Genomic DNA, 57,671 nt, shown 5'->3' with positions numbered 1-57,671 from the left:
CGGGGTCACGTGGATGGCCGCCAGCACCTTGCCGGACGCGCCGGACATGCGGCCGTCGGTGAGCAGGGCCACGCGCTGGCCGCGGTCCTGCAGCGCCGCCAGCGTGGGGGTGAGCTTGTGCAGCTCCGGCATGCCGTTGGCGCGCGGGCCCTGGCCGCGCACCACCGCGATGAAGTCGCCCTCCAGCCCGCCGGCCTTGAATGCCGCCAGCAGTGCGTCCTGCGATTCGAAGATCCGCGCCGGTGCCTCGTGGCGGCGGTACTGCGGGGCGACAGCGGAGATCTTGACCACCGCGCGCCCCAGGTTGCCCTGCAGCCGGCGCAGGCCGCCCTCGCTGTCGAACGGTGCGGAGACCGGGCGCACGATGTCGGTATCGCGCGAGGCGGCCGGCGGGTCGCGCCAGCGCAGCGCGAGATCGTCCAGGTACGGCTGCCGGGCCTGCTGGCGCAGGCCGCCGCCGTGCACGCACAGGATGTCCTCGTGCAGCAGGCCGGCATCCAGCAGCTGCGAGATCACGAAGCCCATGCCGCCGGCGGCTTCGAAATGGTTCACGTCGGCGGAACCGTTCGGATACACCCGCGCCAGCAGCGGGGTGGCCTTCGACAGTTCGTCCAGATCGTCCCAGTCGATCAGCAGGCCGGCGGCGCGCGCGATCGCCACCAGGTGCAGGGCGTGGTTGGTGGAGCCGCCGGTGGCCGCCAGCCCCACCATCGCGTTGACGATGGCCTTCTCATTGATGGTGTGGGCCAGCGGGCGATAGTCCCCGCCCAGCGCGGTGATGCGCAGCGCCTGTTCGGCGGCGGCGACGGTCAGCGCGCTGCGCAGCGGCCCGTTCGGCGGCACGAAGGCGGTGCCCGGCAGGTGCAGGCCCATCACTTCCATCAGCATCTGGTTGGAATTGGCGGTGCCGTAGAACGTGCAGGTGCCCGGCGCGTGGTAGGACGCCGCCTCGGCATCCATCAGTTCGTCCTGGCCGGCCTGGCCCAGCGCGTAGCGCTGGCGCACCTCGGCCTTCTGCTTGTTGGGGATGCCGGACGGCATCGGCCCTGCCGGCACGAAGATCACCGGCAGGTGGCCGAAGCTGAGCGCGCCGATCAGCAGGCCCGGCACGATCTTGTCGCATACGCCCAGGCACAGCACTGCATCGAAGCTGTCGTGCGATAGCGAGACCGCGGTGGCCAGCGCGATCACGTCGCGCGAGAACAGCGACAGCTCCATGCCGTCGCGGCCCTGGGTCACGCCGTCGCACATCGCCGGCACGCCGCCGGCCACCTGCGCGCTGCCGCCGGCGTTGCGCGCGGCCATCCGGATCAGCGACGGGTACTGCTCCATCGGCTGGTGCGCGCTGAGCATGTCGTTGTAGGCGGTCACGATCCCGATGTTGCCGCCGCGCCCGCCGCGCAGCGCCGGCTTGTCCTCGCCGGATGCGGCGAAGGCATGCGCCTGGTTGCCGCAGGACAGCTTGTAGCGGTACGGGCCGGCCGCGTGTGCGGCGTCCATGCGGGCGAGGTAGTCACGGCGCGTCGCCAGGCTGCGCGCGGCGATGCGGGCGGTGACGCGTTCGACGGCGGGATGCAGCGCGGCGGTGGACATCATGGACTCCAGTGGATGTTGATCGGCGCCAGCGCATCCGCGTGCAGCAGGGCGGCCAGCGGATACGGCGCGGAGGCGCTGGCCCGGCATGCATCGAGCACGGCGCGCTTGTCCTCGCCGGTGGCGAGCAGGTGGATTTCCCGCGCGCGCAGCAGCCGCGACAGGGTCAGGCTGATCCGTGGCCATGGCGCGGACGCAGGCAGCGGATGCGGGGTGATGGCGACCACGTCGGTGCCGGTAGTCGGCGCAAGCGCTTCCTCGATCCCGGCGGCGCCGGCAAACAGCGAGGCGAAATGACCGTCGGCACCCATCCCCAGCAGCACCAGGTCGAACGGCTGCGGATGCGCCGCCATCGCCGCGCGCGCGAGCGCCAGCGAATCGTCCGCGCCGCCTTCCGGCGACGTCAGCGCCAGCACGCTGGCCTGCGGGTTGCCGCCCAGCGTGGCCTGCAGCTGGCCGACGTTGGAGGCCGGATGCGCATGCGGCACGCAGCGGTCGTCGGTGGGAACGGCCAGCACCCGGCCCGCCCAGTCGATCGCACCGAGCCAGGCGTACAGCGGCAGCGGCGTCTGCCCGCCGGCCAGTGCCAGGAACGCTTCGCCATCGCGCTGGATGGCGGCGCGGCAGGCGCGCTCCAGCGCGGTGCCGGCGTGCTCGAGCAGCGCGAATCGGTCAGCGTGGTCGTTCTGGATCCAGTCCATGGTCGGCTCCCGTGTCTTTGGCTATTCGCGCCAGCCGTGGCCAAGCCGATCCACCAGCGATACCGACGCGCCCGGCCCCCAGGTGCCAGCCGGGTAGGGCTTTGGCAGCATGCCGGCGTCGCGCCAGCCATCGGCGATGGCATCCACCCACTGCCATGCGGCCTCGGTTTCGTCGCGGCGCACGAACAGGGTGCCGTTGCCTTCGATGGCATCCAGATAGAGGCGTTCGTAGGCGATGCGCTTGCGTGAGTTGAGGAATTCCTCGTGGAAGTCCAGGTCCAGCGCCACCTGCGACAGCCTCAGGCCGGCGCGATCGAGACCCGGGGTCTTGCTCATCAGGTCCAGCTCGATGCGCTCCTCCGGCTGCAGCTTGATCAGCAACCCGTTCGGCCGCATGTCGGTGTCCGCCGGGCCACCGAAGATCGAATAAGGCACCTTGCGGAACTGGATGTAGATCTCGGTGCTGCGCGAAGGCAGGCGCTTGCCGGTGCGCAGGTAGAACGGCACGCCCGACCAGCGCCAGTTGTCCACGTGCGCGCGCAGGGCGACGAAGGTTTCGGTGCGGCTGGCACGGTCCAGTTCTTCGGCGTAGCCCGGCACCACCCGGCCTTCGCTGGCGCCGGCTGTGTACTGGCCGATCACCGATTCGGTGCCGACGTTGCCGCGGCCGATCGGCCGCAGCGAGCGCAGCACCTTGATCTTCTCGTTGCGCACCGCGGTGGGCTCGAACCGCGCCGGCGGTTCCATCGCCACCAGGCACAGCAGCTGCAGCAGGTGGTTCTGCAGCATGTCGCGCAGCGCGCCGGAATCGTCGTAATAGTCGCCGCGGCCCTCCACGCCGACCGTCTCGCCGACGGTGATCTGGACCTGTTCGATATGGCGGGCGCTCCACAGCGGCTCGAACAATGAATTGCCGAAGCGCAGCGCGATCAGGTTCTGCACGCCTTCCTTGCCGAGGTAGTGGTCGGTGCGGAAGATCCGCTCCTCGTCGAAGGCCATGGCAACGCTGTCGTTTATCGCGATGGCAGAGGCTAGGTCCTTGCCGATCGGCTTCTCCAGCATGACCCGCGTGCCCGGTCCGGCCACGCCGTTGGCGGCCAGCGCCTGGCAGGCCGGGCCGTAGAACCGGGGCGCGGTGCTCATGTGGTAGAGCACGTCGCCGTTGCGCAGCGCATCCACCCGGCCGGCCAGCGCCTGCATCGAAGCGTCGTCGTCGGCTCCGGCGGCGCAGTAGTCCAGCCGTTCCAGCAGCCCGCGCAGGGCTTCGTCGCTGCGTTCGGCGGCGGGGATGCGCTCGGCGATGCTGGCGGCCACCAGATTGGAAAATCCTTCCCGGTCCAGCCCGCTGCGCGCGGTGCCGAGGATGCGCATGCCGTCGGGCAGCAGGTGTTCGGCCTGCAGGCTGTACAGCGAGGGCAGCAGCATGCGCCGGGCAAGATCGCCGGTGGCGCCGAAAATGGTCAGCAGCGAAGCTGGCGTGGCTTGCGACACGGAGGATTTTCCGGCAGGGGTGCTCTACCGCAGCTTAAATGCTTTGGTGCCGGGTGTTGCGGTGCACACGTTTGCAGTCGTTTTACCCGGACAAACCGGAACCGCGTTGCGGAACGGGCAATACGTCTAGGTATCGCCGCCGGTCGTGTTTACAATCGGAAGTTTCCCCCTTGGGCCATTCCATGACCCGCGCTTCATCGTTCAACCGCGAACAGTTGCTGGCCAGCGCACGCGGCGAGTTGTTCCCGAACAGCCTGGCCCGCCTGCCGGCCGACCCGATGCTGATGTTCGACCGGATCGTCGACATCAGCGACGACGGCGGGGCCCACGGCAAGGGTTTCGTCCGCGCCGAACTGGACGTCCATCCCGACCTCTGGTTCTTCAAGTGCCATTTCCTCGGCGACCCGGTGATGCCCGGCTGCCTGGGGCTGGATGCGATGTGGCAGCTGGTCGGCTTCTACCTGACCTGGCTGGGCGCGCCCGGCCGCGGCCGCGCGCTGGGTTGCGGCGAGGTGAAGTTCACCGGCCAGGTGCTGCCCACCGCCAAGGTGGTGACCTACGAGATCGATGTCACCCGCGTCATCAACCGCAAGCTGGTGGTGGCGCAGGGCGACGCCCGCACCCTGGTCGATGGCCGCGAGATCTATACCGCCAAGGACCTGCGGGTAGGCCTGTTCACTTCCACGGAGAGCTTCTGACATGCGTCGCGTCGCCATCACCGGCATGGGCATCACTTCCTGTCTCGGCAACGACCTGGACAGCGTCTCGCGCGCGCTCCGCGAAAGCCGCTCCGGCATCCGCACGCTGCCCGACTCGGTGGAGCGCGGACTGCGCAGCCAGGTCGGCGGCGCGGTGGACCTGGACCTCGACGCGGTCATCGACCGCAAGCTGAAGCGCTTCATGAGCGACGCTGCGGCCTACAGCTACGTGGCGCTGCGTGACGCGATCGCCGATGCCGGCCTGTCCGAGGCGCAGGTCAGCGACCCGCGCACCGGCCTGATCGCCGGTTCCGGTGGCGGTTCCAGCCGCTGGCAGGTGGAGACCGCTGACATCCTGCGCGACCGCGGCGTGCGCAAGGTCGGCCCGTACATGGTGCCGCGCACGATGTGCTCCACGGTGTCGGCCAACCTCGCCACCGCGTTCAAGATCAAGGGCCTGAGCTATTCGATCAGCGCCGCCTGCGCCACCTCCGCGCACTGCATCGGCGCCGGCGCCGACCTGATCCGCCACGGCGCGCAGGACATCGTGTTCGCTGGCGGCGGCGAGGACCTGGACTGGACGATGACGGTGATGTTCGACGCGATGGGCGCACTGTCGTCCGCCCGCAACGCCGAACCGGAAACGGCCTCGCGCCCGTACGACGCCGGCCGCGACGGTTTCGTCATCGGCAGCGGCGGCGGCATGCTGGTGCTGGAAGACTGGGACCACGCGGTCGCGCGCGGCGCGCGCATCCACGCGGAGCTGGTCGGCTACGGCGTGACCTCCGACGGCGCCGACATGGTGGCGCCGAGCGGCGAGGGTGCGGTGCGCTGCATGCGCATGGCGCTGGAAGGCGTGAACCGCCCGGTCGACTACCTCAACACCCACGGCACTTCCACGCCGCTGGGCGACATCGTCGAGCTCAACGCGGTGCGCGAGGTGTTCGGCGATGCGGTGCCGCCGATTTCGTCCACCAAGGCGCTCTCCGGCCACTCGCTCGGCGCGGCCAGCGTGCACGAGGCGATCTACAGCCTGCTGATGCTGCGCGACGGCTTCATCGCCGGCTCCGCCAACATCGACGACCTCGACCCCGGCGCAGAAAGCTTCCCGATCGTGCGCGAGAGCCGCGATGCCAAGCTCGACGTGGTGATGTCCAACAGCTTCGGCTTCGGCGGCACCAACGCCGCGCTGGTGTTCGCGCGGGCCTGAGGCCCGACGATCCCGACAGTGAAACCGGTCGCCGCATTCGTGTGGCGACGTTTCCCACGATGACCCTGCCGATGTCGCCGCCTGGCGGCGGCGGGGTTTTTTCGTGATGGGGACGACGGATTCGTCTGCAGGATGCCGGTAAAATACGGCTATGTTGATGTTTCATACATCAAATATGCTGTTTTTCTATCGCATTGCCGGAGCGGAGAGCCCGTGATTACCTCAGCCCAGATGCGCGCCGCGCGCGCCCTGCTTGGCATCGACCAGAAATCGCTGGCGCAGCTGGCCGGGCTGTCCCTGCCCACGATCCAGCGCATGGAACTCAGCCGCGGGCATGTGCGCGGCGTGGTCGATTCGCTGGTAAAGGTGGTGGCCGCGCTGGATGCGGCCGGGGTGGAGCTGATCGGCGAGCGCGCTGCCAGCAGCGGCGGCGGACGCGGCGTGCGGCTCAAGGCGGAGGAGCAGGCATGATCGCGTTGGTCGAGGCCGCGCGCGCGGGGCTGTTCCGGCGCGCCCACTGGCTGCCCAACATCACCGCCGGTGTGATCGTCGGGGTGGTGGCGCTGCCGCTGGCGATGGCGTTCGCCATCGCGTCCGGGGTCAAGCCGGAGCAGGGGCTGTACACGGCGATCATCGCCGGCATCGCGGTGTCGCTGTTCGGCGGCTCGCGGATACAGATCGCCGGCCCGACCGGCGCCTTCATCGTGATTCTGGCCGGGGTGGTGGCGAAGTTCGGCGTCAGCGGCCTGCTGCTGGCCACGCTGATGGCCGGGGTGATCCTGGTGGCGATGGGGCTGGCACGGCTGGGCGCGGTGATCCGGTTCATTCCCGACCCGGTGATCGTGGGCTTCACCGCCGGCATCGCGGTGATCATCTGGGTGGGCCAATGGCAGTATTTCTTCGGACTGCCGGCGCCCGGCGAAGGGCCGTTCTACCTGAAGACCTGGCATCTGCTGCAGTCCTTCAATCACCTGCATCCGGCGACCTCCCTGCTGGCCCTGCTCAGCCTTGTGTTGGCGGTGTGGGGGGCGCGCATTCCGGGCCTGGCGCGCGTGCCCGGCCCGCTGCTGGCGATGGTCGTGGCCACCGCCGTGGTGATGGTCTTCGACCTGCAGGGTGTTGCCACCATCGAATCCACCTTCGGCGCCATCCCGCGCGCGCTGCCGGCGCTGCAGCTGCCCGAGGTCGGCTTCGATCGGTTGGTGGAGCTGCTGCCGGCGGCGTTCACCATCGCCATGCTCGGCGCGATCGAATCGCTGCTGTCGGCGGTGGTGGCCGACGGCATGGCCGGCACCCGCCACGATTCCAACCAGGAGCTGATCGGGCAGGGCGTGGCCAATATCCTGTCGCCGCTGTTCGGCGGCATCGCCGCCACCGGCGCGATCGCCCGCACCGCCACCAACATCAAGAACGGCGGCACCTCGCCGCTGGCCGGGGTGGTGCACGGGATCACCCTGCTGCTGATCCTGCTGGTGCTGGCGCCCTATGCCGGCAAGGTGCCGCTGGCCGCGCTGGCGGCGATCCTGTTCCTGGTGGCGTGGAACATGAGCGAAGCGCGCCGCTTCCTGCGGATGCTGCGGCAGGCGCCGCGCGCGGACGTGGCGATCCTGCTGATCACCTTCGTCCTGACCATCGTCACCGACCTGGTGGTGGCGGTGAACATCGGCGTGATCCTGGCGATGTTCCAGTTCATGCGTCGGATGAGCGCGTCGGTGTCGGTGGTGGAACACGGCCAGGCCAGCCTGCGCCAGGAGCTGGCCGAGGCCGGGCTGGAGGCGCTGCCGAAAGGCGTGCTGGTCTATGCCATCGAGGGGCCGTTCTTCTTCGGCTCGGTGGATTCGCTGGAGCGCGCGCTGTCGTGGTCGCGGGAACCGCCGCGCTGGGTACTGCTGCGGCTGGAGCGGGTGCCGCTGGTGGATGCCACCGGCCTCAAGCGGCTGGAATCGACCATCGAGAACCTGCGTCGTCGTGGCGTGGAAGTGCTGCTTAGCGGCGCCAACCTGCGCGTGCTGCGCAAGCTGGTGCGTGCGGAAATCGTGCGCCGCGACGGGCCCGCCGTCTATTTCGGCGATCTTGCCACCGCGCTGCGCCACGTGGACGCAGCACGGGAGGCGGGTTACAGCACTTCGGAAGCGTAGTCCGCCAACCGTGAACGCTCGCCCCGGCGCAGCGTCACGTGGGCGCTGTGCATCCAGTTCTTGAAGCGGTCCACCGCGTAGGTCAGGCCGGAGGTGGTCTCGGTGAGGTAGGGCGTGTCGATCTGCTCGACGTTGCCCAAGCAGACGATCTTGGTGCCGGGGCCGGCGCGGGTGATCAGCGTCTTCATCTGCTTCGGGGTGAGGTTCTGCGCCTCGTCCAGGATCAGCCAGCGCGACAGGAAGGTGCGCCCGCGCATGAAGTTCATCGAGCGGATCTTGATCCGCGAGGCCAGCAGGTCATTGGTGGCCGCGCGGCCCCAGGCGCCGCCGTCCTGGTTGTGGGTCAGCACTTCCAGGTTGTCGGTCAGCGCGCCCATCCACGGCGTCATCTTCTCCTCCTCGGTGCCGGGCAGGAAACCGATGTCCTCGCCCACGCTGACGGTGGCGCGGGTCATGATGATCTCGCGGTAGCGCTGCTGGTCCATCGTCTGTGCCAGCCCCGCGGCCAGCGCCAGCAGAGTCTTGCCGGTGCCGGCAGTGCCGAGCAGGGTGACGAAGTCGACCTCCGGGTCCATCAGCGCATTGAGCGCGAAGTTCTGCTCGCGGTTGCGCGCGGTGATGCCCCAGACCGCATGCTGGCTGTGGCGGAAATCATCGACGATCCGCAGCGTCACCCGGTCGCCCTCGACCTTGGCCACCCGCAGCTCCGACTGCTCGTCGCCGGGCAGGAAGGCGAACTGGTTGGGGTACCAGTCTTCCTCGTCGGTACGGGTGATTTCGTAATAGGTGCGGCCCTTGTCGGTCCACGACTTCAGGTCCTGGCCGTGGCGCTGCCAGAAGTCCTCCGGCAGCGGCGTGGCGCCGGTGTAGAGCAGGCTGAAATCGTCCAGCGCGCGGTCGTTCTCGTAGTCCGCGCTGACGATGCCGGCGATCGAGGACTTGATCCGCAGGTTGATGTCCTTGGACACGAACACCACGTCGGCGTCGGGCTGCTCTTCCTTCAGCGCTAGGATCGCGCCGAGGATGGCGTTGTCCGGCACCACCGCGCCGAAGCGCTTGCCGGCATCGAAATTGCCGGTCTGGAAACGCAGGCAGCCGGTGCTGGCGGCGCCGCGCAGCTGCAGCCCGCCGGGGCGCTGCAGGGCGATGCCGCGGGTGACGTCGGTGCTGCCGTGGGCTTCGATCAGCTCGTTGAGGAAGCGGCTGACCTGGCGCGCGTTGCGGCTGGCTTCGCTGGTGCCCTTCTTGCCGTTGTCCAGTTCTTCCATCACCTGCATCGGCAGGTAGACATCGTGTTCCTCGAACTTGAACAGCGCGGTGGGGTCGTGCATCAGCACGTTGGTGTCGAGGACGTAGATGCGCTTGCTCCGGGTCATGCGGAAATCCTTTCGGTCGGACAGCAGCAGGCCACCGCGTCCCGCGGAGCGGGGCAGTGGGGTGTGATGAAAACGGAGGCGGTCACGTGGTCTGTGCGGCCTTGAGTGCGTCGAGCACGCCCCGCGCGTGGCCGGGGACTTTCACCGGCTGCCACTTCTGGCGCACCACGCCGGCGGGGTCGATCAGGAAGGTGCTGCGGACGATGCCGACGTATTCGCGGCCGTACAGCTTCTTCGGCTGGATCACGCCGAAGGCTTCACAAAGCGTGCCGTCGGGGTCGCTGATCAGGTCGAACCGGAAGCCCTGCTTGGCGCAGAAGTTCCGGTGCGCCTTCAGCGAGTCCTTCGATGCGCCCAGCACCACCGCATTGGCGCGCTTGAACTCCGGCAGCAGGCCGTTGAAGTCCAGCCCCTCTGTGGTGCAGCCGGGAGTGGAATCCTTCGGGTAGAAATACAGCACCAGCCATTGGCCGGCGTAGTCGGCGAGCGTGGCGGGCTTGTCGCTGGAGAGCGCAAGCGGCAGATCGGGGATGCGGTCGCCGGTGTCGATCATCGGCGTCAGTATTTCATCGGATCCATGATCGCGTCGAGGTTCAGATGGTCGCAGAACTCGAGGAAGTCGTCGCGCAGCGCGGCGATGTGCATGTCCGCCGGCACCCCGATGGTGAGCTGCGCCGAGAACATGTCGGCGCCAGTCTGCATCGCCCGGTAGCGCGAGCAGTGCAGGCTCTCGATGGTGATGCCTTGGTGGTCGAAGAAGTCGGCCAGCTGGAACAGGATGCCCGGCTTGTCGGCGGCGATCACTTCGACCACGTACGGCAGCAGGCTGGACTGCAGTGCCTTCGGGCCGGTGCGGTACCACACCAGCTTCAGCCCTTCCTCGCGCTCCAGCTTGGTCAGCATGGTCTCGAGCTTGGCCACCGCGTCCCACGAACCGGTGACCAGCGCGGTGACCGAGACGTCGCGCCCGACCGTGGCCAGCCGCGTGTCGACCAGGTTGCAGCCGGAGTCGGAGATGCGGCGGGTGACCGCCAGCAACGGCGACTGCGGATGCGTGGTGTACGCGTTGATCAGCAGGTGGTTCTCGTTCGGCTGGGGCCGGGGGGCGGCGGTTTTGCTCAAAGCGGATGATCCAGGCGTAGGGAAATGCCGCCAGTACATGGCCGCATGGTCGCCAGCATACTTGCCGGCGCTTTCGAGCCGCAAGTAAGATCAAGGCCATACGCGAGTTCCCCCCATGCGCCCAGCGTCCCGCGCGGCGCCTTGCCCGAGCCTTTGCCCTTGCGACTTTCCGGCAGCATCACCGCCCTGGCGACGCCGTTCACGGCCGCCGGCGATATCGATTTTCCCGCCTGGGAGCGGCTGCTGCAGGCGCAACTGCAAGCAGGCACGCAGGCGGTGGTGGTGGCCGGCTCCACCGGCGAGGCCGCCGCCCTGTTCGACGACGAATACGACCGCCTGCTGCGCGCCGCGGTGGAGTTCGCGGCCGGGCGGATGCCGGTGCTGGCCGGCACCGGCCAGTCCAATACCGCCAAGACCATCCGTTTCAACCAGCGCGTGGCCGCACTGGGCGCCGATGCCGCGCTGGTGGTGACGCCGCCGTACGTGCGACCCACCCAGGCCGGGCTGCTGGCGCATTTTCGCGCGGTGGCCGACGACGGCGGGCTGGCGGTGGTGCTGTACAACGTGCCCGGCCGCACCGGCTGCGACATGCTGCCCGACACCGTCGGCGAGCTCTCGGTGCATGCCAATATCGTCGGCATCAAGGAAGCCCGCGCCGAGGAAGACCGCATGCAGGCGCTGCTGCCGCTGCGCCGCGACGATTTCGCGGTGCTCAGCGGCGACGATCCCACCGCCGTGCGCGCCATGCTGGCCGGCGCCGACGGGGTGGTGTCGGTGGCCTCCAACGTGGTTCCGGCCACCTTCCGCCGGCTCTGCGATCTTGCCCGCGAGGGCGATGCGGCCGGTGCGCAGGCGCTGGACGAGATACTGGCCGAGCTTTACCACTTCCTCGGCCTGGAGCCGAATCCGATCCCGGTGAAGGCGCTGCTGGCGCTGGACGGCATCGGATTCGGCCTGCGCCTGCCGCTGCAACCGCTATCATCCGCGCATGCCGGACAGGCCAGCCGCCTGCATGCGGCCATCCGCCAACTCGAACAACGCAGCCGCGCCAACGCGGCCTGACAGGAGATCCAGATGCATCGCATGTTCCGCGCGTCCACGGCCGCCCCGCTTGTCGCCATCCTGCTGGCGACCAGCCTGTCCGGCTGCCACTGGTTCAAGAAGAAGAACGAGCTGTACACCCAGAGCGGCGAATCGCGTCCGCTGGAAGTGCCGCCGGACCTCGACCGCCCCGCCGCCGACCGGGCGATGGCGCTGCCGACCGCTGGCAACAGCGTCACCGCTTCCGGCGCCCAGGCGGCCCGCCCGGGCGCGGTTGCGCCGGTGGGCTTCAACGCCGCGGGCGAGCGTGACGCGGTGTTCGCCAAGGTCGGCGACGTGTTGGCCGCCACCAGCGGCGTGAAGATCGCCAGCAAGGCGCAGATCCTCGGCACCTACGACGTCGACTACATGGACAGCAAGTTCCTGGTGCGCGTGACCAAGGCCGGCGACGGCACTTATGTCTCGGCGGTGGATCCGCGCGGCTTGCCGCCCAGCGGCGAGGCGGCGGGCAAGCTGATCGGTCTGCTCAAGGCGGCCATCTCGCCGTGATTTCAGGCGCTGCCTGAATTGCCCCCAGGGTTTGCGATGCAAACCCTGGGTCTCGCGCAGCGCGCATTCGCGCCTTTGCCGCGAATCGCCCCCTGACTCAGGGGGCTGGTTGCGCTCAGCGCTCCAGCAGCGGCAGCTTGTTCGGCTTGCCGTCCCATTCCGCGGCGTCGGCCGGCGGGTCCTTGCGCACGGTCAGCACCGGCCATTCCTTCGCCAGTTCGGCATTCAGGCCGACGAAGAGCTCCTGGCCGGCGGGGACGTCCTCTTCCGGGAAGATCGCGCCGACCGGGCATTCCGGCTCGCACAGGGTGCAGTCGATGCACTCGTCGGGGTCGATCACCAGGAAATTCGGGCCTTCGTGGAAGCAATCGACCGGGCACACTTCGACGCAGTCGGTGTGCTTGCACTTGATGCAGTTTTCGGTGACGACGAAGGGCATGGCGCGGATTCCGTGGAGCGTTGCTGCGAGGCGGCTAGTTTAACGCGGGCGGCGCCGGTTACTGCAGTTCGCGCAGGTCCAACCGGCGCAGTCGCGGCGCCAGCCGGGCGGTGGTGGCCACCACCCCCAGGGTCACGAAGCCGCCGACGATCATCGCCGGCACCAGCCCCATCAGCCGCGCCATCACGCCGTCGTAGAACGCGCCCATCTCGTTCGACGAGCTGACGAAGATGCCGTTGATCGACGACACCCGCCCGCGCATTTCGTCCGGGGTGACCAGCTGCATGATGGTGGAGCGCATCACCACCGAAACCCCGTCGCAGACGCCGTACAGCACCAGCAGCAGGGTCGACAACCACAGGTGCCGCGACAGCGCGAAGGCCATCGTGCACAGGCCGAAGCAGGCCACCGCCAGCAGCAGCACCCGCCCGGCGTGCCGTTGCAGCGGGTGGCGGGTCAGCCACAGCGCGATCATGATCGAGCCGACCGCCGGGGCGGCGCGCAGGATGCCCAACGCCTCCGGACCTTCGTGCAGGATGTCCTTGATGAAGGCCGGCAGCATCGACATCGCCCCGCCCAGCAGCACCGAGAACATGTCCAGCGCCATCGCGCCCAGCATGATCTGGTTGCCGGCGACGAAGCGCGCGCCTTCGGCAATACTTCGGAAGATCGGCCCGCGCTGCTGCGGCAGCGCCGGCTCGGACACCGGCGTCGCCAGCAGGGTGACGGCCGCGAGCAGGGCGAAGCCCGTTCCCACCGCATAGGCCGCGGGCTTGCCCATCCAGCCCACCAGCACGCCGCCGGCGGCGGGGCCCAGCACCAGTCCGACCTGGAACACCACGCTGCCCAGACTGGCGCCGCGGCCGAACTGCGGGCGCGCCAGCACCCGCGCGAACAGCGCGTTGTAGACCGGGCCGAGGAAGGAGCGGCCGATGCCGCCCACCGCCACCGCCAGATAGATCGGCCAGGTGCCGTGGACGGACAGCCCGCCGGCGGCGATCAGCGCCAGTACACCGGCATTGATCGCCAGCAGGGTGCAGGCGGCCGCGCCCAGCTTGCGCCGCGGCAGGTGGTCGACCAGATAGCCGGAGAACGGGGCGATGCAGAAATACGGCACCACTTCCGCCAGCCCCACCAGGCCCAGCGCCAGCGGATCGCCGGTGATTTCGTAGATATGCCAGCCCACCGTCACCGCGACGATCTGGTAGGACAGCAGAGTGCAGATCCGGTACAGCAGCAGCCAGCGGAAGCCGCGGCTTTGCAGCGGCGGGGCCGGCGCCGCGCTCATTCCGGCAGGGCGGCGCGGGCGCGTTCGCGGATGAAGGCCAGCAGCGCGGCCAGTCCGTTGCTGCGGGTCGGCGAAAGGTGCTTGGAGAGGCCGATGGAGGCGATGTAGTCCGGCTCGGTGGCGATGATTTCCGCCGCGCTGCGACCCGAGTACACCCGCAGCGCCAGGTAGACCAGGCCGGAGACGATGGCCGAATCGCTGATCGAGTGGAAATCGAGCCGGCCGGCGTCGCCCTCGGCCACGATCCAGACCAGCGACTGGCAGCCCTGCAGGCGGTGCTCCTCGGTCTTCCATGCGTCGGGGAACTCGGGCAGCTTGCGGCCGAGGTCGATCAGGTACTGGTAGCGCTCCGACCAGTCGCCGAAGAAACCGAATTCATCGGCAATGGCGGCCTGGGCGTCGGCGGCGCTGGGTTCGTGCGGGAAGGGGGTGTTGGTCATGTTGATCCAGGCTTGGTTCTGGGCCCCCTCCCTTGCGTAGCAGGGGAGGGTTGGGGAGGGGTGCTCTTGCGGTGGGAAAAGCGAACCCCCTCCCGGCCTCCCCCTGCTGCGCAAGGGGAGGAGAAAATCATGTCTCCCTGTTTCGCAAGGGAGAAAGGAACGTCAGGCGCGCTTCCATCTGACACCCTGCGGCGTGTCTTCCAGCAGGATGCCTTCGTCGGCCAGCTGCTGGCGGATGGCGTCGGCGCGAGCGAAGTCGCGGGACTTCTTCGCCTCGATGCGTTCGTCGATCAGGCCCTGGATGCGGGCGTCGTCGCCATTGTCAGCGCCGCGCGCGAACCATTCCGCCGGAGTCTGCTGCAACAATCCCAGCACCTTGCCTGCGCCCAGCAGCTGCGTTTTCAGTGCGGCTTTTTCTTCAGCCGATGCGGCCTTGCGCGCCTCGCCGGCGATGCGGGCGATTTCCGCCAACGCGGCAGGGGTGTTGAGGTCATCGTCCAGCGCAGCCTCGATGCTGGTCGGGGTGGCGGGCTCGGCTTCGACATTGACCAGATCGCGCAGGGTTCCGTACAGCCGGTCCAGCGTGCGCACGCACTGCTCGATCAGCCCGTCCGACCATTCCAGCGGCTGCCGGTAGTGGGCGCTCAGCAGCGCGTAGCGCAGCGCTTCCGGCGGGTGCCGCTGGACCAGGTCGTGCACGCGCTGGATGTTGCCGACCGACTTGGCCATCTTGGCGCCGCCGAAGTTCAGCATGCCGTTGTGCAGCCAGAACCGCGCGAACGGCTTGCCGCCGTGCGCGCATTCGCTCTGCGCCACTTCGTTCTCGTGGTGCGGGAACGCAAGGTCCACGCCGCCGGCGTGGATGTCGATGGTCTCGCCCAGGTGCGCTTCGGCCATCGCCGAGCATTCGATGTGCCAGCCCGGACGGCCGCGGCTCCAGGGCGATTCCCAGCCCGGCAGGTCGTCGCTGGAGGGCTTCCACAGCACGAAATCGCCGGCGTCGCGCTTGTACGGGGCCACTTCCACCCGCGCGCCGGCCAGCATTTCGTCGGTGTCTCGGCGCGACAGCTTGCCGTAGCCGTCGAAGCTTCCCACCGCGAACAGCACATGGCCTTCCGCCGCGTAGGCGTGGCCATCGGCGATCAGGCGCTCGATCATTGCGATCATCTGCGGCATGTGCGCGGTGGCCGCCGGCTCGATATCCGGAGCGAACTCGCCGACAACGCCCAATGCGGCCATGTCCTCGCGGTAGGCGGCGGCGTACTTGTCGGTGATCGTGGAGATCGGCGTGCCCAGCTCCTTCGCCGCGGCGTTGATCTTGTCGTCCACGTCGGTGATGTTGCGGGCATAGCGCAGGCCGCCGTAGCGGCGCCGCAGCAGCGCGGCCAGGACCCCGAACACCACCGGCCCGCGGGCGTTGCCGATGTGCACGTAGTTGTAGACGGTGGGCCCGCACACGTACATGGTCGGGCAGTCGGGCGACAGCGGTGCGAACGGTTCGGTCCGGCGGCTCAGGGTGTTGTAGAGATGCAGCGAGGTCGTCGAAGGGCTCATGGCGGCGGGCGCGTGGGGTGCGCCATTGTAGCGGGCGGGCAGTGCCGGCCGCGGCGACAGCGACGATTCAGGCGGTTGCTGCCGCGGGCCGATAAACTCCGCGCATGTCCTTCACCCGCAACCTCGCCACGTTCTGCCTGCCTGCGGGCCTGCTCGCGGCGGCCGTGGTGTTCGCGCAGGACACCGCGCGCGAGGTGGTGCTGCCGGCCGAGAACGTGCGTTACGACTACGCGCAGGTGCTGTCGGTGCGACCGGTCTACCAGACCCTGCGCACCACCGCGATGGAACGGGTCTGCGACCCGCGCGAGCCCGCCATCAGCGCCACCTTGGCGCGGGTGATGAGCGCGGTTCGCAGCCGCAGCGCCGCCGACAAGGCCGAAGAGGCCAGCAGCTGCCGGATGGAGCCGGTGCTCAAGGAGCATCGCCGCACCATCGCCTACGACGTCGATTACATGTACCGCGGCAGCAAGTTCCGCACCCGCATGGATCGCGACCCCGGCAACCGGCTGCGCATCCGGGTTTCCATCGCCCCCCAGTCGTTCGACTGATCGCTTGCGCCGGGCCTGCCGGCATGCGAGCATTCCGCCCCGATGAACGCCCACCTCGCCACGCGCCACGCTGACTCTGCCCGGATGGCCTCCGGCATGACGTCGCGCGCGCGCCGACCGGAACCCTCACATCCTGCTGGGTAATCCGGACGCGTCCTCGTGCTTCACCATCCGAACCCAGCCCCCAGGCTGGGTTTTTGCGTTTTGGCGTGCGGGATGCGCAGTAGCGGCCAGCCCCAGACTTCCTCCCACCGAGCCCACCCCCCATGAAGCACTTCCTCAATACCCAGGACTGGAGCCGCGCCGATCTGGACGCGCTGCTGGCGCAGGCCGCCGCGTTCAAGCGCAACAAGTTGGGCGACGCATTGAAAGGGCGCTCGATCGCGCTGGTGTTCTTCAACCCGTCGATGCGCACCCGCACCAGCTTCGAGCTGGGCGCGTTCCAGCTGGGCGGCCACGCCGTGGTACTACAGCCAGGCAAGGACGCCTGGCCGATCGAGTTCGACCTCGGCACGGTGATGGACGGCGACACCGAGGAGCACATCGCCGAGGTGGCGCGGGTGCTGGGGCGGTACGTGGACCTGATCGGCGTGCGCGCGTTCCCGAAGTTCGTCGACTGGTCGGTGGACCGCCAGGACCGGGTGCTCAAGGCGTTCGCGAAGTACTCCACGGTGCCGGTCATCAACATGGAGACCATCACCCATCCCTGCCAGGAGCTGGCCCACGCGCTGGCGCTGCAGGAGCACTTCGGCACCACCGACCTGCGCGGCAGGAAGTACGTGCTGACCTGGACCTACCACCCCAAGCCGCTCAACACCGCGGTCGCCAACTCCGCGCTGACGATCGCGACCCGCATGGGCATGGACGTGACCCTGCTGTGCCCGACGCCGGACTACGTGCTGGACGAGCGCTACATGGGCTGGGCCGCGCGGAACGTGGCCGAAAGCGGCGGCTCGTTCCAGGTCAGCCACGACATCGAAAGCGCGTACAGCGGCGCCGACGTGGTCTACGCCAAGAGCTGGGGCGCGCTGCCGTTCTTCGGCAACTGGGAACCGGAACAGCCCATCCGCGACCGCTACAAGCACTTCATCGTCGACGAAGCCAAGATGGCGCTGACCAACGACGGCGTGTTCTCGCACTGCCTGCCGCTGCGCCGCAACGTCAAGGCCACCGACGCGGTGATGGATTCCCCGCGTTGCATCGCGATCGACGAAGCCGAAAACCGCCTGCACGTGCAGAAGGCCGTGATGGCCGCGCTGCTGCGCTGAGCCGAAACTCCTCCCCCCCCCCGTCTTCCCCTCGGACACCCCCATGACTGCCCCCAACGACTCCCGCGACATCGTCCTTGCCTTCTCCGGCGGCCTCGACACCAGTTTCTGCGTGCCCTACCTGAAGGAACAGGGCTGGAACGTGCACACCGTGTTCGCCGATACCGGCGGCGTGGATGCCGAGGAGCGCGCGTTCATCGAGGCGCGCGCCGCCGAGCTGGGCGTGGCCAGCCACGTCACCGTGGACGGCGGTCCGGCGATCTGGGACGGTTTCGTCAAGCCGTTCGTGTGGGCCGGCGAGGGTTACCAGGGCCAGTACCCGCTGCTGGTGTCCGACCGCTACCTGATCGTCGATGCGGCGCTGGCGCGCGCCGCCGAGCTGGGCACCAATGCGATCGCGCATGGCTGCACCGGCATGGGCAACGACCAGGTCCGCTTCGACCTGGCGGTGAAGTCGCAGGGCAACTACCGCATCGTGGCGCCGATCCGCGAGATCCAGAAGGAGCACACCCAGACCCGCGCGTATGAGCAGGACTATCTGGAGGAGCGCGGCTTCGGCGTGCGCGCCAAGCAGAAGGCTTACACGATCAACGAGAACCTGCTGGGCGTGACCATGTCCGGCGGCGAGATCGACGCCTGGGAAGCGCCGGGCGAAGGCGCGCGCGGCTGGTGTGCGCGTCGTGCGCAGTGGCCGGAGGACGTGCTGGAGGTGACCCTGCGCTTCGTCAACGGCGAGGCGGTGGCGCTGGATGGCTTTGATCTGCCGGGCGAGAAGATCCTCGCCAAGCTCAACACCATGTTCGCCCAGTACGGCGTCGGCCGCGGCATGTATACCGGCGACACCACCATCGGCCTGAAAGGGCGCATCGTGTTCGAGGCGCCGGGCCTGGCCGCGCTGCTGGCCGCGCACCGGGCGCTGGAGGAGGCGGTGCTGAGCAAGCAGCAGAACCGCTTCAAGCCGGACGTGGCGCGCAAGTGGGTGGAGCTGGTCTATGAAGGCTTCTTCCACGATCCGCTGAAGGCGGATCTCGAGGCGTTCCTCGCCTCCTCGCAGCGCACCGTCAACGGCGAAGTGGTGCTGCGCACCAGCGGCGGCCGCGTCGATGCCGTCGCCGTGCGTTCGCCGCACCTGCTGCACGCCAAGGGCGCGACCTACGCGCAGAGCGCCGACTGGGGCGTGGAAGAGGCGGAGGGCTTCATCAAGCTGTTCGGGATGAGCAGCACGCTGTGGGCGGAAGTGAACGGCGGGCAGGGCGGTGGCTGAGATGCTCGACGCGGTCCTGCGTCATCTCGAAGCGCTGGTGTCCTATGACACCCGCAACCCGCCGCGCCTGATCGGCACCGGCGGGATCTTCGACTACCTGCGCGCGCAGCTGCCGGGGTTCCGCTGCGAGGTCACCGACCATGGCGCCGGCGCGGTTTCCCTGCTGGCCATGCGCGGCAACCCGCGGCGGGTGTTCAACGTGCATCTGGACACGGTGCCGTCATCCGCCGCGTGGACGGCCGACCCGCTCAGTCTGCGGGTCACGCCGGACCGCGCCATCGGCCTCGGTGCCTGTGACATCAAGGGCGCTGCGGCCGGGCTGCTGGCAGCCGCCAACGCCACCACTGGCGACGCCGCGTTCCTGTTCTCCTCCGACGAGGAAGCCAACGACCCGCGCTGCATCGCCTGGTTCCTGAAACAGAATGCCCTCGCCCGCGACCACGGCTTCAACGAGGCGATCATCGCCGAGCCCACCCGCTGCGAGGCGGTGCTGGCGCATCGTGGCATCAGTTCGGTGCTGCTGAAGTTCAGGGGCGAGGCCGGGCACGCCTCGGGCGCCAACGCGGTGAACGCCAACGCCCTGCACCAAGCGATGCGCTGGGGCGCGAACGCGCTGGCGATGGTCGAAGGCGAAGCCAGCGCGCGCTTCGGCGGGCTGACCGGGCTGCGCTTCAACATCGGCAAGGTCGAGGGCGGGATCAAGGCCAACGTGATCGCGCCGAGCGCGGAGGTGCGCTTCGGCTTCCGCCCGCTGCCGTCGCACGACATCGACACGCTGCACGCGCGCTTTCGCGCCTGTGCCACGGACGGTGCGCTGGAACGCTATGAAGAAACCTTCCGCGGGCCTTCGCTGCCAGCCGGCCACATCGCGACCGCCGAGGAACGCCGCCTGGCCGCACGCGACCTGGCCGACGAACTGGGCCTGCCGATCGGCAATGCGGTTGATTTCTGGACCGAGGCCTCGCTGTTCTCGCAGGCCGGCCTGACCGCCTTCGTTTACGGCCCCGGCGACATCGCCCAGGCCCACACCGCCGACGAATGGGTGGCGCTTGCGCAATTGCAGCGCTACGCCGAGTCCATCACCCGCATCCTTGGAACCGATCCCTCGTGACCCCGATCCTCTCCCCGCACGCCGTGCACGATCCGCAGACCCGCCAGACCATCGTGCGGCTGCTGTCCAGCATGGGCAGTGCGAAGGAAATTTCGCAGTATCTGAAGCGTTTCTCTCAGCTCGACGCGGCGCGTTTCGCCGTGGTCAAGGTGGGGGGCGCGGTGCTGCGCGACGACCTCGACGCGCTGGTGTCCTCGTTGGCCTTCCTGCAGGACGTGGGCCTGACGCCCATCGTCATCCACGGCGCGGGCCCGCAGCTGGACGTGGAGCTGTCCGCCGCCGGCATCGTCAAGCAGACCATCGACGGCCTGCGGGTGACCTCGCCGGAGGCGCTGGCCATCGTGCGCCGCGTGTTCCATGCGCAGAACCTGAAGCTGGTGGAGGCGTTGCAGGCGGCGGATGCGCGCGCCACCTCGATCGTGTCCGGCGTGTTCGAGGCCGACTACATGGATCGCGAGCGCTACGGCCTGGTGGGCGAAGTGAAGCGCGTCGACCTGGCGCCGATCCAGGCCAGCCTGCAGGCGGGTTCGATTCCGGTCATCGCCTCGCTGGGCGAGACCGTGGGCGGGCAGATCCTCAACGTCAACGCCGACTTCGCCGCCAACGAACTGGTGCAGGTGCTGCAGCCGTACAAGATCGTGTTCCTGACCGGCACTGGCGGGCTGCTGGATGCCGACGGCCAGGTCATCGATTCGATCAACCTCTCCACCGAATACGACCACCTGATGCAGCAGCCGTGGATCGAAGGCGGCATGCGGGTGAAGATCGAACAGATCAAGGACCTGCTGGACGGGCTGCCGCAGGCGTCCTCGGTGTCGATCACCCGGCCCGACGAGCTGGCCAAGGAGCTGTTCACCCACAAGGGTTCGGGCACGCTGGTGCGGCGCGGCGAGCGCGTGCTGGAAGGCGCGGCGTGGAGCGATTTCGATCTGGGGCGCTTGCGCGGGCTGATCGACTCGGCGTTCGGGCGCAGGCTGCTGCCGGACTATTTCGAGACGACGAAACTGCATCGCGCCTACGTCAGCGAGAACTACCGCGCCGCGGTGATCCTCACCCGGGAAGATGCCGGAATTTATCTGGACAAGTTCGCGGTGCTGGACGAGGCGCAGGGCGAGGGCCTGGGCCGCGCGGTGTGGCTGGTGATGCGCGAGCAGAACCCGGCGCTGTTCTGGCGTTCGCGCCACGGCAACCCGGTCAACGCGTTCTACGACGCCGAATCCGACGGCTGCATCAAGCAGGAGAAGTGGAAGGTGTACTGGTATGGCGAGGCGGGCTTCCCGCTGATCGAGCGTTATGTTGCGCTGTGCGCGCAGCGGCCGGCCACGCTGGAGGAACCGCAGTGAGCCGGCTCAAGGTGGGCCTGGTCGGCGCGCGCGGCCATACCGGCGCGGAGCTGATCCGCCTGTTCGCCGCGCATCCGCACTTCGAACTGGCGTTCGTGACCTCGCGCGAGCTGGACGGCCAGCGCGTGGCCGACCACAACGCCGGTTTTGCCGGCGAGCTGCGCTACAGCTCGCCCGACTATCGCGACCTGCCCGGGTTTGGCGCTGACGCGGTGGTGCTGGCGCTGCCGAACGGCAAGGCCGCGCACATCGTCCAGCAATTCGATGAGGCCGGCGTCGATCCGGTCATCGTCGACCTGTCCGCCGATTACCGCTTCGATCCGTCGTGGTACTACGGCCTGCCGGAGTTGACCCGCACGCGCTTTGCCGGGCAGCGGCGCATCAGCAATCCCGGCTGCTATGCCACCGCGATGCAGCTGGCGATCGCGCCGATGCTGAACGTGCTGGACGGGCCGGTGCAGTGCTTCGGCGTCAGCGGTTATTCCGGCGCCGGCACCACGCCCAGCGACAGGAACAACGTCGAATTGCTGCGCGACAACCTGATGCCGTACGCGCTGGCCGGCCATGTCCACGAGCGCGAAGTGCCGCATCAGCTGGGCCATCCGGTGGAGTTCATGCCGCACGTCGCCCCGCATTTCCGTGGCATCACCTTGACCGCCAACCTGCACCTGTCGATCGCGTTCGAGCGCGAAGAAGTGCTGGCGCGCTACCGCGGCCGCTATGCCGGTGAGCCGCTGGTGCGGGTGCAGGACGAGGCGCCGTGGGTGAGCCGCATCGCCGGCAGGCACCACGTCGAGATCGGCGGCTTCATCCTGTCCGGCGACGGCCGGCGGCTGGTGGTGGTGGCGACCGAGGACAACCTGCTCAAGGGCGCGGCCACGCAGGCGCTGCAAAACCTCAACCTTGCCTTCGGGCTGGACGAACTGGCCGGCATCCCGGCGCAGGAGCAGGTGGCATGAGCGAACTTCTCTGGCAAAAACCCGGCGTCGCCGTCGATGCGCAGATCCAGGCCTTCCTGGCCGGCGACGACGTGCTGCTGGATCGCGAATTCTTCCTGCATGACATCGCCGCCAGCGCCGCGCATGCCGAAGGCCTGCAGCGCATCGGCATCCTCACCTTGGACGAACTGGGCGGGCTGAAGCGGGAGTTGGCCAATCTGGCCGATGATTTCAGCAACGGCGCATTCGTCCTGGACGAGCGCTTCGAGGACGGCCACTCCGCCATCGAGGCGCGCCTGACCGAACGCCTGGGCGATGCCGGCCGCAAGATCCACACCGGACGCAGCCGCAACGACCAGGTGCTGGTGGCGACACGCCTGTGGCTGAAGGAAAAGCTGGTGCGGGTGGCGCAGCTTTCCCGCGAGATTGCGAAGGTCGCGCTCGACCGCGCCGAGGCGGAGAAGGATCTGGCGGTGCCCGGCTACACCCATATCCAGCGCGCAGTGGTGTCTTCCGCCGGCATGTGGTGGGCTGGCTGGGCCGAAGCATTTATCGACGACGCGGTGCGCGCTGCCGACACCCTGGCGCTGGTGGACTGCAATCCGCTCGGCACCGCCGCCGGCTACGGTGTGAACCTGCGGCTCGACCGCGAGCACACCACCCAGGCGCTGGGCTTCGCGCGCATGCAGGTGTCGCCCATCTACGCGCAATTGTCGCGCGGCAAGTTCGAACTGGCGGCGCTGGAAGCCCTCGGCAGTGCCACCCTCGATCTGCGCCGCATCGCCTGGGATCTGTCGCTGTTCACCAGCGCCGAATTCGGCTTCGTCGCCTTGCCGCCGCAGTACACCACCGGCAGTTCGATCATGCCCAACAAGCGCAATCCCGACGTCATCGAGCTGATGCGCGCCACCCACGCCAGCGTGGCCGCGGCGCGCACCGAGATCGAACAGCTGCTGTCGCTGCCGTCCGGCTACCACCGCGACCTGCAGAGCAGCAAGGGCGCGATCTTCCACGGCTTCGGTCGTGGCCTCGCCGCGCTGGAGCTGTTGCCCGCGCTGTTGGCCAACCTCGACTGGCGCGAAGACCGGCTGCGCGCGGCGATCGACTCCGGCATGTACGCCACCGACGTGGCGGTGGAAGCCGCGATTGCCGGGGTGCCGTTCCGCGAGGCCTACAAGGCCGCGGCGGCAAGCAGTGAAACGGCCGGGCAGGGGCGCACGCCGGAAGGCTCGCTGGCGGCGCGTACCTCGCCGGGTGCAGCCGCCGATCTGCGGCTGGACGCGCTGCGCGCGCGCTGGGAGGCATCGTGAGGGCCGGGATCGTGCGCCATCTGGTGATGGTCATGCGCCGGCCCGGTTTCGATGTCGGCCTGCTGCCGGCGCATGTCGCCTTCCTGGATCGGCTGCGCGAACGCGGCGTGCTGGAAACCAGCGGCGGCTTCAGCGACGGCAGCGGCGGCGCCTACCTGCTGCGCGGCATCGCCGACCTGGAGGAGGCGCGCAGGATCGCGGCATCCGATCCGCTGGCGATCCACGGCGCGTCGGACATCGCCGTCCACGAATGGAAGACGGGTTGAACCATGGACACGCAGGCCTTTCCCGCCCAGATCCTGCAGCCGTGGAAACGCGCGGTGTTGAAGGTGGGCAGCAGCCTGCTTGCTGCCGACGGTGGCGGCCTCAGTCCGCGCTTCGCGTTGGGGCTGGCGCAATTCGTGCTGGAAAGCCGGCAGGCCGGACGCGAGGTGGTGATTGTTTCATCGGGTGCAGTGGCGGCCGGACGCGCGATCCTGCCCAAGGCCGGCGACGCCGCGCCCACCATCGCCGCCAAGCAGGCGCTGGCGGCGCTGGGGCAGGCGCAGCTGATCGCGCTGTGGCAGCGCTTCTTCGACGCCCCGGTGGCACAGGTCCTGCTGACCCATGACGACCTGCGCGACCGCCGCCGCTACCTCAATGCGCGCAGCGCGCTGCTGGAGCTGTTGCGGCTGGGCGCGGTGCCGGTGGTCAACGAGAACGACACCGTCGCGGTCGATGAGCTGAAGCTGGGCGACAACGATAACCTCGCAGCTGCGGTCGCATCGCTGGTGGATGCCGACCTGCTGCTGATCGCCACCGACATCGCCGGCCTGTACAGCGGCCACCCCGGGCGCGACCCCGCTGCGCGCCCGGTGGCGCGCATCAAGGCGGTCACGCCAGCGGTGCTGGCCATGGCCGGCGATGCCGGCGCGCTCGGTACCGGCGGCATGCGCACCAAGCTGGAAGCCGCGGCCAAGGCGGCGACCGCGGGCATCTCCACCGCGCTGTTCAGCGGTCGCGATGGCGCCGCCGTGGCCGCGCTGGGGCAGGGCAGGCTGCACGGCACCCTGGTCAATGCACAGGGCAGCCGCCTGCGTGCGCGCAAGCAGTGGCTCTGGCATGCGCCGGCCGCGGGGGTGCTGCAGATTGACGAAGGCGCGTGCGCGGCATTGCTGCGCGGCGCTTCGCTGCTGCCGGGCGGCGTACGCGCGGTGGCCGGCGACTTCCGTCGCGGCGACGTGATCGAGGTGCGAGCCGCCGACGGCAGCGTGCTGGCGCGCGGGCAGGCGCAGTACAACGCGCAGGACGGCGCGCGCATCGCCGGTCGCCACAGCCGCGAGATCGAAGCCGTGCTCGGCTTCCGCTACGACGAAGCGATGATCCACCGCGACGATCTGGTCCTGCTGCAGGCGCCCGGCCAGACGCCCATCGACGGCAACGGGGAGACCACGGCATGAGCGGCTACGTGCGCAATCTGGCACTGGCGGCGCGCGCGGCGCAGGCGACGATCGCCGCGGCCGACGCGGCAACGCGGCGCATATTGCTGGAAGGCATGGCCGAGCGGCTGCTGGCCGGGCAGGACGAGATCCTCGCGGCCAACGCCGGCGATCTGCAGCGCGCGCGTCAGGCCGGCTCGAACAAGGCGTCGTTGGACCGTTTGGCGCTGAACCCCGAACGCGTGCGCGGGATGGCCGATGCGCTGCGCGAGGTCGCGGCGCAGGACGACCCGCTGGGCGCGGTGACGCGCCGCGACGTGCGCCCGAACGGGCTGGTGGTCGAGCGCCAGCGCATCCCGTTGGGGCTGGTGGCGATGATCTACGAAGCGCGGCCCAACGTGACTGCGGAGGCGGCAGCACTGTGCCTGAAGGCCGGCAACGCGGTGCTGTTGCGCGGCGGGTCCGAAGCGGCGGCCAGCAATGCCGCCATCGCCGCCTGCCTGCATGCGGCGCTGCGCGATGCCGCCCTGCCGGAAGCGGCGGTATCGCTGGTTGCCGACACTGCCCGGGAGCATGTGCTGGAGCTGCTGCAGCTCAGCGACCTGGTCGACCTGGCCATCCCGCGCGGCGGCGAGAGCCTGATCCGCTTCGTCGCCGAGCATGCGCGCGTGCCGGTGATCAAGCACTACAAGGGCGTCTGCCACCTGTACGTGGACCGCGCCGCGGACATCGAGCTGGCGCTGGGGCTGCTGATCGACGGCAAGGCTTCGCGCCCGGGCGTCTGCAATGCACTGGAAACCCTGCTGGTGCATCACGACATCGCCGCCGCGTTCCTGCCCCGCGCGCTGGCGGCGCTGCGGGCCAGCGGGGTTGAATCGCGTGGCGACACCGCGACCCGCGCCTTCGATGCAACGCTGGCGGAAGCCAGCGATGACGACTACGCAGCCGAATTCCTAGACCTGGTCATCGCCATTCGGGTGGTCGATTCCATCGACGAGGCGATCGCCCATATCCACCGTTTCACCTCCGACCACACCGAAGTGATCGCCACCGCCGACCCGGTGGCTGCGCAGGCCTTCGTGGACGCGGTGCGCAGCTCGGCGGTGATGGTCAACGCCAGCTCGCGCTTCAACGATGGCGGCCAGTTGGGGCTGGGGGCGGAGATCGGCATTTCCACCACCCGCCTGCACGCCTACGGGCCGATGGGCGTGGAGGCGCTGACCATCGAGCGTTTCGTGGTGCGGGGGCAGGGCCAGCGCCGGCATCCCCTGCCGGGCGGCAATTGAACCGCCCCGCGCCGCTCAGCCGCCCGGCTTCGCCGCGGTTGCCTGCGTGGCGGTGGACGCCTGCGCCGGCGGCACCGGCATGGCCTGGTTGCGGTTCAGCGCGGCGTCTTCCGCTTCCTTGGTCATGACCACGATGCTGATGCGGCGGTTGATCGGGTTGAGCGGATTGGCGGCATCGAACGGCACTGCCGGTCCGAAGCCGACCACCCGCACCACCTTGGCCGCCGCCATGCCGCCTTCCAGCAGCGCGCGGCGGGCGGCGTTGGCGCGATCCGCGCTCAGCTCCCAGTTGCTGTAGCCGATGCGGGTGGCGTAGTTGGCGGTGTCGGTATGGCCGGCCAGGCTGATCCGGTTCGGGACGCGGTTCGCGAACACTGCGATCTCGTGGAGGATTTCGCTGGTGTAGGGCATCAGCTTGGCGCTGCCGAGGTCGAACATCGGCCGGTTCTGCTTGTCCACGATCTGGATGCGCAGGCCTTCCGGGGTGAGGTCCAGCAGCAACTGGTCCTTGAATGGCTCCAGCGCCTGGCTCTTGCCGATCGCCTCCTCCAGCTCCTTCTTCAGGGCTTCCAGGCGCTGTTGTTCCAGCTGCCGGCGCTGCGCCTCGGTCGGATCACCGGGGCTGCGGGTGAATTCCGCCCCCGGGCCCTTCGGCAGGTCCATGGTGCCGCCCAGCTTGATCATCGAATTGCTGGCGCCGCCGGGGCCGTTCATGCCGGGTGCGGGGGCCGGGCTGGCGCCGGCAATCGGGCTGGGGTTCTTGAAATAGTCCGACACCGCTTCGCGCTGCTTGGTGGTCAGTGCGCCCACCAGCCACATCACCATGAAGAACGCCATCATCGCAGTGACGAAATCGGCATAGGCCACCTTCCAGGAGCCGCCGTGGTGGCCGCCGCCCTGGACCTTCTTCACCCGCCGGACGATGACGGTCGGTTTTTCATCCTTGCCGGTCATGGTTTATTTCAGCGTCTTGATGTGCTGCTCGAATTCGGAGAAATCCGGACGCAGGGCCGAGGGCACGGTCTTGCGGGCGAACTCCAGCGCGATCTTCGGCGGGTAGCCGCGCAGGCTGGCCAGCAGCGCGGTCTTGACCGACTCATAAATGCGCGAATCCTGCTCGGCGCGGGCTTCCACGGCGGCCGCCAGCGGCGCCACGAACCCGTAGGCCAGCAGGATCCCGAGGAAGGTGCCGACCAGCGCGGCGGCCACGTGGCCGCCGACCGCGGCGACGTCGCCGCCGATCGAGGCCATGGTGATGATGATGCCGAGCACGGCGGCCACGATGCCGAAGCCGGGCAGGCCGTCCGCCACCTTGGTCAGCGCATGCGCGGGCGCCAGTTCCTCGTGGTGGTGCTTTTCCAGCTCCAGTTCGAGCAGCGGTTCCAGCTCGTGCGGCTCGATGTTGGAGCCGACCATCAGCCGCAGGCAGTCGGTGATGAAGTCCATCAGGTGGTGGTCGTCGCGGATCGACGGATAGTTCGCGAAGATCGAGCTTTCCATCGGGTGGTCGATGTGGCTCTCCAGCGCCATGAAGCCTTCCTTGCGCGCGCGGTTCAGCAGTTCGTACAGCAGGCTGAGCGCATCCAGGTAGTCCTTGCGCTGGTAGCGCGGCCCCTTGAACACCCCGATCACCGCGGCGAAGGTCTGCTTGACCGTTTTCGGCGGGGTCCCGGCAAGGAAGGCGCCGAACGCGGCGCCGCCGATGATGACCAGCTCGAACGGCTGCCACAGCGCCCCGAGCTGGCCGTGGGAGGCGACGAAGCCGCCGAGGACGCTGAGGGTGACGACGATGAAGCCGACAATGATGAGCATGAGGCGGGTGGGTGCCCTGCGGGGGATTCCTACATTAACGGTTTCCTCCGCAAAGTCTGCAGTGTCCGCGTGCCGGGCCCACGTCAATCCCCTGCGATTCCGGACAGGCGACCATCAGCTGTAAGCGCTATGCCTTATCGCGAATAGGCCCGGACGATGGCCCTTCCTAGACTCCCCTGATCCTGCAGGCCCGGCCTGCGGTCCGCCCGGGAGTCCCCGCATGCCTCGCGTCGCGTCAACCATATTCGGGCTTGCCGCCCTGATCCTGCTGGCCTGTCCGCCCGTCCGCGCCGGCTGCGCTGCGACGGGGGATGAGGCGAGCGCCGCGCCGGCCGCGAGCGCCCCGCAGAACGTCCCCACGCCTGCGCCGCCGGCGCCCGTGCCGCCAGCGCCAGCTCCCGATGCCAGCGCCGAGGCGCGCGCGGTGCTGGCCGCGGTCGGCAGGCTGGACGATGCCGACACCGCGCTGGCGCTGGCCGCGGAAGGCGCCGCGCTGTACGACGCCGAGAAGGTCAAGCTGGATGGCTACGCCTATTGCAGCCAGGCGGTGGAGTTGGCGGAACAGGGCGAGTTCCGCGAGAGCGCGCGCGCCGCCAGCAAGGCGATGCACGTGGCCCTGCAGAGCGGCAATACCGACCTGCTGGGCAAGGCCTATCGCGACCTGGCGATTGCCTTCAGCTATGCCGGCCAGCTGGAGCGCGCGGAACAGTTCGCCAACCTCGCGCTCAAGTATCCCGGCATCGACCCGACCCAGGTCAACGGCCCCGCGCGCAAGGTGATTGGCGACGTGCGCACGCGCCAGGCGCGCTACGACGAAGCCATCGCCGCCTACGACCAGGCCCGCGGCGACAGCTCGCCGCGCTTCCGCCCGCTGGTTGAAGCCTCGCTTGCAAACGCCTTGATCCTGTCCGGCGACCTGGCGCGCGCGCGCGCCACCCTGGACGCGGTGCCCGTGCCTGCCGACGCCCGCCAGCAGGCCCAGCTGCAGCGCACCCGCGGCCGCCTGCTGCTGGCTGAAAACAAGCCCGACGAAGCGCTGGCGCTGTACCGGCAGCTGGCTGATGCCCCCGCCGCAGGCGACGAGGACTTCTATCGCGCGTGGGCGCTGGATGGCATCTCCAAGAGCCAGGCCGCGCTGGGTCGGGACGCCGAGGCCGCGCAGGCGCTGGACCAGGCGATCGAGGTATTCGATCGCGCCCGCGCGCAGTTCCGCAGCGACGAATTCAAGATGGGCCTGTTTTCCGACCTGCAGGCGGTGTTCGAACGGGCCATCGGCCTGCACAGCCGGCTGGGCCAGCCGGCGCAGGCCTTCGACATCAGCGAGCGCAGCCGCTCGCGGGCGCTGCTGGACGCGGTGTCCGGGCGGGTGGCCTTCGACCAGGCCGGGATCGCCACGCTGGACGCCGCCGCGCTGCAGGCGATGCTGCAGCCGGACGAAGTAGTCGTGGCCTTCCACACCCTGCCGGACCGGCTGCTGGCATGGGTACTGTCGCGCGATGGCGTGCGCGAGATCAGGTATCCGATCGCGCTGCCGCGCGCCGATCTGGCCAGGCTGGTCGACGCCTATCGCGATGCGTTGATCCGGGTCAGCCCGAATGCGCCGGAGGTGGGCGGCAAGATCGGCCAGCTGCTGCTGGCGCCGCTGGAGCTGCCGGCCGGCAAGCGGCTGGTGATCGTGCCGCACGGGCCGCTGCACTACCTGCCGTTCCAGGCATTGCGGCTGGACGGCCAGTACCTGATCGAACGCAATCCCATTTCGATCGCGCCGTCGATCAGCATCGCCGCCCGGCTGGCGCAACGCACCCCGACGGCCGCGCCGCAGCTGCTGGCGTTCGGCAACCCCACCATCAATCCCGAGGTGGCCGACCCGCTGCCGGGCGCGGAAAAGGAAGTGCAGGAACTGGCGCAGCGTTTCCCCGGCGCCCAGCTGTTCTTCCGCGAGCAGGCCAACAAGGACAATTTCGCCCAGAACGCGCCGAAGTCGAGGCTGGTGCATATCGCCGCGCACGCGATGGCCGACACGCTGGACCCGCTGCACTCCAAGGTGCTGCTTGCCGACAAGGACGGCAAGCCCGACTACCTGGAGGCCAAGGACGTGCTGGGCATGCGCCTGGATAACGTCGCCATGATCGCGCTGTCGGCCTGCGAATCCGGGCTGGGGCGGGTGGAGAACGGCGACGAGGTGCTGGGCTTCACCCGCTCGTTCCTGTCGGCCGGCACCTCGACCCTGCTGGCCTCGCTGTGGCCGGTTTCCGATGCCGCCACCGAGAAACTCATGACCACCCTGTACACCGACCTCGCCGGCGGCATGCAGGTGCAGGACGCGATGCGCGAGGCGCAGCGCGCGGTGATGGCGGACCCGGCCACGGCGCACCCGTTCTACTGGGCGCCGTTCAACCTGATCGGCAACTGGCGCCTGCGGGTGGCCCAGTGAACGCGGCGGCAGAAGGACAGGCACGATGAACATGGACATTCGGATCGCGCGGCGGCGCAATCTGCTGGCGGCGGCGCTGCTGCTGGCCTGCGCGCCGTTGGCACAGGCTGCGGACGAAGTCGCGGAAGGGCAGTCCACGCCCCCGCAGCAGGCGCAGGCGCTGCCGGAGCCGCAGATGGCCGCGCAGGCGCAGGCGAGTTTCCTGCTGCAGGCGGTGGAGTTCGTCGGCGTGAGCGGGGTGCCGGAATCCGAGCTGCAGGCGGCGGTGGCCGACCGGATCGGCCAGCAGGTCACCCTGCAGGATCTCGAGCAACTGGCGGCGAAGGCCACGGCGGTCTATCGCGACCATGGCTATGCGCTGGTGCAGGTGTTCGTGCCGGTGCAGGAAGTGGTGGATGGGCGGGTGCGGCTGAACGTGGTGGAAGGCGCGCTGGGCCAGGTCAGCATCGACATCGCACCGGGCGCGCCGATCCGGCAGGAGCGGGTGGCGAGGACGCTGGCGATCCTCACTCCCGGCCAGCCGCTCAACAACCGCGACTACGAGCGCGCGATGCTGTTGCTGTCGGACCTGCCGGGCATCAAGCCGCAGTCGGCCATCTCGGTGGGCGCAGCGTCGGGCGCGTCGGACCTGACGGTGCAGGTGGGCGCCCGCGACCGGGTCAATTACGGCCTGGAACTGGACAATTTCGGCACCCGCGATTCCGGCCGCCTGCGCCTGACCGGCAGCCTGCGCTGGGCCAGTCCGTTCAAGCGCGGCGACAACCTGGATCTGCGGGTGATGGCGGCCGAGGGCATGCATACCGCGTTCGGTCGGATTTCCTACGAAACCCCGGTGGGCTACGCCGGGCTGCGCCTGGGCGGCGGCCTGGCCAGGGTGCAGTACGAGCTGGGCGGGCCCTTCGCTGCGCTGGAACCTACCGGCGTGGGCAATGTGGCGGACCTGTCGTTCAGCTATCCGCTGATCCGCCAGCGCGGCATCAACCTGTTCCTGCGCGGCGGGCTCGACGACAAGCGCCTGACCGACCGTTTCGAGGCAGTGGGCTACCAGACCCGCAAGCGCATCCATGGCGCCACCCTCGGCATGTCGCTGGAGCGCCGCGACCGCTGGGCAGGCGGCGGCTACACCAGCCTCAACCTGCAGGCCTATCACGGCACCCTGGACCTCCGCGATGCCATGGGCGAGCTGTTTGACCGGCCCCCGTTTGGCTACGATACCGAGGGCAGCTTCAGCAAGTTCTCGCTGCAGTTCGCGCGCCTGCAATACCTGGCGCCGAAACTCAGCCTGTTCGTCGGCGGCGGCTTGCAGCGCGCCAGCAACAACCTCGATACCTACGAAAAGCTCTCGCTCGGCGGGCCCAAGGCGGTGCGCGCCTACGCCACCGGCGAAGTGCTGGTGGACGATGGTTGGCTGACCACGCTGGAAGTCCGTTTCGCGCTGCGTCCCGAGATGACGCTGTTCGCGTTTTACGACGCCGCCGGCGGCGACCAGTTCCACGACCCGCGGCCGTTCGATGGCGACCTGTCGCGCAGCCTGCGCGGCCATGGCCTGGGTTTCAACTGGAGCAAGCCGGGCAACGTGACGGTCAATCTGAGCGTGGCCTGGCGCGACACCGAGGCCGGCGTCACCGACGGCGGGGACCGCAATCCGCGCGTGTACTGGTCGATCCAGAAAGCGTTCTGAGGAGAAGGGCAATGGGCATCAACAAGAGCACCCGCATGCAGCAACGGATCCTGCGCCGCCGCCGTCTGGCGCTCGCCCTGGTTGGCGCGATGGCGATGCCGCCGGCGCTGGCGCAAAGCCTGCCGGACAGCGGCAGCGTGGTGTCGGGAGCGGTGTCGATCGCGCCGCCCAGCGGCTCGCAGCTGACCATCACCCAGACCAGCAAAGGCGCCATCATCGACTGGGGCAGCTTCAGCATCGGCAGCGGCTACGGGGTCACGTTCGACCAGCAGTTCGGCGCCTCCAGCGTGACCCTGAACCGGGTGGTGGGCTACGGCTATGGCGCCACCGCATCCGCCATCGATGGCGCCCTGAGCGCCAACGGCAGCGTGTTCATCATCAATCCGGCAGGGATCACCTTCGGCGGCGGTTCGCAGGTGAACGTGGGCGCGCTGGTGGCGTCGACCATGGACATCAGCAACGCGAATTTCGACGCCGGCGTTGCCAGCGGCAGCTTCCAGTTCGAGCCGATGACGGACGTCGGCAACCAGGCCATCACCACGGATGTGGGCGCTGCCATCACCACCACCGCGGGCGGCACGGTGGCGCTGCTCGGTCGCCAGGTGTTCAACCAGGGGACGATCACGACGCCCGGCGGCAGCGTGGTGTTCGGTTCGGCGGAAAACGTGACCCTGGATTTCGCGGGCGACGGCCTGACCATGTTGACCATTCAGGGGCCGGGGATCGCCAAACCCGGCTCGACCGCCTGTCCGTCCTTGCCCTGTCCGGGACCTGTGCTTCCGACCCTGGTCAACAGCGGCACCATCAATGCCGACGGCGGGCAGATCCTGATGCGTACCGCCGCCTCCAGCGTCGGCGGCGGCGACATCATCAACGTCGGTACCCTGCGCGCACAGAGCCTGGTCAGCAGGGGCGGCCGCGTCGAGCTGACCACCGATGGGCGGGTAACGCTGGGCTTCTCGTCGCCGTCGGCAGGCGGATTCACCGGCGAACTGGATGTATCCGGCCAGGCTGGCGCCAGCGGCGGCAACGTGCTGGTGCGGGCCAGCGATTTCGTCATGTTCAACAACGATGCCGCACCGCTGAACCCGACCGATCCGGCGTCGGTCGGCAGCCTCATCAATGCCTCCGGCGCGATCAACGGCGGCGTGGTGGACATCGTGGCGACCAACCAGGCGCAGATTCTGTCGCTGTCCTCGATCCTGGCGGATGGCGCGGCCGGGCGTGGTGGCCAGGTATCGCTGGTAGGCGGAGATACCGGACTCGGTGCGCGCGCATGGATCAGCGCCAATGGCGGCGCCGGCGCGGGCGGCCGCATCGACGTGTCCGGCAGCAGCGGGCTGTCGCTGTTCGGGCTGCTGTCGGCCACCGGCACCAGCGCCGGCGGCATCGTCAACACCTCCACATTGGCCGACGCTTTCGACCTGCGCGGGCTGCGGGTCGAGGCCGGCTCGTCCGGCGTGGCGGGCATCTGGACGATGTCGGCGCCGTATCTGTCGGTGATCAGCGGCAGCGATGCCGGCGAGCTGGACAGCGCTGCCGGCGGCAGCAATCTGCAGGACGCCGAGATCAACCATGCGCTGTCCAGCGGCACCAGCGTGGTGCTGCGCTCCGCCAGCGATGTCTATCTCGACGATGCGCAGATCCAGACCGACAGCGGGCTGGATCTGCTGTTCGCGATCGATGCCAACGGCAGCATCGGGGGCACCGGTTTCTCCATCGTGGGGCAGGGCGGCCGGCTGGACATGCGCTTCAACGCAGATGCCGCCAGCACCGACACCGGCTTTGCCGGCATTTCCTTCGGTAACGCAAGCCTGGACAGCAACGGCGGCAGCATCCTGATGTATGGCCAGTCGGACACCGCCAACGGCTTTGCCAGCAGCTATGCCAGCGGCATCCGCCTGGATGCGGTCACCTTGGCCACCGGTGGCGGCAACCTGCTGCTGCGTGGCGCCTCCACTGGCGCCGACGCAGGTTTCGACGACGCCGGCGTGGCGGTGTCTGGTGGCAGCCTGGACGTCGGCAGCGGCGACATTCGCATCGTCGGCGAAGGCGCGCAGTTCGTGAGTGGCGTGCGCATCGCCAGCGGTCCACTGCAGGCCGGCAGCATCGACATCCGCGGCGTGGCCAGCGGCAGCGGCGACGGCATCGTGCTGTCTTCCTACGCAATCGATTCCGGCGGCGGCGACATCTTCCTGGACGGGCGCGGCGGCGGCACCGGGGTGTCGGTGTCCTATGCCAGCTTCGACAGCGGCGGCGGCGATATCGTGGTGCATGGCGAGGGCGGTAGCGGCAACGGCGTGGACCTGTTCGGCTCGATCAGCAGCGGTGGCGGCCAGGTGTCGCTGGACGGCAGCAGCGCGCAGGCCGAAGGTCTGGTGTTCCAGGCTGGCTATGGCGGCGGCATCGTCAGCGCCGGCGGCGACATCTTCCTGTCCGGCGTGGGCGCCACAGGTGGTGCGATGCTGGTCGGAAACGGCTACGGCACGACCACGCTCGACAGCGGCGGCGGCGAAATCGGCATCTACGGCGGCGCCTCTGGCGCTGCGGCGGTCGGCGTCACGCTGTCCCAGCTGCCGGTGCTGTCCGGCGCCGGCAACATCGGCGTGGTGGGCCTCTCCGGTGCCGGCACCAGCATCGCGTTCTCGACCGGCAGCAGCCTGACCACGACGTCCGGCGACATCAGCGTGGCCGGCGTGGGCGCGGACGTCGGACTGCTGCTTGACGGCGCGGTGACGCTGGCCACCGACAGCGGCCGGCTGGACCTGCGCGGACGCGGCACGGCCGCCGCTGCGAGCGGGCTGGTGATCGCCAACGGTGTGAGCATCGTCACCGGCAGCGGCGGGATCGCAATGGCGGGCGAAGGCGGCAGCGGCGCCGGCGTCGCATTGGGTGCAAACACGCTGCTGGATGCCGGCAGTGGGATGGTGGTGCTGCGCGCCGGCAACGACGGCAGCAGCGATGCGGTCCGCATCGATGGCGCCCTCCGCGCCGGCGCCGGCGTCAACCTGCGGCCGGGTGGGGTGGACCTGAACGGCCTTGCCTACGACCGCATCGACGACGGCATCCTGCTGGGCAGCGGCGGCGGGTTTGCGCTGGATGCCGCCGAGCTGGCGATGATCGACGCACCGGAGCTGGTCATCGGCAGCCGCCAGCACGCCGGCGCGATCCGGGTGACACAGGACACCGTCCGCAACGGCAATCTGACCCTGCAGAACCAGGGCGGCAGCGGTGGCATCGAGCTGCAGGCCGGTGTGGATGTCGGCGGTGGGGTGCTGGCCCTGCTCAGCGGTGGCAGCATCGTGCAGACCGCGACGGCGGCGATCCACGCGCACAGCCTGCTGGCACAGGCCGGCGGCGACGTGCTGCTGGGGCTGGCGCAGAACGATGTTGCCAGCACCACCCTGGCCGGGCAGGCCGGTGGCGACTTCCAGTTCCAGGACGCCACCGACCTGGCCATCGGCAGCGTCTCCGCCAGCGGCTTCGACGCCGCCACCGGCGCGATGTCGGGCGAGAGCAGCAGCGGCATCACCACGGGTGGCGAACTGCTGGTCCGCAACCTGGCTGGCGACCTGACCCTGGGGGCCGATCTGGCCGCCACCAACATCGACCTGGTGACCGCCGGCCGGCTGCAGAATCCGGCGGCCGCGGGGCTGTCCGCCAGCGGCGACTGGCGGATCTGGGCCAGTACCTGGGAGGGCGAGAACCGCGGCGGCCTCGGCGGCAGCGGCAACCTGCCCAACCTGTACAACTGCGCCTACCTGGGCGCCTGCGGGGTCACCGTCGCCGGCGGCGACAACCACTTCATCTACGTCCAGCAGCCCACCGCAACCATCACCGTGGACAGCCTGTCGCGGGAATACGGGTTGGCCAACCCCGTGTTCACCTATTCGGTATCGGGCGCCGTGCTGGGAGACGCGCTTGCGAACTTGGCCAGCGGCACGCCGGGCACCATCGCCGGGATCGGCAGCGATGTCGGCCAGTACGCGATCCTGGGCAACTTCACTTCGAATGCCGGCTACCGCATCCAGATCCTGCCCGGCACATTGAGCATCACCCCGGCCACCCTGCTGTTCACCGCGGACCTGGTGATGCGCTACCTCGGCATGGCCAACCCGCAGCTGGGTGGCACCGTCACCGGCTTCCGCAACGGCGATACGCTGGAAAGCGTGTTCGGCAGCGCCGCAGTTTGGAACTCGCCGGCAGGCCCGCTGTCGCCAGTCGGCTATTACCCGATCAATGGCGGCGCCAGCGCAAAGAACTATGTGTTCGCCCAGGCATCCTCCAACGCCACTGCGCTGCAGATCATCCCGCTGCCGTACATCGACGGCAGACCGGTCAACCTGATCCACGAGACGGTGGACACTTATGTCTACGACCGCAACCTCGGCACCGCGCCGGTCTGCGCCATCAATGCCACGCTGGATGATCAGCCGCTGGCGTCGGCGGGTGACGCGCTGGCGATGGAATGGTCGAAGGTGCGAACCCGGCCGAACCTCACCAACTGCTTCGAAAGCCAGCGCCGCAACGGTTGCGGCGATTTCTGAAGAGCGGGCGGCGACGCGGCCGGCTGCCGGGTGGCAGCTGGCCAGCGCAGGGGTGCATGCAGGACTAGGCCGAACGGTGTATCGAATTCGCCGCGCAGCGGTAGCAGACTCTTTCCATCACGCGGGCGATGTCCGCCCGGCATGCGCGCGGCGCATGTGACCGATCCGGCCGCGAGGCCGCAAAACCACGAGGATGCATCAATGAACATGATCCAGATTGTCCGCGGCGCGCTGGCGGTTGCCCTGCTGGCCGGGTGTGGCGGGGCGTTCGCCCAGGACGCGCAGGGCGCGCCGTCGGTGGATTCGATCATCAACAGCCTGAAGGCCGAGAGCACCGAACAGGCACAGGGCCAGACCCGCGCGCTGCGCCCCGGCGCCGCGGCGATGGCCACCACCGCGCCCCCATCCGTGGCCAAGCCGGCCAAGGCCGCCTCCATCAACATGCAGATCAATTTCGATTTCAACTCCGACCGGATCTCCGGCAGCTCCGAACAGACCATGGCCACGCTGGCCAAGGCGCTGGTGTCGCCGCAGCTGGAGAACCGCAGTTTCACCGTGATCGGGCATACCGACGCCAAGGGTTCCGCGGGCTACAACAAGGCGCTGTCGGACCGTCGCGCCGCTGCCGTGCGGAGCTACCTGATGGAGCACGGCGTGTCTTCGGCGCGCCTGCGCGCCGTCGGCAAGGGCGAGAGCCAGCTGCTCAACGCCAACGACCCGGAGGCCGGGGAAAACCGTCGCGTCGAAATCATGGCCACTGGCGGCTGAGCCCGCGGGCCTGCGGACGCGCCATGCCGATCCATGTCGTCAATGGCGCCATCCTGACCTGTTCGTTCGGGGTGGCGCCTTCCGCGCTGGTGGTGACGCCGGAGAACCGGGTCATGTCGAGCATGATGCCGGCGGCCACGATCATGGATTTCGTGCCGATGAAGAACATCATGCCGTTCGCCATGTGCACCACGCCGAGCAACCCGACGGTGGCTGCGGCCACCTCCGCCGCCATGGGCGTGCTGACCCCGATGCCGTGCATCCCGGTGACCACGCCGTGGAAGCCGGGTGCGCCCACCGTGCTGATTGGCGGTATTCCCGCGCTCGACAATACCTGCACCAGTCAATGCGCCTGGGGTGGTGTGGTCACCGTCAGTTTCCCGGGGCAGACCAAGGAAATGATTCCGTAGCCTTGCGGCGCAGCTGATGCGCGGCGCGCGGTCGCTGCCCTCCTAACCGGACAGATTGCCCAGCGAATTCGCCGCGTTGCCGATGGCCTGGCCGGCGCCGGCCATCGCGGACTGCGCGCCGGCGACCGCGACGTTGGCGGCGCGTGCGGCGCTGGTCGCTGCATCCGCGACCGCGGCCTGGGCCTTGCCGATGGCGGCCTGCGCGGCGTCACCGGCACTGGCGGCTGCTTCCTGGGCCGCGGTTTGCGCCGCGTTGAGCGCCCCCTGCGCGGCGCCGTTGAGCGCCTGCTGGGCCTGTTGCGCGGCCTGGTTGGCCTGCGCCAGCGTTTGCTGCGCGACCTGGTTGGCCTGCTGCTGGGCCGTCGCCGCCGCCTGCTGGGCGCCATCCAGTGCTTGCTGGGCGGCGTCGCCGGCCTGCTGCTGGGCGGAATCCACCGCCGCCGTGGCCTGGTCGATGGCGCCCTGCACCGTCTGCTGTACTTGGTCGCGTGCCGAATCCACCGCGCTGCGGGCCTGCCCGATCGCCGCATTCGCGCCGTCGCGCACCGCCTGCTGGGCCTGCTGCACTGCGCCCTTGGCGGCGTCCAGCGCCGACTTGGCCGCACCGTTGGCCAGCGCCTGCGCGTTATCCAGCGCGGCACAGGCATCGTCCATCGCGGCAAGCGCCTGATCCGCCATGCCGTTGGCCTGGTCGAGCAGGCCGTTGGCCTGTTCCAGCAGCGGCCCCGCGATGTTCTGCAGCGCGTTGCCGGCGTTGCCGAGGGCATTGCCCGCCTGCGCCGCGCGGCGCGCCAGCGCGTCCCGCAGGGCGCGGACATAGGGGCAATCCGAGGCGGGGAATTCCACCGGCAGGTTGGGGAAGGCTGCGGGCAGGGTGTCCAGTGCGGCCTGGACCGGGCCCAAGGCGTCGCGTGCCCGATCCAGGGTGGCGCTGCGCGCCTGCTCGAGGGCGTCGGTGGCGGCGTTGCGCAGCAGGTCCTGGGCTTGGTCGATGGCGTTGTTGGCAGTCGCCAGCGCGTTGTTGACGCCGTCCTCGACCAGCGCGGTGGCGTTGTCGACCATGCCCATCGCACGGTCGAGCTGCGCTTGCGCGGCCTGCTCGGCGTTGTCCATGGCGCTGTCCAGCGCCTCCCCTGCGCGCTCCAGCGCGCCCTGCACCACGGCTTGCGCCTGCTGCTGCGCGGCATCCACCGCAGCCTGCGCCTGCGCAAGCGCGCCCTGCGCGGCGGCGCCGGCCTGCTCGCGGGCCTGGGTGAGGGCAGCGTTGGCTTGCGCCAGCGTGTTCTGCGCCATGTCGTTGGCGGCGTTGCGGGCATCGTCCAGCGCCTGGTTGGCCTGCGCGAGCGCGCCCTGTGCCATCGCGCCCGCCTGCGCAGCTGCCGCCTGTGCCGCTTGCTGCGCCTGCGCCACCGCACCATTTGCTGCGCCCGCGGCGGCGTTGGTGGCATTGGCAACGGCGGTCTGGGCTTCGGTGATGGCGCCCTGCGCAGCGCTTGCCGCCTGTTGGGCGGCGCCGGTGGCGGCCTGCTGGGCCTGCTGCACGGCCTGGCCGGCTGCGGCGCCGATGCCGGACAGGCCTTCGGTCAAGGATTCGAACATGTCAGCCTCTCTGCAGTCGGCGGAAATCGCTGTATGCGGCGGCCGTCCACATTTCGATCAACAGGGCGCGGTCGATCTGCGGGCTGCTGCGGTCGGCGAGGATGCCGATGATCGAAGGATCGTTGCCGACCCGCTCGTTGCCGAACAGCGAGCAGGCCAGCGCATAGGCTGCCACCGCACGCTGGCTGCGCAGGCCGGCCTTGCGGCAGTGGGCGATGACCGCGTCGAGTTCGGCATCGAGCTGGTCCAGCTGCAGCGGCGCCTTGCCGCCGAGGTGGCGATTGAGGAAGTCGGCGAGGTTGTTGCGCAGCTGGGTCTCGCCGATGGCGGTCATCTGCTTGCGGTCGAGTTCGAGCATGGAGGCTCCTAGGCGGCAGCGGCCAGCGACAGCTGGTTCGGTGCCTCAAGGCCGTCGCGGGCGAAGTACAGCGCGCTGTCGCTGCTGCGGTCCTCGGTGTAGCAGCCGTGGATCGGGCCGAAGAACGCCTTGCGCTGGGCCGGATCGAAGGTCGGGACGACGCTGCGGAAGGCGCGTGGATCGTAAAAGCGGAACAGCATCGACGCGCCGCCCGGGGTGCTGACCCGCAGCACCCGCCGCAGGTGCGCCCGCAGCGAATAGATGTCGGTGCCGGGGTCGGCTACCAGCACGATGCCCCAGTGCTCGTTCCAGCCTTCCAGCAGCGCCAGCCGGGTGGCCGCGGCGTCGGGTGCCAGCGGCAACAGGTAGGGCGCTGCCGCCGCAAGCATCGGATCGAGATCGCCGGAGAACAGGCACATCGCGTCCGGTGCGTGCTGGCGCAGGCGTGATGGCAGATCGTCGATGATCGCCCCGTCGAGTACCGCGAAGACCGGGCGCTTGCCCTGGCCGAACACCGCCCGCTGCAATTGTTGGTACTGACCCTGGCCGATCACGAAGAAATTTCCGCCTTGTGTAGTGGCGCGGGACAAACCCGCCGAGCCATCGGCCAGCCCCCGTTCCGGCACGATGCATTCCGTGTTCACTGGATCTATACGCGGAAGCTGCGGGGAAAAGGACATGGCGGCGGGAATTCGATGCGTAAGGGATGCAGGTGTCACGAAGGTAGGCCGATGAACAGGCGGATCAGCCCAGCGCTTCCAGCGCCGCGCGCGCGGCTTCGCACTCGGCGCAGAACGGCTGGGCGCTGCGGGCAGCGTTGCGCAACGCCTGGGCCTGCAGCTGCTGGGCGGGGTTCGATACCTTGCCGGCCTTGCTCTGGATCGCGTCCTTGGCCTTGCTCGGTTTGTCCGCTTTCTCCGCTTTCTGCGCCTTCTGCGCGGACAGCGGGCTGCCGCCCGAGTTGATCATCACCAGATTGCCGGTGATGAATACGCCGGCCGGATTCAGCACGATCGAATTGCTGCCGGCTTTGAGACTGATGACGACGCCGGCCTCTGCCACCAGATTGACGCCGGCCTTCATGTCGATGTTCACGCCGGCGGTGACCGCGGAGTTGATGCCGGCAGTCAGGTCGTAGTTGGCGCCTGCGGTGACCGCGATGTTGGCGCCGACGTCGGTGTGCTGGTTGGCACCGACGGTCAGGTAGTCATCGACTCCCGCGGTGACCGCGCGGCTGGTGCCGATCGAGATGGTCTGGGCCTGGCCGATAGTGAGCTGGGCGTTCTCGCCGATGCTTTCGGTGCGGTCCTTGCCGATCGACAGGTCGGCGCTGGTGCCGATGGCTTCGGTGCGGCAGTTGCCGGTGCGCAGTTGCAGATCCTTCTGCGCGTGCAGGAAGATTTCCTCGCTGCCCTTCTTGTCCTCGAAGCGCAGCTCGTTGAAGCCGCCGCCGCCCTTCGAGGACAGCGTCTTGATGGTGGAGCGGGTGGCGTCGGCGGGCGCCACCGGCGGCGGGTTGGGTCCGTTGTAGACGCAGCCGACCACCAGCGGGCGGTCGGGGTCGCCGTCGAGGAAATCCACCACCACTTCCATGCCCACCCGTGGCAGGAAGAACGTGCCATAGCCGGCGCCGGCCCACAGCTGCGCCACCCGCACCCAGCACGACGATTTGTCGTCCTGGGTATTGGTCTTGCGGCTGGCCACCTTGCGATCCCAGTGGAAGCGCACCTTGATCCTGCCGAGGTCGTCGGTATGCACCTCGTTGCCCGCCGGGCCGGTCACGATCGCGGTCTGCGGGCCATGCACGCGCCCGCGCGGCGTGACCTGCGCGGGGCGGTAAATGGCGTCCTTGCTCTGCAGGGTGAAGGTATTGCCGTACCAGGCGGTGCTGTCCGGCAGCATCAGGTTGTTGCGGGCGTGGTGCTGCACAGAAACCACCATGTAGACCGCATTGAAAGACTCGATGAGGCTGTGGTTCTCCAGCTCGAACAGATGGCCGGGGGTCAACGAGCGCACCTGGCCTTCGCCGTGGAAGAGCAGGTGGCTGCTTTCCTGCGACTCCATCAGCACGTTGGTCAGATGCTTGCCGACGGATGCGTCGGCGGCGCCGCTGGCCGGGGTGAAGCCGCCGGGATAGCGGTAGATCTCCAGCCCCAGATCGCTGCCGGCGCTCACCAGGGTGGGGGTGTTTTCGCTGAGCGGCGCCCGTTTGACGTAGTCCCAGTCGGCCAGCGTGGCCGCGCGCGTCCGCACCTGCTGGGTGGAGGAGAGTTTGCGGACCGCATCCGTGCCCTCCGCATGCCCCTCGTGGTGGAACGGCACCTGGAACGGTTCCAGGCGAGGGTTGTGGTCCTTGTTGTCGCTGAAGACGAGGATGTGCCGGGCCTCGCTGGACTCATCGTGGCGGAAATAGAAATAGATGCCTTCGCGCTCGATCAAGCGGCACAGGAAGGCATAGGTGCTCTCGTTGAACTGGGTGCAGTACTCGAGCCTGGGGTAGCTCTTCGACAGCTCCAGCTTGTAGTCGCTGTAGCCGAACTCCGCGAACACGGTGTCGATGATGTCCGCCACCGTCAGGTTCTGGAAGATGCGGCAGTCCTCGTTCTGGGTCATGAACCAGAACCACGGCACGATGTCGCATTCGTAGCAGAAGAGGTCGCCGCTCTTGTCGTGCGTGGCCGGGATGCAGCCGGTCACCGCGAAGCGGGAGACATAGCCGCTCCAATGGCGCTCGCCGCCGCTGTGGCCGGTGTCCCAGGTCTCGATGCGCAGGATGGCGCTCTTGCCGATGATCTCGTCGGGCGCGAAGTGCGACTCGCTGGAAAGCAGCTTCAGGCGCAGCTGGAACAGCTGAGAAACGCCTTCCTCGCCGTGCATTTCGTCGACCAGCAGCTCGTCCTCCTGTTTGCCATCCAGGGTCAGGAAGTACATCCGGTTGCGGGTGGAGAACGTGGACATGGCGGGTTCGGCGGTTGTTCGTGCCAATCGTCGGGGCTGCGGGCGCCTGCGAACATTCACCCGAAGTGCTATGCCCGGGCCGGCCTAATGGCCGGCATAGGGCGGACGGGCTAGGTCGCACGCCGGCGTGCGGCGTGCGCGCGCCTCAGGTCACCGCATAGTCGAAGCGGCCGCCGTCGACGACGCCGATGCGGATGCCGTGGACGCCGCCGCCTTCAGCCATCCGCTCCAGCACGTAGCCGGAAACCTCCGGCAGCACCGTGCCGGTGAGGATGTTGTCGATGTTGCGGGCGCCGGAATCGACCTCGGTGCAGCGATCGGCGATCGCGTCCACCACCGCATCGTCGTATTCGAACACCGCGCCGTGGTTGGCGCGGATCCGCTTGCCGATCTTGTTGAGTTTGAGCCGCACGATCTTGCGCATGTCCGCGTCGCGCAGCGGGTAGTAGGGCACCACCGCGGTGCGGCCGAGGAAGGCCGGCTTGAACACCCGGTTGAGTTCGGGCTTGAGCAGTTCGTTGAGGGACTCGACGGTGGGCAGCTCCTCGGACTCGCTGCAGGCCTGCATCACCAGGTCGGTGCCGGCGTTGGAGGTGAGGATGATCAGGGTGTTGCGGAAGTCGATCTCGCGGCCTTCGCCATCTTCCATGCGGCCCTTGTCGAAGACCTGGAAGAACAGCTCCAGCACGTCGGGATGGGCCTTCTCGATTTCATCCAGCAGCACCACCGAATACGGCCGGCGCCGCACCGCTTCGGTCAGCACGCCGCCCTCGCCGTAGCCGACGTAGCCGGGCGGGCTGCCCTTGAGGCTGGAGACCGTATGCGCCTCCTGGTATTCGGACATGGCGATGGTGATCATGCTGCGCTCGCCGCCGTACAGGGCATCGGCCAGCGCGATCGCGGTTTCGGTCTTGCCGACGCCGGAGGTGCCGACCAGCAGGAACACGCCTTTGGGCTTGTCCGGATCCTCGAGGTTGGCGCGCGAGGTGCGCACGCGTTGGGCGATGGCATCCAGCGCATGGCTCTGCCCGATCACCCGCTGCTCCAGCGTCTCCTTGAGCCGGAGCACGGTCTGGATCTCGTCGGCAACCATGCGCCCGACGGGGATGCCGGTCCAGCCGGCGATGATCTGCGCCACCGCCGACGAATCCACCACCGGCAGGATCATCGGTTCGAAGCCCTGCAGCGCCTTCAGTTCAGCGCGCGCGGCGTTGAGCGTGGCCAGCGCGTCGGCGCGCGCGGCATCGCCCTCGGGCAGCGCTTCGATGCGGTCAAGCTCGGCGTGGATCTTCGCCACCAGTTCCTTTTCCTGCGCGAAACGGGCCTCGTCGGCGGCCAGCGACTGGCCGAGCTTCGTCGATTCGTCGGCGATCTCGCCCAGCCGCTTGCCGTGATCGGCGCCGCCGGCCTGCTCGTTCTCCAGCTGCGTGCGCTCGGTGGCCAGCACGTCCAGCCGGCGACGCGCGTCCTCGATCCGCGCCGGGGTGGCGTTCTGGCCGATCGCGATCTTGGCGCAGGCGGTGTCGAGCACGCTGACCGCCTTGTCCGGTAGCTGGCGGCCGGGGATGAAGCGCGAGCTCAGCTTCACCGCCTCGGTGATCGCCTCGTCGAGGATGCGCACCTTGTGGTGCGCGGCCATCGCCCGGCCGACGCCACGCAGCATCGACACGGCTTTTTCGTCGTCGGGTTCGTCCACCTTCACCACCTGGAAGCGGCGGGTCAGGGCGGGGTCCTTCTCGAAGTACTTCTTGTATTCGCTCCACGTGGTGGCGGCGATCGTGCGCATCTCGCCGCGGGCCAGCGCCGGCTTGAGCAGGTTGGCCGCGTCGTTCTGCCCGGCGGCGCCGCCGGCGCCGATCAGGGTGTGCGCCTCGTCGATGAACATGATGATCGGCTTCGGGCTGGACTTGACCTCTTCGATCACGCTCTTCAGCCGGTTCTCGAATTCGCCTTTCACCGAGGCGCCGGCCTGCAGCAGGCCCAGGTCCAGCGACAGCAGCTCCACGCCCTGCAGCTGCGGCGGCACGTCGTCCTGGGCGATGCGCAGGGCCAGGCCTTCGACCACCGCGGTCTTGCCGACGCCGGCCTCGCCGGTGAGGATGGGATTGTTCTGGCGGCGACGGGTCAGCACGTCGATCATCAGGCGGATTTCGGCATCGCGGCCGAGCACCGGGTCCAGCTGGCCTTCGCGCGCGCGCTGGGTCAGGTTGATGCAGTACTGGTCGAGGTTGGGCGTCCGGCTGGGCTTGCCGCCGCCGGCGGCCGCGCCCGGCGTGGCTGCATCGCCGCCGACCGTCGCTGCGCCGGTATCGCCGAGCGCGCGCGCGTCCTTTGCTTCCGAAGATGCCTCGGTCAGGGCGTGGAAGTTCTTGGTCAGGGTTTCGAGGTTGATCTTCTCCAGCGAGCGCGCGCTCACCGACACCAGCCGGCGCAGTTCGGCATCGGCCAGCAGTGCGATCAGCACGTGGCCGCTGCGGATCCTTGCTTCGCCGAATTCGATCGAGGCCCAGCCCCACGCCGCTTCGAACAGCTTGGGCAGCATCGCCGACAGCGCCGGGGTGCGCTGGTTGCCGCTCTTGAAGCCGTCCAGCGCCTTGCCCAGCTCGCGCTCCAGCGCCTCCGGGGCGATCTCGAATTGGCGCAGGATGCGGCGGATGTCGCTGTTCTCGACCTCCATCAACTTGGCCAGCACGTGCTCCACTTCCACTTCGTAGTGTCCGCGCGACATGCACAGGCCGGCCGCGCCCTCCATCGCGCTGCGGACGGTGGGGTTGAGGCGTGCGATCAGCGCGCGCAGATTCAGTGCCATGACTGGCCTCCCATTGCGGAAAAGTGGAATTCGGCGTCGGTTGCGGGTTGCTGGCGGGGCGGCCCGCGCAGCCAGGTGTTCCAGCCCAGCTGTGGGCGGTCGGCGCCGCGCGCGCCCAGCCGCAGCGGCGGTACTTCATCGGCACGCAGCGACAGGCGCACGCGCAGGTCGAGCGCCAGCCCGGTGAGGAAACGGGTGAGTTCGATCACGTCGCCCAGGCGTTCGCCGCGCGGCAGCAGGGCGTTGAACTTGTCGCGCCGCAGGGGGCCAACGGTCAGCCGCAGCGTGGTCTGGCGGTCCCAGTAGCGCGCGCCCAGCACGCAACCTGCGCCCAGCTGGTGGCCGTTGCGGCCCAGCCGGGTGCGGGCCTCGTCGGTGATGGTCTGCCAGGTGCCCAGGCAACCACGTGCTTCCACCGGCGCGCCGACCACCGCCGACACCACCTGCGCGATCGCGCGTTCGCCGTGTGGGCGCTGCGCGATCAGGCCGGAGAAATACGCCATCGCTGCGCCGGGCAGCGGCTTGGCCCCGGTGGTGCCGTGCTTGCCTGGGTGAAGCCGCGCCTGCAGCGCCGGCGTGCCCAGCCCGACCAGGTGCTCCAGATAGCGCAGCACCGAGTTCTGGAAGCCGAACTCGCGGCCGATTTCCGGCCGGTGTTTGGCCCAGGCCAGCCAGAACAACGCCACCAGCCGGTGGTTGAAGATGTCGAGGAATTCCTGCGCGCCGCGATCGCGATCCAGCCTGCGCGCGATCAACAGCTCGGTGTAGCTGCGCGGCAGCACCCCCGAGGGGCCGGTGAGGCCCATGAAGTTGACGCAGACGCGGGTGTCGCGGTCGTGGCCGTCGATCGCGGCCAGCTCCGAAACGGGGAACGCCAGCGACGCCGGGGCGGTGAAACGCAGCGGGCCGGGACGCGCGCCGCTGCCGCGGCCGTCGAAACCGTTGGCGCCGTACAGCAATCGCACCGCCTGGAAGAAGCCGAACCGCCCCGGCTGCGCCTGCAGCCGTTCCAGCGCCGGGCGCATCGGGTCGATGTCGCGCGGCTCGGTGGCGGTGGGCGCGGCGGCTGCAATGTCGTCGCTCATACCAGCGGCAGGCTCCCGCTGCGCGGCGCGAAGCGCACCAGCCAGTCCTCGCGCTGCTCGCTGCGCACGCTCAGGCGGGTGTAGGAGTTGGCGGTGCAGTAGAGCCCGAAGAAGTGATCCAGCACGCAGGCCATCAGGTAAACGCCGGAGCCCACGTACTGGTTTTCGTCGAAATCCAGTTCGATTTCTGTGCCGCGGACGAACGCCTGCCGCGGCGCGCGGCCGATGCGGGTCACCGACGGATGCCCGCCGACGCGGGTGATGCCGGCGATCTGTTTGCGCAGGCTGCCGGAGTCGGCGAAGTTGTAGAGGTTGAGGATTTCCAGCAGCGCTTCGCGTCCGCCATCGACGATCGACAGATGGTTCAGCGACAGGTGCGAGATCAGCCGCCACTGGTTGGCCTGCCGCATCGGTGCGCGCCAGGTCGGGCTGGGTTTCTTCAGCAGCCGTGCGGAGGCGATCACGCCGCCCTGTTCGGGCTGCAGCAGGCTGTCGTCGCCGCCGAACGGGAGCTGCGCGGGCAGGTCGCGGTTGGTGCAGGTCAGGCTGACCGAGAGCGTGTCCACGCCGGGCGCGCGCGGGTTCATGTCGCGGTCGACCAGGCTCAGCATCACGTCGGCGCCGTCATCCCCCGGCAGCAGCGACGGCCGCCGCTGCAGGTACCAGTAATGGCCGTTGCCGTCGTCGTGCAGGCCGTGCTGCACCGAATAGGCGGGATGGAACTCGACCGAATCGTTGCCGCCGGGGCCGCGGCTGAACTTGCGCACCCAGTCCACCGAATACACCTCCAGCCCCAGCGGCCGGCGCACGTCTGGGACGATCTGGTATTCGTGGCGTTCCTGCGACAGCCGGATCGGTTCGCCCTGCTGCTTGAACAGGTTGACCACCGGCGTGCAGAACAGCCGGAAGGTGTCCGCGGACACGGTCTGTTCCAGCCGCGCCAGCCGCTCCGGCCGGCCGAAGGCATTGAACTCGATGGCGATTTCCAGCGCGCGGTCGAATCGCGACAGGTCCAGCCCGGCCAGGTCCACGAACAGGAATTTCTCCGGCAGCACGAAGTATTCCTGGATCAGCCGGTAGCCGAGGAACGAACGCGGGTCGTAGTCGAGCAGGGCCTCGTCTTCGGCGAAACCGACCGGGCGCAGGCTGCCCGGCGGCAGGCGCAGCGGCGGCACCTGCGGCGCATCGTCCGGCGCGCGCAGGGTGATGCCGGCAGACGAATTGAGCAGCAGTTCGTGCAGCGCGTGCACCAGCGGGCTTTCACCATCCAGATATAAGCGCAGCTGGCGGATCGGCAGCTGCGACAGCGGCAGCTGGCCGGTGGCCTCGATGCGCAGACGCAGGGTGGCGACGGTGTCGTTGCGGGTCACCGCGAAGGCCGAGCGTTCGGCTGCTTCCAGCTGCGCCTGCGCCACCCGGATCGGCCACACCTGCACCGGATAGGCGGTGCGATAGCGGATCGGCAGGCCCTGCACCGGCCGCGTCAGCAGTTCGCTGTGGCGCGGCATTTCCTGCATTTCGTTGATGTCGGCGCCAGCCGCCAGCGCCAGCTGCGCCACCGACATCGACGGCACCGGGCGCAGGAAGTGCGGGTACAGCACCGACAGCATCGCCTCGGTGATCTGCGGGAATTCGTCGTCCAGCTTCTTGTGGATGCGCGCGGTCAGGAACGAGAACGACTCGATCATCCGCTCGACGTGGGGATCCTCGCAGGCCTCGCCTTCCATCTGCAGCCGCGAGGCGATCTTGGGGTAGTGCGCGGCGAACTCCTTCGACAGCCGCCGAAGGTAGGTCAGTTCGTTCTCGTAGTAGGGCAGCAGATCGTCGAGCATGGCGGTCCTGCGGCGTTGGCCGGGCCCGCGCGGCGCGCGGCGGGCGAGCACACAGGCTAGTGAGCGCCGCCCGGCGCGGCCATTCGCCGGATGGTCTATGCCCTCCGGGGCGGCCGCGACGACGCCGGCTCACTCCTCCACGCACAGCTCCTCGTCCGGCACCGCGCAGTCACGCAGGCCGCCGCCTTCGCCGCGGGTCTTGATGCCGCTGGCGGCGGCGCTGCCGGCCACCGCCTTGGGCAGCAGCAGCCACATCCGCACCGGCTGGTTGGTGGCCAGCGCCATCTTGCCGGCCTTGTCGCCGAAGCCCCAGAAGAAGTCTCCGCGCACGCTGCCGCGGATGGCGCCGCCGGTGTCCTGGGCGAACACCAGCCGGCGCATCGGCGTGCTGCTGCCAGGGCGGGTGCCCTCGATGAACACCGGTGCGCCCAGCGGGGTGGCGCGCGGGTCCACCGCCATCGAACGGCCGGCGCTGAGCGGCACGCCCAGCGCGCCGATCGGGCCTTCCGGGCCGTCGCCGATGCGGCGGAAGAACACGTAGCTGGGATCGAGGATGCCGGTGCTGGGCACCGCCACGCCGCTGCCGCTGGCGTTTCCCGCGGCCTTGCCGCCGCCCTTGCCTTCGAAATCGGACATGTCCATGCGCGCGGCTGGCGCGTCGTCGTTGCGGTCGGGTCTTGCAGTCGCGGCAGGTGTGGTGGCCGCGGCGATCACTTCCTCTTCCGCCGGCGCCACATACGCGGTGTCGGCCACCGGTGCGTTCAGCAGCAGCTGGATCATCGCCTCCACATCGGACGCATCGACCCGGGCCGCGGTGGTGGACGCCTGCGCGGGCGGGCGCTTGCCCTTGGGCTTCGGCTTGATCCGCGCCGATGTCGATGATGCGGAGGGCGACGTCGCGCCGCCGCCCTGCAGCGCGGCCACGATCCGGGCCACTTCGGCGTCCACCGCGGCATCGCTGCCGGGGCGCTTCACCCCGCGGGTGGCGCCGGGAATGTCCACCGCCAGCGGCTGATCCAGCCCGCGTGCCTTGATCGCCAGCAGCATCGCGTCGGCATCGCCACGGGTGGCGTTGGGCAGGAACGGCTGTCCGTTCTGCTCGGCATAGGCCAGCCGGATCAGCCCGCCATCCTTGAGCTGGATCTTGCCGGAGCCCTGGATCTGCATCGAATAGAGCTTGTACGGATCGGCCACCCAGGCCAGCACCGGCGCAGCCAGCGCGTTGGCGTCGATCTGCTGGCGGGTGTAATAGGCGCGCACGGTGTTGCCGTCGATGCGCACGCGGTAGCGCTTGTCGCGCGGATTGGGCGACGCGCCGCCGAGGTCGATGCGGTATTCGCGGGCGCCGGCGTCGCCGCGCTCGGCGCCGACCAGACGGCCGTCATCGCGCTTCAGCCAGCGCGTGGCCTGTCCGGCGACGGTGCGCGAGTCGACCATCAGCAGATCCGGCGGGGTGGCGTAGATCGGATAGCGGTAGGCACCCTGGCGGGTCAGCGAACCGGAGATCAACGGTTCGAAATAGCCGGTCAGCTTGCCGGTGGCGCTGCGCGTCGGTGTCAGCATCTGGTAGGCGAAGAACTCCTCGTGCAGGAACTGCCGCAGGGTGGCTTCGTTGTGCGGCAGCTTGGCGAGCTTGGCGCAGATCGGCGCCCACGCGCTGCGCCGCTTCATCGCCCGGCAATTGGTGTTGAAGCTGGCGAAGACTTCTTCGAAGTCCTCGTGTTCCCAGCCCGGGATTTCGTCCAGCAGGATCGGCACGTATGCCGCGTTGCGGGTGGCGAAAGCGGGGCCCAGGTCTGGATTGGTCGGCGCTTCCGGTGCGCTCTGGGCAGCGCCGATGGTGCTGGTGGCCATGCCCAACGCCAGCAGCAGGGGGCGGAGCCGGCCGTGCCGCCGCGGTGCGGCCGGACAGCGAGGGGTGTTGAACAGGATCATGCGCATTCCTTCGCCGCGTCGGCGGGCCGGTGCCTGCGCTCAGGCTGCGCTGCGGCGGGCCACCGGACAATACGGCGGAGGCCATAGGCGAAGCGTGGTGCAGGGCTTGTGCGCCTCAGAGCCCCTGCAACTTGCGCGATGCCACCACCGCCTCGACCCGGTTGCGCACGTTCAGCGCGCGGAAGATCGCCGCCAGGTGGATCTTCACCGTGCCTTCGCTGATTCCCAGGTCGCGGGCGATCAGCTTGTTCGGCTTGCCCTGCGAAAGCAGCCGCATCACGTCCACCTGGCGTTCGGTCAGCAGCTGGCGCAGGCCATCCAGCGAATGCGACTCGCCGGCGTGCGCCGCGGCGTCGCGGCCGGATGCAGGCGAGCCCGCGCCGGGCTGCCAACCCTGCGCCTGCGCGCTGGCCAGCAGCAGCGGCGGGATGTAGAGGCCGCCGGCCAGCACCAGCCGGATCGCCGACAGCATCACGTCCGGCGAATAGGCCTTGGGGATGAAGCCCAGCACGCCCAGGTCCATCAGTGCGCGCATCAGTTCCGCATCCTCCGAGCCGGACAGCACGATCACCGGCAATCCCGGTGCCTCGGCGCGCAGCCGCGCCACGTGCTCGAAGCCCTGGGTGCCGGGCATGGCGATGTCGAGCAGGGCCAGATCCAGCGAGTCGGCGTGCGCGGCCAGCGCCTGCTCCAGCTCATCCAGATTCATCGCCACCACGGTTTCCACCGCCGGATCCAATTCGGCGAGCTTGAGCTTGACGCCTTCGATGATCAGGCGATGGTCATCGGCCAGCAGTACTTTCACGTGGATACCTGCATGCGTGCGCCCGGCTTGGGCATTCCTTGGAGCGCGAACGGGACGCGCGCCGGTGATGAGTGGCAGGGCGCTTCCTTCTTTCACGATAGACGGCGCGCAGAGCGGCCAGCAAGGTTTCTTCGCCGTTCCAACGACATACGTCCTACGGCATATGGCTGCGAACAAGCCGCAGGACGAAGAATGCCGGCGATGCGCGCCATGACCGGCGTTGCCCCAACTGATCGCCGTCATGCCGCAGCACGCAGCTTCACGCAAGCGCGATGGATCGTTGCCCGCCACCAGGCCGGGCCGCGGCCGGCTGCTCGCGCTGTTGCTGGGGTTGTCGTTGTCGCTGTCGGTGCAGGCGCGGCAGGATGCGCTGCGCGGCGTGTCCGCGCATGCCGCCAGCGAAGCGGCCGGCGCACAGCTGCGGCCGCCGGCGCAGGACGCCGCGCCGGCGGCGCCAGTCCCGGATGCCGCAGCGGCCACCGCACCATTGCCCGCGGCCGGCGACGCCCAGGCCGCAGCCGCGATGGCCACCGCGTCGCGCGAACGCGGGGTGCTGTTCAAGGTGATCCCGCCGCTGCCCGCGCTGCTGCCGGCGCAGGTGGCGGACGGCGGGCCCGCGCCGGCCACGCCGCCCGTGTCGCCGCCGGCCAGCTATCTGCTGGGCACCATCCATTTCGGCACGCCGGAAGAGCAGGGCATCGACTACGTGCAGCTTGGGCAGCTGATCGAAGGCAGCGCTACCTTCATCAACGAAGTGGACATCGATTCGGCGTGGAAGCCGGAGTACGACGGTTACCGCTGGCTGCCCGAGGACACTCCGCTGGACGCGATGATCGGCGCGGCCGGGATGGCGCAGGCGCAGGCGCTGCTGCCCGGCGTCCACCCGCAGGACCTGCGGCGGATGAAGCCGTGGGCGGTGCTGGCGCTGCTGGAAGCGCGCGGTGAACACGGCGGCGACGCGACCACGGACGCGCGCCTGCAGCGCACTGCGGCCGCGGCCGGCAAGCGGATGTTGCATCTGGAAACGCTGGAGCAGCAGCTGCAGGCGCTGGACTGCGTGCCGGCCAGCGAGCACGCGCAGGTGCTGGACGAGCGCCTGCGCAAGTCATGGGTGCTGCGCATCGAATCGGCGGAAGCGATGGCGTTCTACCGCAACCGCGTGCTGGAAGCCTGGCTGTCCGGCATCGACCGCATGGACGGGCTGGACGATGCCGCGAAGGCGATCGAGCAACGCGCGCGGATCTGCCTGCTGGAGGACCGCAACGCGCGCTGGATCGGCCCGCTGGAGACGGCATTCCAGGACGGCGCGAGTTTCGTCGCGGTCGGGGCGATCCATCTGGTCGGCCCGCAGGGCTTGCTCGCGCGGCTGCGCAGCGACGGCTATCGCATCGAGGCGGTGCCGTTTTGAGCGGCGTCCTGCGTTGTAACGCAGAAGGGGTGTTCGTGGATCTCAGGGAGCAGTTGGCATGGCATTCGGCATGAGCGGTGATCGGCAAGTCCACTGGGGGCAGGGTGCGTTCCTGAGCCCGCAGCATCTGCAGGCGCAGGACGCCTGGACGCAGGCCGCACGCCATGCGCTGCACCTGCGGCTGACGCCGTTCCCGTGGGGCTTCGAAACGCTGCGCCTGCGTGAGGAGGCGCTGGCCAGCGGGGTGGTCGACATCGAGCGGTTCACGCTGGTGACCCGCAACGGCGAGCGGCTGTCCGGCGGCGCGCAGGAAACCGTCGCCGGCAACGCGCGGGTGCCGGAACGCAACATCGGCGAGCTGCGCAGCAACGGCAACGAGCCGGTGCCGCTGTGGCTGGTGCTGAACGCCGAACGCAGCCTGCAGGGACTGACGCAGCGCGATTCCGAACGGCTGCAGGCGCGCCACGCGCTGACCACCGAGAACCTGGCCGATCCGTTCGATCCGCAGGCACCGGAAGCCGACATCGAGTTCCTGCTGTACCAGGGCAACATCGTCACCGGGCTGGACGAGAACGCCGAGGCGATCGTGCGCGCCTCCGACAGCTACAAGTTCGCCGAGCTGCTGCCGGCAGGGCCGGGCAAGTACAAGCTGTCGCACGACTACATTCCGCCGACCACCGCCATCGGGGCCTCGCACAACCTGACGCGGTGGACGCGCGCGCTGCGCGACCTGCTGGTGTCGCGCGGCCAGGACTTCGCCGCGATCAAGCGCCAGCGCGGCATCCGCGCCGCCTCGACCAGCGCGCAGGAGGTGATGCGGGTGCTGATGATGCAGACCTTCGCCCGCCACATCCCGCTGTTCCAGGAACATGCGCTGCTGAACACGGTGTCGGCCTATGCGATGTATCAGGATCTGCGCCGGCTGGTGGCGGAATTCTCGGTGTTCTCCGAGGACATCGGCTATTTCGGCGAGCTGGCCGCCAACCCGCGCGAAACCGAACTGCCGGACTACGACCACGAAGACCTGCGGCGCTGCTTCCGGATCGGCTTCGATCGCGCCGAGGCGCTGATCAAGGCGCTGACGGTGGGCGCCGAGGTCGGCATCACCCTCGCATACGATGGCCGCTTCTATCGCGCCGACCTGCCGGCCAACCTGTTCGAAAGCGACAAGACCCGCTTCTACCTCGCCTTCGAGTCAGAGCAGAAGGGCGCGGACCTGTTCGCGCGGCTGTCGCGGACCGGCAAGATCGCCTCGCTGGACGAGATGCCGCGGCTGCTGTCGGCGGCGTTGTTCGGGCTGAAGATCGATCTGCTGCCGGTGCCGCCGGAAGAGCTGCCGCAGAAGAGCCCGAACACCACCTATTTCCTCGTCGATACCACCCATCCGTTCTGGCAGATGATCAAGAACGGACGCAACATCGCGGTGTTCTCCGACCTGCCGCCGGAGTCCACGGTGATCAAGCTGTTCCCGGTCGCGGGGCAGGAGTAAGCCATGGCCAGGCTCCTGCATCATTTCGCCCCGGTGTTCTCGTTCGGTCTGGCGATGGACGAAAGCGTCGCCGCCAGCCAGGCCAACGACGCCGCAGCGGTAGTGGCCGCGCGCGCGCGCGAACTCATCGAACGCGCCAAGGCTGCCGCGCTGGCCGATGGCAAGCGTCCGGAACAGGTCGACGATGCCGCCTTCGCGGTGGTGGCCTGGATCGACGAGATCATGGCGCGCAACCCGGTGTGGCTGACCAGCGGCGCGGCGCCGCTGCAGGTGTCGATGTTCACCACCAACAATGCCGGCAACGAGTTCTTCAGCCACCTGTCCGCGCTCAAGCAGGACCAGGACGAGGTGCGCGAGGTCTATTACCACGCCCTGCTGGTGGGATTCGTCGGCCAGTACTACTACGAGACCGGCGATACCGGCGAGCTGGGCAAGCTCAAGGAGCTGCACGGCCGCCAGCTGCCGGTGGCGCCCGCGCCCACCCATACCCTGCGCGAGGAGAAGATCACCCCGCAGCCCTATGGCGTGGCGGATCCGGCCGGTCCGCGGCTGCCGCGGCAGTGGGATCGCACCCTGCTGCGGATCGGCGCGCTCATCGCGCTGCTGATTCCGGTGGCGTACCTGGTCTGGATCCTGCTGGCTTCGCCGAAACCTTCGATCACGGTGCCGGTGCAGCAGGTGCTGGCGAAGTTCGAATGTTCCGACCTCAGCGCAACGACGGACGAGGACAAGGGCACGGTCAAGGTGGCCGGTTACGTGTCCCGCCCCGACGACATGGCCGCGGTGAAGCAGCAGGTGGCGTCCATCGAAGGGGTGAAGTCGGTCGATGCCCAGCTGCAGCTGCGGATCTGGCCGCACTGCGAAGTGGTCAAGGTGCTGGCGCCTTACAAGGCGCGCAACGACGACAGCGGCCACGACCTCACCATCACCCCCAGCACCGGCCATTCCGACCGCTTCATCGAAGGCGAGAACGTGATCGTGAAGCTGCAGCAGGCCAACTACGAAGGCTATCTCTACGTGGACTACTACTCCGTCAACGGCGGCGTGGCGCACATCTACCCGAATGCCGGCGAACCCGACAGCGGGCGCGTGATCCGTGCGCTGGAACAGTTTGAAGTCGGCGCGTCCACCAGCAAGACCTGGACCGTCTGCCCGCCGTTCGGGCAGGAGCTGATCACGGTGATCGCCTCGCCCACGCCGCTGTATCGCGACGCCCTGCCGGAGATCCAGACCGCCCAGGAATACCTGCCGATGCTGCGCCGGATGCTGGAGGACAACCACGGCAACGCCAGGCTGGTGGCCTCGCACCTGTTCATGCAGACCGAGCCGGAGACAGACCCCGCGCGCAAACAGGCTGCGCTGGTCGCATGCGCCGCGCCGGAACCGGAAGCGGTGTCGCAGGAGGTTGCGCCATGAATCCGCTCACCAGCGTGGAAAACCTGTTCTCCACCGTCGGCAACGTGTTCGCGCGGATCGGTTCGCTGTATTCGAAGGGGGCGGATGGTGCCAAATCGCCATGGCTGCGACGCGTCGCGGTGACCCTGTTGCTGCTGGTGGTGCTGGCGGGGCTGGTGTTCCTGGCGCTGGCCATCCTGCCGCAGCTGCCGATGCGCTTCTGGCAGGTGCTGGGCCTGTGCGTGCTGATGGTGGTGGTGCTGTGGTGGTTCATGGCCGGCCAGCGCAAGGCGTCGCTGAAGGGTCGCACCCGCAAGCGCATCGGCGATCTAGGCCCCGGCAGTGCCGAGGACGAGCGCGAGCCGGTGGCGAAGATGGCCGCCGCGATCGCCGAAGCCAAGCGCACCATCGCGCGGGCACCGGAAATCGCGCAGGGCCGCACCCCGCTGTACCGCATCCCGTGGCTGATGTTCATCGGCGATGCCGATGCCAACGTCGATGGCCTGCTGCGCGCCGGCAGCGAGGTATCGCCGTTCCCTGCGTCCGAACAGGCAGCGATGGCGGCGGACGATGTCTGGCGCTGGTGGTTCCACAAGTCGATGATCGCCATCGAAATGCACCCGCGGGTGGTCTGCGATACCGGCGCGCGGCTGGATCGCGGGCTGTGGTACCAGGCGCTGATGAAGCTGGCCGACGAGCGCGAGAAGCTGCCGCTCAACGGCATCGTTGTGGCGGTGGCGGTGCAGACGCTGCTGGGCCCGGCGGAGGCGCTGAAGGACACCGCCACCCGCCTGCGCCGGCTGGTGGACGAGGCGATGGAGCACCTGCAGGTACAGATGCCGGTGTATTTCGTGGTCACCGGGCTGGAGCGCCTGGCCGGGTACGAACAGCTGCGCGCCAGCCTGCCGGCGGAAGCGTTTGCGCAGGCGCTGGGGCACCGCTTTGCCGAGAACGAAGTAGTCAGTGCGGCCGCCAGCGGTCGCCTCGACGACATCCTGCGCCCGATCGAAGACCGCCTGCACGCGCTGCGGATGACCGCGCTGCGTGCCCAGCACACGCCGCAACAGCGGCGCGGCTTGTTCGAGTTCGTCGAATCGCTGCGGCTGGCCCACGATGGACTGATCCGCTTTGTCGGCCTGATGCTGGAAGACAATCCGTTCCAGCGCACCCCGCGCTGGCGCGGCCTGTACTTCGCCGCGGCGGCCAACGCGACGCATCGCGGGGGCGGTTTCGTGGCCGATCTGTTCACCCGCTTCCTGCCCAGCGACCAGCCGCTGGCCGGCACCAGCTTCCGCGGCAGCGCCGGCCGGATCGCGATTGCCGGTGCCGGCGTGCTGGCGATGCTGGGGCTGTCGGCCTCGTTCGCCTACGGGTTGAAGGCCGCGCATCGCGACGACGCCGCGCTGCTGGCGCAGACCCACAGCGCCTGCGCCGAGGTGGCCAACCGCACCTCCACCGGCCGCATCGAATGGGTGGCCAGCTGCGGGCGCACCATCGAAGCGCTGGAGGCGGCGCAGGGCGAGACGCTGCTGAGTTTCGGCATCCGCCGCGCCGACAGCGACATCGCCCGCCTCAAGCAGCGGGTGGTGGACGACTTTGCCAACCTGATCCTGGCGCCCGAAGATCAGATGCTGGCCACCGACATCGACCAGCGCCGCGCCGGCATCGAGCACGTGCTGGCAATCACCCAGCGCCTGCGCCTGCTGGAGGAGTGCACCTCCGCCAACGAGGCCTGCCGCGAGCGGGAACTGCCGAACAACGTCAGCTTCGATGCACGTTCGCGGCTGTTTGCGCCCTTCGTCAGCGCCGACAACGACACCCGTCGCGACCGCCAGAACGCCGACGCGCTGTTCGCCACCTACCTCGGCTACCTGCGGTGGCAAAAAAAAAGGCGCTGTTCGCGTTGATTGTTGATCGTCTCAATCTGTGAGCCTGCCTACCTGCATGGTTTCGTCACGGCTCGAAGGTTTCGGGCGGCGGGAGACCGGGATGCGCGCACGTGAACTCAAGCGTTGGCTGGCAGAAGCGGAACGGCTGACACCGGCCCAGCAGGAGCAGGTTCTGGCAAAGCTGCAGGGCCAGCGGTCTCAGGGGCTGGTGGCGCGTTTGCTGTCCGATCGCGTCCCGACGAAGTGCCCGCATTGCTCGGACACTCGTATCGTTCGTCATGGTCAAGTCGCTGGCGTTCAGCGCTTCCGCTGCCGGGGCTGCGGGAAGACG

At 69.0% G+C, this 57,671-nt stretch carries 47 protein-coding genes (1 of these 47 running past the window's edge); 26 read left to right on the top strand and 21 right to left on the bottom strand.

Going from position 1 to position 57,671, the window contains the following annotated elements; all coding sequences use genetic code 11:
- The 3 genes in view from edd to zwf are tightly spaced (at most 21 nt apart) and all read right to left on the bottom strand, a layout consistent with a single transcriptional unit that may run on beyond the window.
- Positions 1-1,596: the 5' portion of a phosphogluconate dehydratase gene (gene edd / locus G582_RS0104360; protein WP_028838791.1), read on the bottom strand. It extends 243 nt beyond the left edge of the window; the window shows 1,596 of its 1,839 coding nt (coding positions 1-1,596); its start codon is at positions 1,594-1,596; its stop codon lies beyond the left edge, outside the window.
- Positions 1,593-2,294, bottom strand: coding sequence for a 6-phosphogluconolactonase (locus G582_RS15465; protein ID WP_051246664.1), 702 nt, complete (start codon positions 2,292-2,294; stop codon positions 1,593-1,595). The genes edd and G582_RS15465 overlap by 4 nt, the downstream gene beginning before the upstream one ends.
- 21 nt (positions 2,295-2,315) lie before the next feature.
- A complete protein-coding gene (zwf, locus tag G582_RS0104350) occupies positions 2,316-3,785 on the bottom strand; it encodes a glucose-6-phosphate dehydrogenase (protein ID WP_028838790.1) in 1,470 nt (489 codons plus the stop codon).
- A gap of 182 nt (positions 3,786-3,967) precedes the next feature.
- Between zwf and fabA the strand changes: the two genes are divergently transcribed.
- The 4 genes from fabA (at position 3,968) to G582_RS0104330 (ending at position 7,831) form a co-directional block, all read left to right on the top strand.
- Entirely contained in the window at positions 3,968-4,483 is a 516-nt protein-coding gene (gene fabA, locus G582_RS0104345; protein WP_028838789.1) for a 3-hydroxyacyl-[acyl-carrier-protein] dehydratase FabA, read from the top strand.
- Position 4,484: 1 nt separating this feature from the next.
- Positions 4,485-5,693 (top strand): beta-ketoacyl-ACP synthase I, encoded by a 1,209-nt coding sequence (gene fabB, locus G582_RS0104340; protein ID WP_028838788.1) that lies wholly within the window; start codon positions 4,485-4,487, stop codon positions 5,691-5,693.
- Between the two features lie 213 nt (positions 5,694-5,906).
- Positions 5,907-6,164 carry a helix-turn-helix domain-containing protein gene (locus G582_RS0104335; protein ID WP_028838787.1) on the top strand — a complete coding sequence of 86 codons (258 nt, stop codon included), beginning with the start codon at positions 5,907-5,909 and terminating at the stop codon, positions 6,162-6,164.
- Entirely contained in the window at positions 6,161-7,831 is a 1,671-nt protein-coding gene (locus tag G582_RS0104330; RefSeq protein WP_028838786.1) for a SulP family inorganic anion transporter, read from the top strand. The genes G582_RS0104335 and G582_RS0104330 overlap by 4 nt, the downstream gene beginning before the upstream one ends.
- Here G582_RS0104330 and G582_RS0104325 read toward each other — a convergent pair.
- From G582_RS0104325 to G582_RS0104315, 3 genes are all read right to left on the bottom strand, one after another.
- Positions 7,810-9,207 (bottom strand): PhoH family protein, encoded by a 1,398-nt coding sequence (locus tag G582_RS0104325; protein ID WP_028838785.1) that lies wholly within the window; start codon positions 9,205-9,207, stop codon positions 7,810-7,812. The two genes, G582_RS0104330 and G582_RS0104325, sit on opposite strands and share 22 nt — an antisense overlap.
- Positions 9,208-9,289: 82 nt before the next feature.
- The gene (locus G582_RS0104320; protein ID WP_028838784.1) at positions 9,290-9,760 is read right to left on the bottom strand and encodes a peroxiredoxin; all 471 of its coding nucleotides are present in this window, start codon (positions 9,758-9,760) and stop codon (positions 9,290-9,292) included.
- A 5-nt stretch (positions 9,761-9,765) separates the two neighbouring features.
- On the bottom strand, positions 9,766-10,368 hold the full coding sequence (locus G582_RS0104315) for a glycine cleavage system transcriptional repressor (RefSeq protein WP_051246702.1): 603 nt from the start codon (positions 10,366-10,368) through the stop codon (positions 9,766-9,768).
- Between the two features lie 120 nt (positions 10,369-10,488).
- Between G582_RS0104315 and dapA the strand changes: the two genes are divergently transcribed.
- Positions 10,489-11,391, top strand: a complete 903-nt coding sequence (gene dapA / locus G582_RS0104310) for a 4-hydroxy-tetrahydrodipicolinate synthase (protein ID WP_028838782.1) — start codon at positions 10,489-10,491, stop codon at positions 11,389-11,391.
- A gap of 12 nt (positions 11,392-11,403) precedes the next feature.
- Entirely contained in the window at positions 11,404-11,919 is a 516-nt protein-coding gene (locus tag G582_RS0104305) for a hypothetical protein (protein WP_248642675.1), read from the top strand.
- 115 nt (positions 11,920-12,034) lie between these two features.
- On the opposite strand, the gene fdxA is transcribed toward G582_RS0104305, so the two are convergent.
- The 4 genes from fdxA to cysS form a co-directional block, all read right to left on the bottom strand.
- A complete protein-coding gene (fdxA, locus tag G582_RS0104300) occupies positions 12,035-12,358 on the bottom strand; it encodes a ferredoxin FdxA (protein WP_028838780.1) in 324 nt (107 codons plus the stop codon).
- Positions 12,359-12,416: 58 nt separating this feature from the next.
- On the bottom strand, positions 12,417-13,646 hold the full coding sequence (locus tag G582_RS0104295) for an MFS transporter (protein WP_028838779.1): 1,230 nt from the start codon (positions 13,644-13,646) through the stop codon (positions 12,417-12,419).
- On the bottom strand, positions 13,643-14,086 hold the full coding sequence (locus tag G582_RS0104290; protein ID WP_028838778.1) for a SufE family protein: 444 nt from the start codon (positions 14,084-14,086) through the stop codon (positions 13,643-13,645). Before G582_RS0104290 ends, G582_RS0104295 begins: the two co-directional genes overlap by 4 nt.
- Before the next feature lie 162 nt (positions 14,087-14,248).
- On the bottom strand, positions 14,249-15,640 hold the full coding sequence (cysS, locus tag G582_RS0104285) for a cysteine--tRNA ligase (RefSeq protein ID WP_028838777.1): 1,392 nt from the start codon (positions 15,638-15,640) through the stop codon (positions 14,249-14,251).
- Between the two features lie 104 nt (positions 15,641-15,744).
- Here cysS and G582_RS0104280 point away from each other — a divergent pair, with 104 nt between their 5' ends.
- The 10 genes from G582_RS0104280 to G582_RS0104235 all read left to right on the top strand — a co-directional run bounded on the left by G582_RS0104280 (position 15,745) and on the right by G582_RS0104235 (position 26,126).
- Positions 15,745-16,188, top strand: coding sequence for a hypothetical protein (locus tag G582_RS0104280; RefSeq protein WP_028838776.1), 444 nt, complete (start codon positions 15,745-15,747; stop codon positions 16,186-16,188).
- Between the two features lie 266 nt (positions 16,189-16,454).
- Positions 16,455-17,456, top strand: a complete 1,002-nt coding sequence (locus G582_RS0104275) for an N-acetylornithine carbamoyltransferase (protein ID WP_028838775.1) — start codon at positions 16,455-16,457, stop codon at positions 17,454-17,456.
- A 43-nt stretch (positions 17,457-17,499) separates the two neighbouring features.
- Positions 17,500-18,720, top strand: a complete 1,221-nt coding sequence (locus G582_RS0104270; RefSeq protein WP_028838774.1) for an argininosuccinate synthase — start codon at positions 17,500-17,502, stop codon at positions 18,718-18,720.
- Positions 18,713-19,831 (top strand): acetylornithine deacetylase, encoded by a 1,119-nt coding sequence (locus tag G582_RS0104265; RefSeq protein WP_028838773.1) that lies wholly within the window; start codon positions 18,713-18,715, stop codon positions 19,829-19,831. The genes G582_RS0104270 and G582_RS0104265 overlap by 8 nt, the downstream gene beginning before the upstream one ends.
- A complete protein-coding gene (locus G582_RS0104260; protein WP_425476535.1) occupies positions 19,828-21,174 on the top strand; it encodes an acetylglutamate kinase in 1,347 nt (448 codons plus the stop codon). The genes G582_RS0104265 and G582_RS0104260 overlap by 4 nt, the downstream gene beginning before the upstream one ends.
- Positions 21,171-22,133: an N-acetyl-gamma-glutamyl-phosphate reductase gene (gene argC, locus G582_RS0104255; RefSeq protein ID WP_028838771.1), complete on the top strand. Its 963-nt coding sequence runs from the start codon at positions 21,171-21,173 to the stop codon at positions 22,131-22,133. The genes G582_RS0104260 and argC overlap by 4 nt, the downstream gene beginning before the upstream one ends.
- Positions 22,130-23,422: an argininosuccinate lyase gene (gene argH / locus G582_RS0104250; RefSeq protein WP_028838770.1), complete on the top strand. Its 1,293-nt coding sequence runs from the start codon at positions 22,130-22,132 to the stop codon at positions 23,420-23,422. The genes argC and argH overlap by 4 nt, the downstream gene beginning before the upstream one ends.
- A gap of 26 nt (positions 23,423-23,448) precedes the next feature.
- A complete protein-coding gene (locus G582_RS0104245) occupies positions 23,449-23,688 on the top strand; it encodes a YciI family protein (protein WP_038052927.1) in 240 nt (79 codons plus the stop codon).
- Between the two features lie 3 nt (positions 23,689-23,691).
- Entirely contained in the window at positions 23,692-24,861 is a 1,170-nt protein-coding gene (gene proB / locus G582_RS0104240; RefSeq protein ID WP_028838768.1) for a glutamate 5-kinase, read from the top strand.
- Positions 24,858-26,126, top strand: a complete 1,269-nt coding sequence (locus G582_RS0104235) for a glutamate-5-semialdehyde dehydrogenase (protein WP_028838767.1) — start codon at positions 24,858-24,860, stop codon at positions 26,124-26,126. Before proB ends, G582_RS0104235 begins: the two co-directional genes overlap by 4 nt.
- A 15-nt stretch (positions 26,127-26,141) precedes the next feature.
- On the opposite strand, the gene motB is transcribed toward G582_RS0104235, so the two are convergent.
- Together motB and motA are read right to left on the bottom strand one after the other, a co-directional pair.
- The gene (motB, locus tag G582_RS15460; RefSeq protein WP_051246663.1) at positions 26,142-27,080 is read right to left on the bottom strand and encodes a flagellar motor protein MotB; all 939 of its coding nucleotides are present in this window, start codon (positions 27,078-27,080) and stop codon (positions 26,142-26,144) included.
- A 3-nt stretch (positions 27,081-27,083) separates the two neighbouring features.
- Complete coding sequence (gene motA, locus G582_RS0104225; protein WP_028838766.1) at positions 27,084-27,938, bottom strand: flagellar motor stator protein MotA; 855 nt, start codon at positions 27,936-27,938, stop codon at positions 27,084-27,086.
- A gap of 220 nt (positions 27,939-28,158) precedes the next feature.
- On the opposite strand from motA, the gene G582_RS0104220 reads away from it, so the two are divergent.
- From G582_RS0104220 to G582_RS17445, 5 genes are all read left to right on the top strand, one after another.
- Positions 28,159-30,372, top strand: coding sequence for a CHAT domain-containing protein (locus G582_RS0104220; RefSeq protein ID WP_083960947.1), 2,214 nt, complete (start codon positions 28,159-28,161; stop codon positions 30,370-30,372).
- Between the two features lie 25 nt (positions 30,373-30,397).
- The gene (locus G582_RS15455) at positions 30,398-32,053 is read left to right on the top strand and encodes a ShlB/FhaC/HecB family hemolysin secretion/activation protein (RefSeq protein WP_051246659.1); all 1,656 of its coding nucleotides are present in this window, start codon (positions 30,398-30,400) and stop codon (positions 32,051-32,053) included.
- A gap of 11 nt (positions 32,054-32,064) precedes the next feature.
- On the top strand, positions 32,065-36,600 hold the full coding sequence (locus G582_RS0104210; RefSeq protein ID WP_028838764.1) for a beta strand repeat-containing protein: 4,536 nt from the start codon (positions 32,065-32,067) through the stop codon (positions 36,598-36,600).
- A 201-nt stretch (positions 36,601-36,801) separates the two neighbouring features.
- Positions 36,802-37,368, top strand: a complete 567-nt coding sequence (locus G582_RS18610) for an OmpA family protein (protein WP_169380555.1) — start codon at positions 36,802-36,804, stop codon at positions 37,366-37,368.
- A gap of 23 nt (positions 37,369-37,391) precedes the next feature.
- Positions 37,392-37,778 carry a DUF4280 domain-containing protein gene (locus G582_RS17445; RefSeq protein ID WP_083960946.1) on the top strand — a complete coding sequence of 129 codons (387 nt, stop codon included), beginning with the start codon at positions 37,392-37,394 and terminating at the stop codon, positions 37,776-37,778.
- A 42-nt stretch (positions 37,779-37,820) separates the two neighbouring features.
- Here G582_RS17445 and G582_RS15445 read toward each other — a convergent pair whose 3' ends face one another.
- The 9 genes from G582_RS15445 to G582_RS0104155 form a co-directional block, all read right to left on the bottom strand.
- A complete protein-coding gene (locus G582_RS15445; protein ID WP_038052870.1) occupies positions 37,821-39,377 on the bottom strand; it encodes a hypothetical protein in 1,557 nt (518 codons plus the stop codon).
- Position 39,378: 1 nt separating this feature from the next.
- The gene (locus tag G582_RS0104190) at positions 39,379-39,735 is read right to left on the bottom strand and encodes a hypothetical protein (RefSeq protein WP_028838762.1); all 357 of its coding nucleotides are present in this window, start codon (positions 39,733-39,735) and stop codon (positions 39,379-39,381) included.
- An 8-nt stretch (positions 39,736-39,743) separates the two neighbouring features.
- Positions 39,744-40,379, bottom strand: a complete 636-nt coding sequence (locus G582_RS17115) for a DUF4123 domain-containing protein (protein WP_051246651.1) — start codon at positions 40,377-40,379, stop codon at positions 39,744-39,746.
- A 100-nt stretch (positions 40,380-40,479) separates the two neighbouring features.
- The gene (locus G582_RS0104180; protein ID WP_028838761.1) at positions 40,480-42,693 is read right to left on the bottom strand and encodes a type VI secretion system Vgr family protein; all 2,214 of its coding nucleotides are present in this window, start codon (positions 42,691-42,693) and stop codon (positions 40,480-40,482) included.
- Between the two features lie 145 nt (positions 42,694-42,838).
- Positions 42,839-45,502 carry a type VI secretion system ATPase TssH gene (gene tssH / locus G582_RS0104175; protein ID WP_156880253.1) on the bottom strand — a complete coding sequence of 888 codons (2,664 nt, stop codon included), beginning with the start codon at positions 45,500-45,502 and terminating at the stop codon, positions 42,839-42,841.
- Positions 45,493-46,587, bottom strand: coding sequence for a type VI secretion system baseplate subunit TssG (gene tssG, locus G582_RS15435; protein WP_051246649.1), 1,095 nt, complete (start codon positions 46,585-46,587; stop codon positions 45,493-45,495). Before tssG ends, tssH begins: the two co-directional genes overlap by 10 nt.
- Entirely contained in the window at positions 46,584-48,419 is a 1,836-nt protein-coding gene (tssF, locus tag G582_RS0104165; protein ID WP_028838759.1) for a type VI secretion system baseplate subunit TssF, read from the bottom strand. Before tssF ends, tssG begins: the two co-directional genes overlap by 4 nt.
- 129 nt (positions 48,420-48,548) lie before the next feature.
- Positions 48,549-50,354, bottom strand: a complete 1,806-nt coding sequence (locus G582_RS18290; protein ID WP_028838758.1) for an MltA domain-containing protein — start codon at positions 50,352-50,354, stop codon at positions 48,549-48,551.
- Between the two features lie 115 nt (positions 50,355-50,469).
- Positions 50,470-51,159, bottom strand: a complete 690-nt coding sequence (locus G582_RS0104155; protein WP_028838757.1) for a response regulator — start codon at positions 51,157-51,159, stop codon at positions 50,470-50,472.
- Positions 51,160-51,439: 280 nt separating this feature from the next.
- Here G582_RS0104155 and G582_RS0104150 point away from each other — a divergent pair, with 280 nt between their 5' ends.
- The 5 genes from G582_RS0104150 to G582_RS17830 all read left to right on the top strand — a co-directional run.
- On the top strand, positions 51,440-52,567 hold the full coding sequence (locus tag G582_RS0104150; RefSeq protein WP_156880251.1) for a TraB/GumN family protein: 1,128 nt from the start codon (positions 51,440-51,442) through the stop codon (positions 52,565-52,567).
- A gap of 58 nt (positions 52,568-52,625) precedes the next feature.
- A complete protein-coding gene (gene tssK / locus G582_RS0104145; RefSeq protein ID WP_083960941.1) occupies positions 52,626-54,056 on the top strand; it encodes a type VI secretion system baseplate subunit TssK in 1,431 nt (476 codons plus the stop codon).
- 3 nt (positions 54,057-54,059) lie between these two features.
- Positions 54,060-55,472 carry a DotU family type IV/VI secretion system protein gene (locus tag G582_RS15425; protein ID WP_051246647.1) on the top strand — a complete coding sequence of 471 codons (1,413 nt, stop codon included), beginning with the start codon at positions 54,060-54,062 and terminating at the stop codon, positions 55,470-55,472.
- Entirely contained in the window at positions 55,469-57,358 is a 1,890-nt protein-coding gene (locus tag G582_RS17105) for a type VI secretion system protein (RefSeq protein ID WP_051246645.1), read from the top strand. The genes G582_RS15425 and G582_RS17105 overlap by 4 nt, the downstream gene beginning before the upstream one ends.
- Before the next feature lie 82 nt (positions 57,359-57,440).
- The coding region (locus tag G582_RS17830) for an IS1 family transposase (protein WP_169380553.1) at positions 57,441-57,671 on the top strand (231 nt) is incomplete at its 3' end.

The organism is Thermomonas fusca DSM 15424, from assembly GCF_000423885.1.
Taxonomy (GTDB): domain Bacteria; phylum Pseudomonadota; class Gammaproteobacteria; order Xanthomonadales; family Xanthomonadaceae; genus Thermomonas; species Thermomonas fusca.
The sequence above is the reverse complement of the archived record's forward strand: the minus strand, read 5'-3'. Positions and strand labels throughout refer to the sequence as shown.

What these genes read in the sequence shown, in the direction of transcription:
- G582_RS0104270 (WP_028838774.1), top strand. Translation starts at nt 17,500, where the DNA reads ATGACTGCCCCCAACGACTCCCGCGACATCGTCCTTGCCTTCTCCGGC.
- G582_RS0104275 (WP_028838775.1), top strand. Translation starts at nt 16,455, where the DNA reads ATGAAGCACTTCCTCAATACCCAGGACTGGAGCCGCGCCGATCTGGAC.
- proB (WP_028838768.1), top strand. Translation starts at nt 23,692, where the DNA reads ATGGACACGCAGGCCTTTCCCGCCCAGATCCTGCAGCCGTGGAAACGC.
- G582_RS0104290 (WP_028838778.1), bottom strand. Translation starts at nt 14,086, where the DNA reads ATGACCAACACCCCCTTCCCGCACGAACCCAGCGCCGCCGACGCCCAG.
- motA (WP_028838766.1), bottom strand. Translation starts at nt 27,938, where the DNA reads ATGCTCATCATTGTCGGCTTCATCGTCGTCACCCTCAGCGTCCTCGGC.
- tssK (WP_083960941.1), top strand. Translation starts at nt 52,626, where the DNA reads ATGGCATTCGGCATGAGCGGTGATCGGCAAGTCCACTGGGGGCAGGGT.
- G582_RS0104235 (WP_028838767.1), top strand. Translation starts at nt 24,858, where the DNA reads ATGAGCGGCTACGTGCGCAATCTGGCACTGGCGGCGCGCGCGGCGCAG.
- tssF (WP_028838759.1), bottom strand. Translation starts at nt 48,419, where the DNA reads ATGCTCGACGATCTGCTGCCCTACTACGAGAACGAACTGACCTACCTT.
- G582_RS0104295 (WP_028838779.1), bottom strand. Translation starts at nt 13,646, where the DNA reads ATGAGCGCGGCGCCGGCCCCGCCGCTGCAAAGCCGCGGCTTCCGCTGG.
- G582_RS0104330 (WP_028838786.1), top strand. Translation starts at nt 6,161, where the DNA reads ATGATCGCGTTGGTCGAGGCCGCGCGCGCGGGGCTGTTCCGGCGCGCC.
- fdxA (WP_028838780.1), bottom strand. Translation starts at nt 12,358, where the DNA reads ATGCCCTTCGTCGTCACCGAAAACTGCATCAAGTGCAAGCACACCGAC.
- G582_RS17105 (WP_051246645.1), top strand. Translation starts at nt 55,469, where the DNA reads ATGAATCCGCTCACCAGCGTGGAAAACCTGTTCTCCACCGTCGGCAAC.
- G582_RS0104315 (WP_051246702.1), bottom strand. Translation starts at nt 10,368, where the DNA reads ATGTACTGGCGGCATTTCCCTACGCCTGGATCATCCGCTTTGAGCAAA.
- G582_RS17445 (WP_083960946.1), top strand. Translation starts at nt 37,392, where the DNA reads ATGCCGATCCATGTCGTCAATGGCGCCATCCTGACCTGTTCGTTCGGG.
- G582_RS18610 (WP_169380555.1), top strand. Translation starts at nt 36,802, where the DNA reads ATGAACATGATCCAGATTGTCCGCGGCGCGCTGGCGGTTGCCCTGCTG.
- cysS (WP_028838777.1), bottom strand. Translation starts at nt 15,640, where the DNA reads ATGAGCCCTTCGACGACCTCGCTGCATCTCTACAACACCCTGAGCCGC.
- fabA (WP_028838789.1), top strand. Translation starts at nt 3,968, where the DNA reads ATGACCCGCGCTTCATCGTTCAACCGCGAACAGTTGCTGGCCAGCGCA.
- G582_RS0104325 (WP_028838785.1), bottom strand. Translation starts at nt 9,207, where the DNA reads ATGACCCGGAGCAAGCGCATCTACGTCCTCGACACCAACGTGCTGATG.
- G582_RS0104180 (WP_028838761.1), bottom strand. Translation starts at nt 42,693, where the DNA reads ATGTCCACGTTCTCCACCCGCAACCGGATGTACTTCCTGACCCTGGAT.
- G582_RS0104305 (WP_248642675.1), top strand. Translation starts at nt 11,404, where the DNA reads ATGCATCGCATGTTCCGCGCGTCCACGGCCGCCCCGCTTGTCGCCATC.
- G582_RS0104320 (WP_028838784.1), bottom strand. Translation starts at nt 9,760, where the DNA reads ATGATCGACACCGGCGACCGCATCCCCGATCTGCCGCTTGCGCTCTCC.
- tssH (WP_156880253.1), bottom strand. Translation starts at nt 45,502, where the DNA reads ATGGCACTGAATCTGCGCGCGCTGATCGCACGCCTCAACCCCACCGTC.
- G582_RS15445 (WP_038052870.1), bottom strand. Translation starts at nt 39,377, where the DNA reads ATGTTCGAATCCTTGACCGAAGGCCTGTCCGGCATCGGCGCCGCAGCC.
- G582_RS0104190 (WP_028838762.1), bottom strand. Translation starts at nt 39,735, where the DNA reads ATGCTCGAACTCGACCGCAAGCAGATGACCGCCATCGGCGAGACCCAG.
- G582_RS0104210 (WP_028838764.1), top strand. Translation starts at nt 32,065, where the DNA reads ATGGGCATCAACAAGAGCACCCGCATGCAGCAACGGATCCTGCGCCGC.
- motB (WP_051246663.1), bottom strand. Translation starts at nt 27,080, where the DNA reads ATGACCGGCAAGGATGAAAAACCGACCGTCATCGTCCGGCGGGTGAAG.
- G582_RS0104280 (WP_028838776.1), top strand. Translation starts at nt 15,745, where the DNA reads ATGTCCTTCACCCGCAACCTCGCCACGTTCTGCCTGCCTGCGGGCCTG.
- G582_RS15465 (WP_051246664.1), bottom strand. Translation starts at nt 2,294, where the DNA reads ATGGACTGGATCCAGAACGACCACGCTGACCGATTCGCGCTGCTCGAG.
- fabB (WP_028838788.1), top strand. Translation starts at nt 4,485, where the DNA reads ATGCGTCGCGTCGCCATCACCGGCATGGGCATCACTTCCTGTCTCGGC.
- G582_RS15425 (WP_051246647.1), top strand. Translation starts at nt 54,060, where the DNA reads ATGGCCAGGCTCCTGCATCATTTCGCCCCGGTGTTCTCGTTCGGTCTG.
- G582_RS15455 (WP_051246659.1), top strand. Translation starts at nt 30,398, where the DNA reads ATGAACATGGACATTCGGATCGCGCGGCGGCGCAATCTGCTGGCGGCG.
- G582_RS0104245 (WP_038052927.1), top strand. Translation starts at nt 23,449, where the DNA reads ATGGTCATGCGCCGGCCCGGTTTCGATGTCGGCCTGCTGCCGGCGCAT.
- tssG (WP_051246649.1), bottom strand. Translation starts at nt 46,587, where the DNA reads ATGAGCGACGACATTGCAGCCGCCGCGCCCACCGCCACCGAGCCGCGC.
- argH (WP_028838770.1), top strand. Translation starts at nt 22,130, where the DNA reads ATGAGCGAACTTCTCTGGCAAAAACCCGGCGTCGCCGTCGATGCGCAG.
- G582_RS18290 (WP_028838758.1), bottom strand. Translation starts at nt 50,354, where the DNA reads ATGATCCTGTTCAACACCCCTCGCTGTCCGGCCGCACCGCGGCGGCAC.
- G582_RS0104220 (WP_083960947.1), top strand. Translation starts at nt 28,159, where the DNA reads ATGCCTCGCGTCGCGTCAACCATATTCGGGCTTGCCGCCCTGATCCTG.